The sequence below is a fragment of the Listeria sp. Marseille-Q6474 genome (assembly GCF_946902005.1).
Taxonomy (GTDB): domain Bacteria; phylum Bacillota; class Bacilli; order Lactobacillales; family Listeriaceae; genus Listeria; species Listeria innocua.
The window spans coordinates 1,612,928-1,670,598 of the sequence record NZ_CAMPPS010000001.1; the positions used below are offsets into that span (position 1 = coordinate 1,612,928).

Annotated in this window: 60 protein-coding genes and 3 pseudogenes (2 of these 63 running past the window's edge); 4 read left to right on the forward strand and 59 right to left on the reverse strand. The window is 36.7% G+C overall.

The genetic code is table 11. The features are described 5' to 3' along the window. Window positions 1–646, reverse strand: the 5' portion of a protein-coding gene (locus tag OC533_RS08040) for a 2-hydroxyacid dehydrogenase family protein (RefSeq protein WP_010990187.1). It extends 311 nt beyond the left edge of the window; only the first 646 of its 957 coding nucleotides appear in the window; the start codon lies at window positions 644–646; its stop codon lies beyond the left edge, outside the window. A gap of 131 nt (window positions 647–777) precedes the next feature. Between OC533_RS08040 and OC533_RS08045 the strand changes: the two genes are divergently transcribed. Then, window positions 778–1,416: a pentapeptide repeat-containing protein gene (locus tag OC533_RS08045; protein ID WP_070752065.1), complete on the forward strand. Its 639-nt coding sequence runs from the start codon at window positions 778–780 to the stop codon at window positions 1,414–1,416. A gap of 21 nt (window positions 1,417–1,437) precedes the next feature. Here the strand turns inward: OC533_RS08045 and OC533_RS08050 are convergent, their stop codons facing one another. From OC533_RS08050 to OC533_RS08275, 47 genes and pseudogenes are all read right to left on the reverse strand, one after another. Continuing rightward, on the reverse strand, window positions 1,438–2,490 hold the full coding sequence (locus OC533_RS08050) for a bifunctional transcriptional activator/DNA repair enzyme AdaA (RefSeq protein WP_194323826.1): 1,053 nt from the start codon (window positions 2,488–2,490) through the stop codon (window positions 1,438–1,440). Continuing rightward, window positions 2,487–3,260 carry an isocitrate lyase/phosphoenolpyruvate mutase family protein gene (locus OC533_RS08055; protein WP_194323828.1) on the reverse strand — a complete coding sequence of 258 codons (774 nt, stop codon included), beginning with the start codon at window positions 3,258–3,260 and terminating at the stop codon, window positions 2,487–2,489. Before OC533_RS08055 ends, OC533_RS08050 begins: the two co-directional genes overlap by 4 nt. A gap of 292 nt (window positions 3,261–3,552) precedes the next feature. Next, on the reverse strand, window positions 3,553–4,164 hold the full coding sequence (locus OC533_RS08060) for a hypothetical protein (protein ID WP_194319672.1): 612 nt from the start codon (window positions 4,162–4,164) through the stop codon (window positions 3,553–3,555). Window positions 4,165–4,214: 50 nt separating this feature from the next. Continuing rightward, window positions 4,215–4,559: a hypothetical protein gene (locus OC533_RS08065; RefSeq protein ID WP_194323830.1), complete on the reverse strand. Its 345-nt coding sequence runs from the start codon at window positions 4,557–4,559 to the stop codon at window positions 4,215–4,217. After that, on the reverse strand, window positions 4,546–4,749 hold the full coding sequence (locus tag OC533_RS08070; RefSeq protein WP_194323832.1) for a hypothetical protein: 204 nt from the start codon (window positions 4,747–4,749) through the stop codon (window positions 4,546–4,548). Before OC533_RS08070 ends, OC533_RS08065 begins: the two co-directional genes overlap by 14 nt. Before the next feature lie 78 nt (window positions 4,750–4,827). Then, entirely contained in the window at window positions 4,828–5,208 is a 381-nt protein-coding gene (locus OC533_RS08075; RefSeq protein ID WP_045598031.1) for a hypothetical protein, read from the reverse strand. 184 nt (window positions 5,209–5,392) lie between these two features. After that, on the reverse strand, window positions 5,393–5,725 hold the full coding sequence (locus OC533_RS08080; RefSeq protein WP_194323834.1) for an Imm59 family immunity protein: 333 nt from the start codon (window positions 5,723–5,725) through the stop codon (window positions 5,393–5,395). Window positions 5,726–5,838: 113 nt separating this feature from the next. Beyond that, entirely contained in the window at window positions 5,839–6,828 is a 990-nt protein-coding gene (locus OC533_RS08085; protein WP_194323836.1) for an ADP-ribosylglycohydrolase family protein, read from the reverse strand. A gap of 16 nt (window positions 6,829–6,844) precedes the next feature. Next, a pseudogene (locus tag OC533_RS14920) lies at window positions 6,845–6,931 on the reverse strand (hypothetical protein); the annotation flags it as partial. 277 nt (window positions 6,932–7,208) lie between these two features. Beyond that, a complete protein-coding gene (locus OC533_RS08090; RefSeq protein ID WP_194323837.1) occupies window positions 7,209–7,541 on the reverse strand; it encodes an Imm59 family immunity protein in 333 nt (110 codons plus the stop codon). A gap of 299 nt (window positions 7,542–7,840) precedes the next feature. Then, a pseudogene (locus OC533_RS08095) lies at window positions 7,841–8,065 on the reverse strand (phosphoserine aminotransferase); the annotation flags it as partial. A gap of 119 nt (window positions 8,066–8,184) precedes the next feature. After that, window positions 8,185–8,934, reverse strand: a complete 750-nt coding sequence (locus OC533_RS08100; RefSeq protein ID WP_226894245.1) for a hypothetical protein — start codon at window positions 8,932–8,934, stop codon at window positions 8,185–8,187. Window positions 8,935–8,982: 48 nt separating this feature from the next. Beyond that, window positions 8,983–9,306: an Imm59 family immunity protein gene (locus OC533_RS08105; protein WP_194323839.1), complete on the reverse strand. Its 324-nt coding sequence runs from the start codon at window positions 9,304–9,306 to the stop codon at window positions 8,983–8,985. 8 nt (window positions 9,307–9,314) lie between these two features. Beyond that, a pseudogene (locus OC533_RS08110) lies at window positions 9,315–9,778 on the reverse strand (hypothetical protein); the annotation flags it as partial. Window positions 9,779–10,327: 549 nt separating this feature from the next. Then, the gene (locus OC533_RS08115) at window positions 10,328–10,768 is read right to left on the reverse strand and encodes a hypothetical protein (RefSeq protein ID WP_003772666.1); all 441 of its coding nucleotides are present in this window, start codon (window positions 10,766–10,768) and stop codon (window positions 10,328–10,330) included. Window positions 10,769–10,801: 33 nt separating this feature from the next. After that, a complete protein-coding gene (locus OC533_RS08120; RefSeq protein ID WP_003724896.1) occupies window positions 10,802–11,137 on the reverse strand; it encodes a hypothetical protein in 336 nt (111 codons plus the stop codon). 103 nt (window positions 11,138–11,240) lie between these two features. After that, a complete protein-coding gene (locus OC533_RS08125; RefSeq protein ID WP_194323841.1) occupies window positions 11,241–12,203 on the reverse strand; it encodes a hypothetical protein in 963 nt (320 codons plus the stop codon). Then, window positions 12,200–12,514 carry a DUF3130 family protein gene (locus tag OC533_RS08130; protein WP_194323843.1) on the reverse strand — a complete coding sequence of 105 codons (315 nt, stop codon included), beginning with the start codon at window positions 12,512–12,514 and terminating at the stop codon, window positions 12,200–12,202. Before OC533_RS08130 ends, OC533_RS08125 begins: the two co-directional genes overlap by 4 nt. An 11-nt stretch (window positions 12,515–12,525) precedes the next feature. After that, window positions 12,526–13,167 carry a hypothetical protein gene (locus OC533_RS08135; protein WP_194323845.1) on the reverse strand — a complete coding sequence of 214 codons (642 nt, stop codon included), beginning with the start codon at window positions 13,165–13,167 and terminating at the stop codon, window positions 12,526–12,528. Between the two features lie 18 nt (window positions 13,168–13,185). Beyond that, a complete protein-coding gene (locus OC533_RS08140) occupies window positions 13,186–13,494 on the reverse strand; it encodes a hypothetical protein (protein WP_003724892.1) in 309 nt (102 codons plus the stop codon). A gap of 11 nt (window positions 13,495–13,505) precedes the next feature. Then, window positions 13,506–13,940 carry a hypothetical protein gene (locus OC533_RS08145; RefSeq protein ID WP_031674917.1) on the reverse strand — a complete coding sequence of 145 codons (435 nt, stop codon included), beginning with the start codon at window positions 13,938–13,940 and terminating at the stop codon, window positions 13,506–13,508. Then, window positions 13,930–14,247 (reverse strand): DUF4176 domain-containing protein, encoded by a 318-nt coding sequence (locus tag OC533_RS08150; protein ID WP_003772673.1) that lies wholly within the window; start codon window positions 14,245–14,247, stop codon window positions 13,930–13,932. The genes OC533_RS08145 and OC533_RS08150 overlap by 11 nt, the downstream gene beginning before the upstream one ends. Before the next feature lie 5 nt (window positions 14,248–14,252). Continuing rightward, window positions 14,253–18,749 carry a type VII secretion protein EssC gene (gene essC / locus OC533_RS08155; RefSeq protein ID WP_194323847.1) on the reverse strand — a complete coding sequence of 1,499 codons (4,497 nt, stop codon included), beginning with the start codon at window positions 18,747–18,749 and terminating at the stop codon, window positions 14,253–14,255. A gap of 13 nt (window positions 18,750–18,762) precedes the next feature. Then, entirely contained in the window at window positions 18,763–19,959 is a 1,197-nt protein-coding gene (gene essB, locus OC533_RS08160) for a type VII secretion protein EssB (protein WP_194323849.1), read from the reverse strand. A gap of 21 nt (window positions 19,960–19,980) precedes the next feature. Continuing rightward, window positions 19,981–20,232 carry an EsaB/YukD family protein gene (locus OC533_RS08165; protein ID WP_003759563.1) on the reverse strand — a complete coding sequence of 84 codons (252 nt, stop codon included), beginning with the start codon at window positions 20,230–20,232 and terminating at the stop codon, window positions 19,981–19,983. Between the two features lie 17 nt (window positions 20,233–20,249). After that, window positions 20,250–20,762, reverse strand: a complete 513-nt coding sequence (essA, locus tag OC533_RS08170; RefSeq protein ID WP_010990172.1) for a type VII secretion protein EssA — start codon at window positions 20,760–20,762, stop codon at window positions 20,250–20,252. After that, entirely contained in the window at window positions 20,752–23,955 is a 3,204-nt protein-coding gene (gene esaA, locus OC533_RS08175; RefSeq protein WP_194323851.1) for a type VII secretion protein EsaA, read from the reverse strand. Before esaA ends, essA begins: the two co-directional genes overlap by 11 nt. 148 nt (window positions 23,956–24,103) lie before the next feature. Beyond that, window positions 24,104–24,397, reverse strand: coding sequence for a WXG100 family type VII secretion target (locus OC533_RS08180; RefSeq protein WP_003759554.1), 294 nt, complete (start codon window positions 24,395–24,397; stop codon window positions 24,104–24,106). A gap of 324 nt (window positions 24,398–24,721) precedes the next feature. Beyond that, the gene (locus tag OC533_RS08185; RefSeq protein ID WP_003772678.1) at window positions 24,722–26,014 is read right to left on the reverse strand and encodes an adenylosuccinate synthase; all 1,293 of its coding nucleotides are present in this window, start codon (window positions 26,012–26,014) and stop codon (window positions 24,722–24,724) included. Between the two features lie 258 nt (window positions 26,015–26,272). Next, window positions 26,273–27,625: a replicative DNA helicase gene (gene dnaB / locus OC533_RS08190; RefSeq protein WP_003721677.1), complete on the reverse strand. Its 1,353-nt coding sequence runs from the start codon at window positions 27,623–27,625 to the stop codon at window positions 26,273–26,275. Between the two features lie 24 nt (window positions 27,626–27,649). Further along, complete coding sequence (gene rplI, locus OC533_RS08195) at window positions 27,650–28,096, reverse strand: 50S ribosomal protein L9 (protein WP_011700919.1); 447 nt, start codon at window positions 28,094–28,096, stop codon at window positions 27,650–27,652. Between the two features lie 2 nt (window positions 28,097–28,098). Next, window positions 28,099–30,072 carry a cyclic-di-AMP phosphodiesterase PdeA gene (gene pdeA, locus OC533_RS08200; protein WP_003772681.1) on the reverse strand — a complete coding sequence of 658 codons (1,974 nt, stop codon included), beginning with the start codon at window positions 30,070–30,072 and terminating at the stop codon, window positions 28,099–28,101. Window positions 30,073–30,238: 166 nt separating this feature from the next. Then, window positions 30,239–30,967, reverse strand: coding sequence for a LytR/AlgR family response regulator transcription factor (locus tag OC533_RS08205; protein ID WP_003759538.1), 729 nt, complete (start codon window positions 30,965–30,967; stop codon window positions 30,239–30,241). An 18-nt stretch (window positions 30,968–30,985) separates the two neighbouring features. Further along, complete coding sequence (locus tag OC533_RS08210; RefSeq protein WP_010990170.1) at window positions 30,986–32,281, reverse strand: sensor histidine kinase; 1,296 nt, start codon at window positions 32,279–32,281, stop codon at window positions 30,986–30,988. A gap of 95 nt (window positions 32,282–32,376) precedes the next feature. Further along, window positions 32,377–32,538 carry a cyclic lactone autoinducer peptide gene (locus tag OC533_RS08215; protein ID WP_003721672.1) on the reverse strand — a complete coding sequence of 54 codons (162 nt, stop codon included), beginning with the start codon at window positions 32,536–32,538 and terminating at the stop codon, window positions 32,377–32,379. Next, window positions 32,522–33,136, reverse strand: a complete 615-nt coding sequence (locus OC533_RS08220) for an accessory gene regulator ArgB-like protein (protein ID WP_070752095.1) — start codon at window positions 33,134–33,136, stop codon at window positions 32,522–32,524. Before OC533_RS08220 ends, OC533_RS08215 begins: the two co-directional genes overlap by 17 nt. A gap of 255 nt (window positions 33,137–33,391) precedes the next feature. Beyond that, window positions 33,392–34,003 (reverse strand): PepSY domain-containing protein, encoded by a 612-nt coding sequence (locus OC533_RS08225; RefSeq protein ID WP_194323853.1) that lies wholly within the window; start codon window positions 34,001–34,003, stop codon window positions 33,392–33,394. A 155-nt stretch (window positions 34,004–34,158) separates the two neighbouring features. Next, on the reverse strand, window positions 34,159–34,398 hold the full coding sequence (gene rpsR / locus OC533_RS08230; protein ID WP_003721669.1) for a 30S ribosomal protein S18: 240 nt from the start codon (window positions 34,396–34,398) through the stop codon (window positions 34,159–34,161). Between the two features lie 43 nt (window positions 34,399–34,441). After that, window positions 34,442–34,981, reverse strand: a complete 540-nt coding sequence (gene ssb, locus OC533_RS08235; RefSeq protein WP_003759533.1) for a single-stranded DNA-binding protein — start codon at window positions 34,979–34,981, stop codon at window positions 34,442–34,444. Between the two features lie 55 nt (window positions 34,982–35,036). Beyond that, window positions 35,037–35,330 carry a 30S ribosomal protein S6 gene (gene rpsF, locus OC533_RS08240; RefSeq protein ID WP_003718123.1) on the reverse strand — a complete coding sequence of 98 codons (294 nt, stop codon included), beginning with the start codon at window positions 35,328–35,330 and terminating at the stop codon, window positions 35,037–35,039. A gap of 278 nt (window positions 35,331–35,608) precedes the next feature. Continuing rightward, the gene (gene arcA, locus OC533_RS08245) at window positions 35,609–36,841 is read right to left on the reverse strand and encodes an arginine deiminase (protein ID WP_194324008.1); all 1,233 of its coding nucleotides are present in this window, start codon (window positions 36,839–36,841) and stop codon (window positions 35,609–35,611) included. 137 nt (window positions 36,842–36,978) lie between these two features. After that, the gene (locus OC533_RS08250; protein ID WP_194323856.1) at window positions 36,979–37,887 is read right to left on the reverse strand and encodes a hypothetical protein; all 909 of its coding nucleotides are present in this window, start codon (window positions 37,885–37,887) and stop codon (window positions 36,979–36,981) included. Between the two features lie 141 nt (window positions 37,888–38,028). Further along, the gene (locus OC533_RS08255; protein ID WP_003721665.1) at window positions 38,029–38,688 is read right to left on the reverse strand and encodes a DedA family protein; all 660 of its coding nucleotides are present in this window, start codon (window positions 38,686–38,688) and stop codon (window positions 38,029–38,031) included. Between the two features lie 189 nt (window positions 38,689–38,877). Beyond that, the gene (locus OC533_RS08260; protein WP_185505068.1) at window positions 38,878–39,963 is read right to left on the reverse strand and encodes a glutamine--fructose-6-phosphate aminotransferase; all 1,086 of its coding nucleotides are present in this window, start codon (window positions 39,961–39,963) and stop codon (window positions 38,878–38,880) included. Further along, entirely contained in the window at window positions 39,964–41,322 is a 1,359-nt protein-coding gene (locus OC533_RS08265) for a PTS sugar transporter subunit IIC (RefSeq protein WP_003772691.1), read from the reverse strand. A 12-nt stretch (window positions 41,323–41,334) separates the two neighbouring features. Next, window positions 41,335–43,737, reverse strand: a complete 2,403-nt coding sequence (locus OC533_RS08270) for a glycoside hydrolase family 9 protein (RefSeq protein ID WP_194323858.1) — start codon at window positions 43,735–43,737, stop codon at window positions 41,335–41,337. After that, the gene (locus OC533_RS08275; protein ID WP_185484613.1) at window positions 43,734–44,699 is read right to left on the reverse strand and encodes an ROK family protein; all 966 of its coding nucleotides are present in this window, start codon (window positions 44,697–44,699) and stop codon (window positions 43,734–43,736) included. Before OC533_RS08275 ends, OC533_RS08270 begins: the two co-directional genes overlap by 4 nt. A gap of 201 nt (window positions 44,700–44,900) precedes the next feature. On the opposite strand from OC533_RS08275, the gene OC533_RS08280 reads away from it, so the two are divergent. Continuing rightward, window positions 44,901–45,956 carry a LacI family DNA-binding transcriptional regulator gene (locus tag OC533_RS08280; protein ID WP_194323860.1) on the forward strand — a complete coding sequence of 352 codons (1,056 nt, stop codon included), beginning with the start codon at window positions 44,901–44,903 and terminating at the stop codon, window positions 45,954–45,956. A gap of 16 nt (window positions 45,957–45,972) precedes the next feature. Beyond that, entirely contained in the window at window positions 45,973–46,782 is an 810-nt protein-coding gene (locus OC533_RS08285) for a Cof-type HAD-IIB family hydrolase (protein ID WP_003772695.1), read from the forward strand. A 36-nt stretch (window positions 46,783–46,818) separates the two neighbouring features. Here the strand turns inward: OC533_RS08285 and OC533_RS08290 are convergent, their stop codons facing one another. The 10 genes from OC533_RS08290 to OC533_RS08335 all read right to left on the reverse strand — a co-directional run bounded on the left by OC533_RS08290 (window position 46,819) and on the right by OC533_RS08335 (window position 55,154). Further along, window positions 46,819–47,157 (reverse strand): DUF4064 domain-containing protein, encoded by a 339-nt coding sequence (locus tag OC533_RS08290; RefSeq protein ID WP_003759515.1) that lies wholly within the window; start codon window positions 47,155–47,157, stop codon window positions 46,819–46,821. 232 nt (window positions 47,158–47,389) lie between these two features. Continuing rightward, window positions 47,390–48,265: a S66 peptidase family protein gene (locus OC533_RS08295; protein WP_194323862.1), complete on the reverse strand. Its 876-nt coding sequence runs from the start codon at window positions 48,263–48,265 to the stop codon at window positions 47,390–47,392. 81 nt (window positions 48,266–48,346) lie between these two features. Continuing rightward, window positions 48,347–50,248, reverse strand: coding sequence for a beta-glucoside-specific PTS transporter subunit IIABC (locus OC533_RS08300; protein ID WP_153648500.1), 1,902 nt, complete (start codon window positions 50,246–50,248; stop codon window positions 48,347–48,349). A gap of 204 nt (window positions 50,249–50,452) precedes the next feature. After that, complete coding sequence (locus tag OC533_RS08305; RefSeq protein WP_194323864.1) at window positions 50,453–51,094, reverse strand: copper homeostasis protein CutC; 642 nt, start codon at window positions 51,092–51,094, stop codon at window positions 50,453–50,455. A 54-nt stretch (window positions 51,095–51,148) separates the two neighbouring features. Continuing rightward, window positions 51,149–51,853, reverse strand: a complete 705-nt coding sequence (locus tag OC533_RS08310) for an SIS domain-containing protein (protein ID WP_070752120.1) — start codon at window positions 51,851–51,853, stop codon at window positions 51,149–51,151. Between the two features lie 27 nt (window positions 51,854–51,880). After that, complete coding sequence (locus OC533_RS08315; protein WP_003728733.1) at window positions 51,881–52,708, reverse strand: PTS system mannose/fructose/sorbose family transporter subunit IID; 828 nt, start codon at window positions 52,706–52,708, stop codon at window positions 51,881–51,883. Further along, window positions 52,683–53,486 carry a PTS mannose/fructose/sorbose/N-acetylgalactosamine transporter subunit IIC gene (locus OC533_RS08320; protein WP_003725640.1) on the reverse strand — a complete coding sequence of 268 codons (804 nt, stop codon included), beginning with the start codon at window positions 53,484–53,486 and terminating at the stop codon, window positions 52,683–52,685. Before OC533_RS08320 ends, OC533_RS08315 begins: the two co-directional genes overlap by 26 nt. A 22-nt stretch (window positions 53,487–53,508) precedes the next feature. Then, entirely contained in the window at window positions 53,509–53,997 is a 489-nt protein-coding gene (locus tag OC533_RS08325) for a PTS system mannose/fructose/N-acetylgalactosamine-transporter subunit IIB (RefSeq protein WP_185511039.1), read from the reverse strand. Further along, window positions 53,997–54,398, reverse strand: coding sequence for a PTS sugar transporter subunit IIA (locus OC533_RS08330; protein ID WP_070752124.1), 402 nt, complete (start codon window positions 54,396–54,398; stop codon window positions 53,997–53,999). The genes OC533_RS08325 and OC533_RS08330 overlap by 1 nt, the downstream gene beginning before the upstream one ends. 15 nt (window positions 54,399–54,413) lie before the next feature. Next, window positions 54,414–55,154, reverse strand: coding sequence for a GntR family transcriptional regulator (locus tag OC533_RS08335; protein ID WP_045552720.1), 741 nt, complete (start codon window positions 55,152–55,154; stop codon window positions 54,414–54,416). Window positions 55,155–55,394: 240 nt separating this feature from the next. Here OC533_RS08335 and OC533_RS08340 point away from each other — a divergent pair, with 240 nt between their 5' ends. Further along, window positions 55,395–56,216: a C39 family peptidase gene (locus OC533_RS08340; RefSeq protein ID WP_194323866.1), complete on the forward strand. Its 822-nt coding sequence runs from the start codon at window positions 55,395–55,397 to the stop codon at window positions 56,214–56,216. Window positions 56,217–56,262: 46 nt separating this feature from the next. On the opposite strand, the gene OC533_RS08345 is transcribed toward OC533_RS08340, so the two are convergent. After that, window positions 56,263–57,671, reverse strand: the 3' portion of a protein-coding gene (locus OC533_RS08345; RefSeq protein ID WP_003772707.1) for a 6-phospho-beta-glucosidase. The gene runs 25 nt beyond the window's last position; 1,409 of the gene's 1,434 nt are visible here — the last part of the coding sequence; the start codon falls outside the window, past its right edge; its stop codon occupies window positions 56,263–56,265.

Here is a 57,671-nt window from a genome sequence, read left to right on the forward strand (position 1 = left end):
GTTTCAAGCTTGGACTATATGCTGCGTGAATCGTCACAACATCACTGCGCTTTAATAGTTCATCCTGACTTACAAACTCCGCATCCCACTGTTTCGCTGCTTCTTTCGGGTGGTGCCCAGAATAAATGATTTTCATTCCAAAAGCAGCCGCGCGTTTTGCAACAGCCTGACCGATTCTCCCTAAACCTATAATTCCTAGAGTCTTACCGCTTAATTCCGTACCTAAAAAGAATGTCGGCGCCCACCCTTTAAATTGCTCAGGTGTTTCACGACATAAACGGTCACCTGCTGAAATTCTTCGCGCCACATCTAAAATCAATCCGAGAGTTAATTCCGCTGTCGCTTCCGTGGATACATCCGGTGTGTTAGTTACCGCGATGCCCAGCTCTTGCGCTTTTTTTACATCAATATTGTCAAAACCAGCGCCAATATTCGCTACGATTTTAAGGTTTTTAGCAGATTCCAGTACTTTTGCTGTAATTGGTGAAGAAAGTGGGCAAATGATTGCTTCCACATCCGTAACGTTTTTTATTAGCTCAGACTCCGTAATATTTTCTTTGCCTTTGTACGTTTTTACATCCCATTTATCTAGAGCTTCCATCGTTTCTGGTAGTAATTTTCCTGCTACAAATACGCTTGCTGTCATCTCTTTCACTCCTCAAGTGCCATTTTTACCCTTATTTCATTGTAATCCGTTTTTTATGAAAGGTAAACAATTTTACGCACCTTTTCCAAGCAAAATACGATATAATGGAAACGGAAGCGAGGTTTGAAATCATGAAAAAAATTACTGCGCCGCGGATTCCTGATGGGGATTTGACGGTTTATCCGAATGATACATATTTTATTGAAGATATTGGAGAAGTTAGTGAGCAAATCTTCAGAAAAACGACGCTAACTGGGGAAATTTTCGAGCATTTTCATTTAGAAACAATTATTTTTGATGGTTGTGTTTTTGATTCGGTTTCTCTTGTAAGCGCGAATTTGACTGATGTTGTATTTAAAAATTGCGATTTGTCGAATTTAGATTTAATGGGCGCCGTTATTCATCGGGTACGTTTTGAAAATTGTAAATTAATTGGTGTGAATTTCAGTGATGCTACGCTTAGAAATTGCGTTTTTGTTGATTGTTATGCGGATTATGTTGCCTTTCGCTATTCCAACTTGAAATGGGTGGCATTTGAAGCGGGTGCGTATACGAATAGCGATTTTAGCGGGGCTCAACTGGTCGACACCTATTTGGAACGACTTGACTTGAATAAAGCTCAGTTTTTAAATTGTGCGCTAAATGGTATCGATCTTAGTTCTTGCATTTTTGAGTCTATCACTGCGATGCCGCAAGATTTGAAGGGTGTGAGCATTGATTATTCTCATGCACCTGCCTTGATGCCGTTGTTTGGAATACGGGTTAAATAATTGAAAAAAGATGGTTCCGCGTTACTTTGGAACCATCTTTTCATGTTTAATTAGCCATTCTTTTCGGGCAAGACCGCCGCCGTAACCTCCTAATGCTCCGTTAGTATTGATTACACGGTGGCACGGGACGATGATGGATAATTGGTTAGCCCCATTTGCTCTTGCCACGGCTCGACTCGCTGTTGGCCGCCCTAGTTTTTCTGCCAAACTTTTGTACGAAATCGTTTCGCCTACCGGAATTCGTCGCAGTTCATTCCAAACACTTTGTTGAAAATCTGACCCGATATAGCGAATCGGTGTTTTAAAATCAATCAACTCTCCATTAAAATATCGCGCTAATTCGGCTTCTATTTGTTGAATTATTACTGTTTTTTCAGGTGTAATAGCCGCGTTTAAGCGCATTCGTAATTTTTTAATTTCTGTTTCCAATCCTTTTCGATCAACAAATTCCAGAAGCAATAGACTTTCATCATCAGAAATTGCGAGCATTGATCCAAGTTTAGTTTCAAGCCAAGCGGAGTATAAAATGGTGATATCTTTTGATTTATGAGGAACCTCCCCCATCGTTTTTGAAAAAGCATCTCGGAACCCATTTCCAGACTCATAACCACTTTCAATTTGCGCATTAATAATCGAATCCCCGCTCCGAATATGCTTAAAAGCAAGTCCAAGCCGCCGCGAACGCGCGTACTCAATAAAAGTCATCCCAAACTGCTTCTTAAACTGGCGCCGCGCCGTATTTGCACTAATGGATAATTCATCAAAATCTTTATCAGTCCATTTTTTCTCCGGATTTTTCTCAATTGCATCGACAAGTAACTTCACAGCTGGAGACAATTTCGTCGGATTGGAGAGCGGTTCACAACGCTTGCAAGGCCGGTAAGATGCAAGTAACGCCTCCTTGGCTGTACTGAAAAACTCACAATTTTCTTTCAAAGGTTTCTTCGCCGGACACGTTGGACGACAAAGTATTCCCGTCGTTTTCACTCCGACAAAAAATACGCCTTCATAATTCGAATTTTTCTCCACTAACATATCATAATATTTATCAATATCCCGCTGATTTGTTATCATAAGGCTCTCCCTCCTTCGAAAATCCGCTCAACTTCCTGCTGAATCGCTAAATTAGCCTGAAAAAAACTAAGCGGTCCATAACTGATTCTTTTCACACCGATTTTTTGTAATTCCTCGACTGAGAGCATCCCATCCATCATCATAATATTGACCGGAAGTGGGGATTTCTCAACAAATGCGCGAATTAATTTTGGTGATAACAGACCCGGAATAAAAATAGCATCTGCCCCAGCCTCCTTGTATGCCTTTGCCCTGTCAATCGCTTCTTCCACCAAGTCTACCGTCTCATCTCGCCCTTGGAAAAAGACATCTGTACGCGCATTGATAAAAATTTCCCTGCTCATTTTCGCCGCCGTTTCTTTGATTGTCTTGATTTTATCACATTGCGTCTCAGTACTGCATAACCCCGGATTTGCAGCACCAATAAGCTGATCTTCCACGTTCACGCCACAAACGCCAATCGCCAGCAACCGCTCCACATTCTGAGCCAGTTCCTCCAAATTTCTGGCATACCCAGTCTCCATATCCACCGTCAGCGGCAAACTCACATTCTCGGCAATGCGCGAAATAACTGAAAACATCTCGTCAAAAGTTAAATGCTCCCCGTCCACTACGCCAAGTGACTTAGCAATCGCATAACTGCTTGTCGCTATTACTGGTGCTCCACCTTGTTGGATGGCTCTGGCGGAAGCGACGTCCCAGCAGTTGTAGAGGATTAGTGGGGCGGGGAGTTCGTGTAGGGATTTTAGTTTTTTAAAGTTTTTTGTCATTGGTTTCAACTCCATTTGTTAGGATGGGGTTAGTATAGCAGGTGTCGGGGGTTGGGGGTGCGAGGAAAATTAACATGGATGTTTTTTTGTAGATGTATGTACAATTATAAACCATTGTATACGCTAAGCAGCCTAAGATTCTCTCCCTCATCTTAGGCTACTTGTTCTCGTATGTAGTTAGTTTTAATGCTACTTTAGTCTCTTTTTCTCTATAATTATTAACAAAAAATAACACTTCTACAACCATCAAAAAATTTATTATATCCGTCCTTAGGCTCACTTTACTTAAGCCCTAATTTTTAAGATTCAACAAATTACGTAAAATAGCCTTATAATCCACTTGATTCTGATCTAATTCTATGTCATATTCTTTAATCATTTGTTTAAAATACATATATTTCCAGGTGAAATTAGCTAGAACTTTAGCTCCCATTGTCAAACTAGAGTTATCATTACTTATTGTATGAAAAATCATATCTATATCACAATAACCCACTACATAAGTATTTTTTTCATTAATAAGGCACATGGCATCTTTCTTATAATTTTCTATCTCGAACAAGTTAGAATCCAGAAATCTTGACAGACAGTTCTTTGCCTCTATCTCGTTGGAAATAGTGTTCTTAAGTTCTGGTCTAGGACAAATCGTTTTAAATCGGCTCATTTTAATCATTATTCCAAAATAAAAGATGGCTACTTCTTTATCATGTAATGTCATAATTTTTGTTTTAGTACCTCTAGACAATTTGAATAGCTCGTATTTTAATTCATTGCAGGCTAAAACAAAGATAATATCTTGATTTACGGTACCTTCTAATCGTTCTCTTACCTCTATACTATTCGTGGACTTATTGTCTGTTATAAAATAGTCTGTACTTAAAAAATTCGTTAAGGATTCTATCATAAGTATAAATACCACCTACATTGTAGCTTTCATCAAATTAACAAGTCTATTTACTTCCAACCGTTGTACACTAAAAATTTATCTGGGATTCTTAATTCAAGCTGTTCCTGTAGTTCTTTGCAAAAAATATCCATGTCTGCTTTGTCATACCATTTTTGGGTATTAGGTAGAGCAATACCTAAACCCCCATTTACAATACTACATCCAAAGGAACCGCGATCATAATTCAATATGATATTAAAAAAATTATATGCCGAAAATTCTATACTAAACTCTATCCATGGCTCATCTTGTGTTTTACAAATTGAAAAAGAAGAACAAATTTTATCCCCTAATCTTTCTTCTATTTCATCACTAACTTTTGAAGCTAATACCTCTGCTTTACTTAATTGCATACCGTACATCTCCTCTTTGAATTAATTTGGAATAACCATATTCTTTTTGTAAATACGTCCATTCTTGTGCTAAATAACTATTTTTATATTGCTCCAAATTAGGTTTATGTGAAAGTTGAACGCTAGCTATGTTTTTGAAATTAAAATCCCATTTTTCCATACTCTGCATGAATCCTCGCATTTTCTTCATGGTTATCGCCCAAGCTTTATTGTATGTTTCCATTAATCAGTAGAAGCAACCAACTATTTAAGATGATTGCTCATTTAGTTAATTTAAAGGTATATTTTTTCGTTCCTCCATGATTTCTATCTCAGACTCAGGTACCCATTTCTCATATAAATATTTATCTGTTCTTTCAAATTTTAATTCTTTTGCTAACTCAGAATCATTTGTTCCCAAACAAATTTCCCCATTTTTCATATTAGGTCTTATCATAAAATTATTTCCTTCGTACACCGCTTTCGGAATTATATAATACAGATTTTCTAATTGTTCTAAATCAATTTCTTTTTCATAAATACCGTCAGCATACTTTTGGAAATCAGGCTCTTTTTTATCACTTATTATATAACTTTTTCCATTTTTATCTTTTAAAATCACTTTATATTCTTTCCCGTTTATACAAGTATATTCTCCTGATTTTATCATTATGTTCACTACTTCTTTCTAAGTTAAAGTTCAAGAGCTATAAATCCGCCAATGTTTCAACTCCATCTAATACTCCATAAAGATTAGCTCCATCAATTTTTTTGATGCCGTAAAGACATTTAATGTACACAGAGACCCGTCCGTATTTATTCCTCTCAACTTTCTCCCATGTAGTATTTTAATATCATCTACAGCACTTGTCCCACAATGAACAATGATATTCAGGAGGTTGCTCTCCCCTCACTTGTCTACGATTCTGCAAAATACTAAGTTGTAATTTAAACAAAAAATTATGATACGCTTCAAAAAAGTTTTCAAATTGTTTTTTCCCAGAAATGGAAGCGCGCTCTCCCGTTGTATAGACTTCATAGTGGTTTTCTATATATTCAATCCTTACTTGATACTCAATCCTATTATTCTTTTCCCCTTCAAAAATGGCATATCTTAATGGAGTATATCCTAACAAATCCACTGCGTCTTCAATTATCTTTTTATATTTTTTTAACTCATCTATCATTTATATTACGTCCTTCAAAAGATTTGTTTTTTATTCAATGGTTTCCCTAGTTAATTCAGCCCGCTCAAGCCACAACCAAATTTACATCAAAAACAAAAGAATACGGTGATCAATCATTGCTTTATCAAGGATTCAATAAATCGATTGCATAAGTTTAAGATATCTTCTTTTTTAGCGATTTGGTCAACCCAATTAACAGGAATTTGTTCCATTTTATAGTAGATACCTGCTAGGCTACCTGTAATAAAAGCTATTGTATCTGTATCTCCGCCTAGGTTCACTGCTTTTAAAACAGCTTCCTTATATGAATTCGTGGTTAAGAATGCCCAAATAGATGCTTCTAAAGTATCCACTACATATCCACTAGATTTAATATTGGATTCTTTCAATTCATATAAATTTCCTTCTAAAATATTGTTGTAGTATTGTAATTCGTCTTTAAAAGGATAATCACTATAATTTTTCCTGATATAATTTTGCATTTCTTCATATGCCAACTTCTTATCCATGTTAGCAAACAAATTTTGAAGCAATTCAATATATACATAACTGCCCAGTATAGATCTTGGGTGTGCATGGGTAATTCTAGTTACTTCCTCAGTAATTTTATTTTTTTTACCGAACGAAAAATCTTTACCAAGATAAAAAACCAATGGCATAATACGCATAATAGCACCATTTCCATTATCAAAATTGTCTTTTCCCCCGCACTCAAACACAGATACACCATTTTTATATCTATTTAAAGATTCTCGCGTTACACTTCCAATATCAAAAACTTCTCCATACGGCGTCCAAAAACTATCATCCATAAAACTAACCATGTCATTTACAATGCGATTAATATCATACCCAGAAATTAGACTTTCCATTAATGCAAATGTTAAGGAACTATCATCTGACCACGTTCCCTTAGGTTGATTGTATGTTCCATATCCTATCATTTCAACAATCGGATTTTGTTTTAAGTATTCTCTGTCTTTAAACTCCAATGGGGCACGTAAGCAATCTCCAATTAATGCACCTAAAACACAAGGAATTAGTCTTTCTTTAATAAAGAGAACTTGGTATTGTACTTTATCTATTTCTTCTTGTCCTCGCATTCGCTTCACTCTCTCATTATAATAAGTCAACTATAATTTCTATCTTGCCGTTAAGTTCAGTAACTTCTTTTATTAACATTTTTTGCCCTATATTAAACCGGACTCAATAGATAGAGTTTTCATCAAATTAAAATGCGTAGTTTTCTATTTCCATCCGTTGTACATTAAAAATTCGTCTATAATTCTTGATTTAAACTGTTGTTATAGCCCTTTGCAAAAAATACTATATCGCTTTATCTCATTTTCACAAGTTTCCATTTGATATAACTAAATACTAGTTCTGTTCAAACTATCAAACCTTCTTCTAACATTGCTCACTATTTTAATTGCTGGTTTTATTTATTGCATAATATTACTAAACTAATTTTCCATTAATTTCCTCATTGCTTATTCCAAAGTGGTGAGGAATAATTAGGAAACTCACCATTTTCAATTCTACGCTTATTACTTCTGACCATGTATTCTAAACGATTAATAAATTCCGATTTTGCTAATGAGAAATCATCAAACTCAAATTTACGGCCTAAAATACTAGCTCTGTCTGCCAATCCATAAATGAAGTACTTCCCATTTTCGTATTCAATACGCCATTGCCATTCTTCTCGATACTCTTTTTCTGGATTAAATAAAGAGTATCTCAGAGTTTGATATCCTAAAGCTTCAATTTCCTCTTCAAGTTCCAATCGTAGTTTATTTAATTCAGTTTTATCCATTATTTAATCTCCTTTATTAAGCTTAATTTTTCATTGCATCATCTAGATCGTTTCTAATGTTTGAAGGTTAAAATTTCACATCATCTATGAGCTTCACTTCAATTTTCTTTATCTCGCCTTTTTTTGAAATTCGAAAAAGCTCCTTCCCATTTTATTTTAATCGTAAAACGCAACCTTTCATATTCAAAAACAATTTGATATTTCTTTATCACTATACACTTTACTTAATTCATCCCAATTGTCTAATTCAAAATATTGTGCGCCAATTTCTTTAGCTTCAGTTGTATACGCAGTTAGCCCACCACTATCAAATCGTCTTCGATGGCGCTGTACTTCCCACGATAGTTGGTGTGTTGAAAGGAAATCGCGCGGTCAGAGTCCAGTTCTTGGATACCTTCTTCCATATTTTTCGATACTTTTTCTAAATTATTGAATAAGCCGCCCAGCCAGTTCGCTGCGGCAAATGGGGCGAGGGCACTTTTGGCTTCATGCCAGCCATCTTCTCGGTAGTTGACTTCTTTCATTCATCTGGCCTCCGATTTTCTAGGTTGGAATAGCGGTTTTTGTCTGAGTTCTTCTGGAGCTCACATTAATCAATATGGTTAACATCCCATTTAACTTTTTGAATCGATTTTCTATATACCTAATCTATTGAATTACAGTCACTGCGACCAAATAAATATAGCTTTTTTAATTCTTCTATAAACTTAAAATCTTCCTCTAGCTCAAGTTTTTCAATTATTTCATAAAAATGTTTTAAATCTAAACTATAGTTACATAAAACTTTAGCCGCAATGTTTAATATTCTTGATTTAGTAATATATATTACGGATTTATCTTTCCCGTAATACAAAACATTGTACCTGTCATTATTTTCTTTTTCTAATACGATTCTACCTTTTCTCCTATCAAAAAAAGAGTAGTATCGCTCTCCAAAAACAAGCATAAAAATTGTTTTAATTTCTTCAAGTGACTGCGCCTTATCAATCTCATCTTTAATATTCGAATTATAATCTTTAAACTCCAGTTTATTCTTTCCATAAATGTATACTGCTATTATCGCCCTATCCTCTTCTGAAAACGAAACCACCGTATATTCTTTTCCTCTTACCATATTCATTAAGTCAAAGTAACCACTTCGCTTGTTCAATATTACTTTAACAAAATTCTCTGGATAGTGATTTATTCCTCGAACAGCAATAGAAATTAGGCTATTTGCATCATTTATAATAGAAAACTCTGTTTCAATTTTATTGTATATGCTGGTATTGTTCACTATCTTTACTCCTTTATGGCTTTGAAAGAAAATTCCCCATATAAATAGCATATGCTCAAAAATACACAAGTGAAATGAGGAAAATAACATAAGAATATTCACCAGTCCTTGGGTCATTTCTATCAATATAACTCTCCATATCCACTTAAGATATTTTTTCTACTCTTAATTATCCCATAATGGACAGGAGTATTCTGGCGGTTCCCCGTCTTTCACTCTTTTCCGATTTGACAAGACTGTAAGTTGCATAATATTTAAAAATTGGTTAAATGCTTGGAAAACATCCTCAAATTCATATTTCCCCATTACACTAGCTCTATCAGCTGTCATGTATACTTCAAATTTAGCTTCATTCTTTTCAATTCTAACTTGATATTCTTGTCGATTATTTTTCTCGCCTTCGAATATAGCGTATCTTAATTCCTGATAACCCAATAAATAAATATCTTCTTCTAAAATTTTTTTATATTCCATTAAATTAAAATTCATTATTTTACCTCATTATTTAGAAATGCCTTTCCGGGTATTGCATTATCCTCTACATTAACTTCAAAGCTAAGATTTTTAATGCTTGAGTTTGTTCTATTTATAATAATAGCGGAACAATCTAATAATTCCCACACTGAATCATCGTAACCATAATCTCCTACCAGTACTGTGATTGAATCAATAGTAATTAGTTGATTTGTCTGGTCATATTTCTTTTTAGCTTGATTGTATACTTCTAACGTTGCATCATTTAAATAATCTGCTTTAGGGGGTAATCTATTTTAATAAGTTGTTCATGCTGAGGCTTCCCTTCATTACTCTCAATCTTTACTTCTTTTCCTTCTTCTTCAACGTTTTTAGTCTGTTCCTTTGTATCTATTTTTTCAGCGTCTCCATTTCCACATCCCGTTAAAAATAAAGTGGTGGCAATCATTATTATTCCTAATCCTTTTAACCAATTTCTACTTTTCATATTGTAACCTCTTATCTTTTGTGTCTCATTCAGTTAATTTTGATACTATTAATTCGTGTTTCCTTCAATACTTTAGAAAATCTCACTACTCTTCTTATTCAAATTTGAACTTATAATTATATTATGTATAATTTTTTAGTTTTCTTTGTTTTCAACCAAAAAACATTCTTTTCAAACCTCAAAATCCTTATGTACATTAAGTAGCCTAAGATAAATTTTTCATCTTAGACTACCCGATTCACTTTATATCTCTACACAATCAGAGTTTGAAATCTGTTGGAGCGATTTTATTCCGTTCGATTAATCTTTGGATTAAACTCTATCTCTTTTTCTATATTTTTTATAAAAAGCAATATATCACCAAACATCAATCAAGTTTTTGCCTTTATACTCGTTCTTTTTACCAGTCCCATATTTTTGTAATAATTTGTGCTGCTAAAAAAAAACCATGAACGCTAACTTGCTGTCCATATCGTTCATGATTTCAGCATAATATTTCACTAAAGCCCTTACTTTCATTTACCACTGTTTCTTAGACCTTGTAATTAATCATTCATATTTGTTTTTTAAATAACCTATTTGTTTGATTAATTCTGTGGCAGAACGTTCTATTTCTTTTGTATTTATATTATATTTGTGAATTCCGCCATTCTTCCGTACATATACAGTCAGATATACGGCACCCCAGTCTCTACGCAAGGCTACTTTTTCAATTTCATTCCACTTAAACCGTTTACCCCATCCCTCAATACCTTCTTGATTCACTTTAAGCAGTGGCTTACCCGAAAAAAAATGCTTAGCTACAGTAAAATAAGTTGGTGCCACGATAACTAAAAGGATTATTCCACAAGCACCTAGTAATAACGATTCTTTTACTTTAAATAAAATAAAAATTCCAAATAATAATATAGGCAAGGTATAAAGCAATTTAATAATTGTTTTCCCTTTATTCTGCTGAATTATAATCTCTGAAATTTCATTTGAATTCATTTTATTGCGTCCCTTTCGAATTGGATTTATATACTATACCTCTGTCTTAATGACGCCTTTTTCTAACAATATTTCTCGATCTTTCTCTGTTTCTGGTTCCCACCCGTTATTCATCTTCCCGCGAATAAACCATGTATTATAATTAGATTCAAAGAGTAAAGTTACCATAGCCATGATAGCTATTCCGATATCTCTATCATAATTCAAAGTGATGAAAAGCCCCGCTCCATCTAATATTACATATAGAACGAAGAATTTAATGTCTCCTCGGAGTAAAGGACCAAAGAACGAAAGAAATACACAGGTCCAGCAAGAACCAACCTTTGTTGTAATCACATTTCCATCACTGGATTTTAAATTAATATACATTTTTTCCTCCTTTTATTTGTAACGCACATGGTGAAGTTGATAGTAATCTCATATAGATACTGATGTCATTTTTATTAGGTAAAAAATCTTATATTTTTAACTGTTAACTTGCTTGATAGTTACCCACTGTATATTCTAGTTTTAAATCTCGAATTTTTTTCCAGCCTTTATATATACCTTTTGTTTCCCAGTCATCCCTCTTTGCTTCTACCTTGCTCTCTTTAACATATTCAACCATCGGATCAATAATTTTATCTGCAGCAACGGAAATAATGGCGCCTGCGATAGCGCCTTTAACACCACTTACACCAAAACCAGCTAATGCCGTAGTAGCTAATTTCCCAACAGCAAAATCAGCACCTTTTGTTATTGCTATACCGGTTAGATCTCCTGCAAGTCGAGAGGAATCTTTGCTATTTCCATAACTGTTAAAACTTTTTAGCGTGTCTGAAATGAGGTAGGCTGTTGAAAGGTATTTGGTTGGAGTGTCCAATTTTTTTCTCCTTGACCCCACTTTAGATATTTTATCCCCATATAAATCAGTTATATTTTTATTTTCTCCTTGATATTCAACTGTATCATCAATTAATTTCAAGTAAGTATCATCTACCAATGTTCCAAGTAGTGTGTCTCTGATATCTTTAATTGCTCCCACCGAACCTTTTGATGTAAGCATTTCTCCCAATCCTGAAATCTGTGAAATTTTTTGATATGATATCGCTTTCACATTTCCCATTAATTCTTTATAACCCGCAGAATTAGGGTTTCTAAACTCAGAAACTTGCTGTGCATACAATACTTCTACACTCATAAACAATTCTTCTATAACTGAATTAGATTTAGCGAGATTTGTGTTTACAAATTTCTCATATTCTATAAGTCTTTGGTTATTCTTCTCTATTCGCCCCCTCTGTTCAACGACATCTTGGTCTTTATCACATAAACTATTATTTTTCAGCACTTTTAATAGCTCTTCTGTTTCTTGCGTATACCTACCTGCTGCAATTTTCAGCTCAAGACTAATATTTTGAGCTTCGGCGATATTGAATTTTATTTTTCCGCTCATTTAGTCCTCTCCATTCCATAGTTAAAGGTTTGTCCCAACTGACCATCAAGTTCTTTATAACTTTCCCCTAATGCCTTAACTTTTTCATGATTCTTTGTAATAAATACACTAAATTCTTTTTCTAGATCATTCATTAATTCTGTTATATAATTTTTTATTTCGTCGCAAGCAATACCTGAAAAATTACTTGCTAAGTTGGTCCTAACTGCTAGTAATTCAACAGAAACCTCTTTCTGGGCATCAATGTAATTTGTTACATTGCTTTCAACCTTCTTCAAAAAATCTGGATTTACCTTAATTTCTTTTGCCATCTTTCTCCCTCCTATTTAACTGCTTTATATTGAATATCCTTTATCTTAACCTTTATATCTTTAATGTTAATTTTTTGAGGCTCCGCATTTTCCTCATTTTTCGGGTTCTCTTCTGAGAAAACTAAAATAATTGGTATACCCTCGTTTGGCTGGAATTTTCCTGTTTTTGCTTTTGTAAGTTCTGGAACTTTGTCATCTGAAAAAATTTTTCCTGACATTGGCTTATTCATTATTTCAGCTTTGAAGCTAAGGTCTTCAATATTTGTGTCAGTTCCATTCACAAGAATTGCAGAACATGTAAGACTGCTCCATGCCGGCTCATAATAGCAAAAATCACCTAATAGAATTGTAACTGAGTTATTAGTAATTAGTTGCTCTGTCTGGTCATACTTCTTTTTATCTTGCTCATACACTTCTAACGTTTCATCATTTAAATACTCTGCTTCTGGCGGCAACTTCACTGTTATAAGTTGTTCATGCTGGGGCTTCCCTTCATTACTCTCAATCTTTACTTCTTTTCCTTCTTCTTCAACACTTTTAGTCTGTTCCTTTGTATCTGTCTTTTCAGCGTCTCCATTTCCGCATCCCGTTAAAATTAAAGTGACGGCAATCATTGTTACTCCTAATCCTTTTAACCAATTTCTACTTTTCATAGTTTAACCTCTTTCTTTTTAAACACCTTTACTTACTGCGTTTGCTGCTGTTTTATCAATTTCTTCTACGCTTTTACAATAGTCGACTATCACTTCTTTTAGGTTTCTAATTACTAAACTATATTGTTCCCCATAACTTACTAGCACTAATAGGCTCTCAGATAAAGCATCTGCTGCTTCCCCACTAATCTCCTGGCTACCTACTATAGTGCCCATTTTCTTATTGATATTATCAAAATTGTCTAGACTTGAAATTAGTTTATCTAATTTAGGATTAATACTTCCTTTATCCATTTTCACTGTTTTATCTGGCATTGGACTTACCATATTTCATCCTCCTATCTCAGGAAATTATTTTGCCGAAACTCTTTTATTAAACGTGTTTTTACACTGCCATCACATGATAAGTAGCTTAACTGATTTAATCTTTCATTATACTTTTCTTTAAATTTAATTGGGTCTATTTCTGCGATACGCCAGGTATAGCTCCTATTACTCTGATATTCTGCTTTATATGCTGCTTCAATTCGTTTGATACGAGCAGTAATTTTTTCATCAATTTCTCTTGCATATTCCGTTGTTTCTTTGATTTTCTTTCTAACTGCTTCATTTAATTTTCTGTAAGCATCCTCTGTTTTTGCATTTGACCAGGCACTTGCAAAATCATGTTTTTGTCTACATAATAACTCTTCTTCATTTTCCATCATTTCTAATTTTCCGGACAAATCAACCTTCAGCTCAATTAAAACTCGTACACGTTCATCATAATTCAAGTATCTCATCCTCCTCTTCTGGAGAAACGCCAAATTCTTCTTTCTGCCATTCTCTCATTCTCTTCACTAAGACTACCTCATCATCATCTACAAAACCTCTAAACTTCACATCTGTTATATCTTCTGCATTAAATGCCAAAATATTGTCATCCTTTGTCCCTTCTGGATATACTACACCTCCATAATCATAAAATTCTTTTTCTTCATCTCCCTGAATTGTAATTAATCTACTCGTAATCATAACTTTCTTCAGGCTTTCTTTTAAATAAACAACGCTTCCAATAGGTAATATTTCTTTTGTTAGCATTTTCCTTACACCTCTTCTTCATATTTTGCAATTTTTATTTTTTGCCACTCTTGTCCTGCTATTACATAACCTTCCTCAGGCAATAATTCTTGTTCTCTATAAATATTAAACGAGAAGGAGAATGGGCTTGAATTTGATAGTCGATCAAAGAATATATAGTTTCTTTGAGCTTGAACAGCTTTATTCAAATCACCATATCCTTTAAATGCTTGAATCGAACCACTTAAAATTAAATAGCAACCATATGTTTTTCCATTGTTAATCATATCTATTAGAACTTTTTGGTCTTCTTCATCAAGAGTTTTTAGTAAGATATCGTAATCTCCTACGAAAACAACTATATCTTTTAATCCTTGAATCATGGAAGTTACACCTAAATTATCTCCTGCTTTTCGAAGTTCATCTGCTTTTTCAGTTCTGGATTGATAAATAGAGAGTACTTTTTTCATATTCTGCTTCAAATCCTCTGTGTTGTTACTGTACAAATTGGCTTTAGTAGACATTTCCACTAAATCAAAATTCGCTGTGTCGCTAATTAAGAGAGAAATATTTGGATTTTGTACAAGAGAATTAGCTACATTTTTATTTATGCTTACTAAGTTTCGTCCAATTGCATCTGCAATAATTAGTACTCCGGTTTGCTTGTAATCAATGCCAACTGGTTTTACGTATTCAAAATCAACTCCGATAGGTATATTTCCATTTGCAACGACCTCTTTTGTTTCCATCCATTCACAAAAATCAGCTAGTTTAATTTTTTCTGGAATCATTGGTACGCCCTCTGGAAGTTCTCCTTGCCAACCTGCTCTCATTAATTTCGCTTCATTTCGAATACCTTCAATTTGTTGAATTGTTTCTTCTCCTAGCGATGGTAAGGTCGTTTGAAATGTTGTAACAGTTTCTAATTTCACAAGCGCCCTTCCTGGATACTCTTCAAGTGGTGTATCCGTTCGACCAACAGTTGATGATATATCATTTTTATCAATTAGATATAAGGCAATCATTTGTTTAATATTAGTAGCCATTTGTGTTCTCAAACTCATATGCCTTGATGCGCTTATAATCATAAACATTCCAATGGATGCACCTTCACGAGTAATTTGAGTAATGATTTTTTCAAAATCATCCCCTAAGCCTGCATCTTTTACAGCGTCGTAATTATCTAGAACAATAATAATATTAGGTAGTTCTTTTCCACTTGCTCTTTCATACTGCTCTATATTGGCAACACGATATTGGCTAAGAAGCTTCTTCCTTGTTTTTATTTCATTTAGGCAGATTCGTAAAAATTTTTGCACTTTCTCAACTTCATCCACCATCATAGTATCAGCAATATGTGGCAGATCTACTAGTGGCAAAAGCCCATTCGTCCCAAAATCCAACAAATAAACATGCAATAGCTCTGGATTATGTTGACGCGCTAAATCCATCACTAAACTTTGCAAGAAGGTGGATTTCCCAAACCCTGGGCTTGAGAATACAGCCACGTGTCCATCTTTTGTTAAATCTAGTGTTAGTGGGACTTGTGCTTGTAATTCGGGTTGATCCAGTAAACCAATTGTTGCTTGAAGTGGTTTTTTTGGTTCTTTCCATGCTTCTTCAAAATTGACTGGATGTAAGTCTTGGGCGAAGATTCGTTCAGGTAGAGGCGGCAACCAAGGTCTCGGCAACGCCTCAATCCCAGAAGCCTCCGTATACGCATGAATATGATCAATCACCGCATCAAGTTCACTCGGTAATTTCGTCAAATCATCCTTCTTATCTAATCCGCTCAAATCCTCTGTCAAAATATCATACTGACCCAAGTCATTAATTGCATAAATCGTCGTATCAATATAATCCGTGCTTTCCTTATCTGGCACATAATCCGCGCCACTCCAAGCACTCTGGAACAATTCGTAAATTTCGTTATTACCAACTTGCAAGTATGAACGACCTGGTAGTGTAATTTCTGCTGCGTCTGGTGTTTTCAAAATTTCGTTTGAATCACTGGCGTTTTGTACTTTTAGGGCCAGTTTGAATTTGGAGTTGGACCAGATTTGGTCATCCACGACGCCGCTTGGTTTTTGGGTTGCTAGGATTAAATGGATTCCGAGTGAACGCCCGATACGTGCTGTCGAAACGAGTTCTTTCATGAATTCTGGTTGTTCTGATTTCAGCTCGGCAAACTCATCCGAAATCAGGAATAAATGCGGCATTGGTTCGGTCGCTTTTCCTTGTTTGTATAGTTTTTGGTATTGGTTGATGTGGTTAACATCGTGCTCGCCAAATAACCGTTGCCTTTTTTGCAATTCGGCTTTGATGGAAGCTAGTGCACGCATGGATTGCGCGCCGTCCAAGTTTGTAATTGTTCCAAGTAAATGGGGCATGTTTTTAAATAAGTTCGCCATTCCGCCGCCTTTATAGTCAATTAGCAAGAATGCGACTTCATATGGGTGGAAATTGACGCCCAGTGAGATAATGTAAGACTGAATGATTTCTGATTTACCAGAACCAGTTGTTCCGGCTACCAAACCATGCGGACCGTGTGCTTTTTCATGTAAATTCAGTTGAACAATGTCGTCTTTCCCGCGCAAGCCAAGTGGCACAGCAAGGCTCTTATACGTTTCATTTTTCGCCCAGCGTCCAGCAATGTTTAGCTCCTCGACGCGTTCTACACCGTACATTTCAAGGAAAGTAACGGATTCTGGAATAGAGTTTTTCAAGTTTTGTAGATGGTTCAGTGGTGCAAGAGCCCGGCTGATTACTTCTTTGTCAAAATCTGCTGGCAAATGGTCCGGCACGAATGCTCGGTTTACTAGATCGCCTTGTTCCAAAATAATGTTCCCGCTCTTCGCATCACGAATATCCACGACCGTCTTCACGTGTTCTGGCAAGCTCTCCATCACGTCCTGTACGAACACTAAAGAAACACCTAGTTCGCTTGGATCTTCATTGAAGAATTCCATCACTGTGTGGTCGAGTACTAATTTTTCATCTGTAATCAAAACTACATAATGTGGCGTGAAATATAATTTTTCCTGCTTGCTCGCTTGTTCAGTGAGCGCTTGTTTACGTTCTTTTAAAATTTGATAAAGCGAGTTCAGCACTTGGTCGCGCGAACGTTCATGGTAAACAAAACCACGCACATTCACATCACGCATATTCGCATGCGGTAACCAGCGCATCCAGTCCCAATCCGCCTTTTCTTCTTCTGGGAAAATGGTAATAAATTGCAAATCATAATAACTATGGAAAAGGGATGTTTGCATTACCAACATTTGAAGTTGCTCTAATACTAAACGGCGCGGTCCAATGTAACCCACTGGTCCGTGCATTAAATCTGTCGCAACTGGCACTTCATTAATAGATAAATATTGTCCTTTGATTTTCACAGCTTCATCAATAAGTTCATCTTTGTCCTGACTAAATTCTTCTTGTTGAAATTCGACGGAAAAACTACTTGCTTCGGCGCCGCGTCCAACTCGGAAAGTCAAGAAATCATGGTGGAACATTGTTTTTTCATAAATACGCGAATCCACTCGAAGCGCCATTTTTTCCAGTTCAGTTACATCCGGATAATGGTAAGTTAAGGCGTGGCGTTGCTTCTCGCTTGTTTCATGTAATTCTTTTGTTTTTCGTTTTAAATATAGATCATAGCTCTCGATTCTTTGTTTTGAATCAATTTTGTATTTTTTGCGTGATTTTACGTAATTAATAATCGCCATCGTTATCGTTACTGCCGACATCGCGATGGTCATAATAATATACAGCCCACGAGGTTGGAAAATAGAAATCATCACAGTAATCGCAACCATAATAAGCGGCGGTAAAATAATCTTAATTAAGCCATCTGTTGGTTTGGAGGGCTTACTAGAAGGTTTCGCCATGCTGATTTTTTCTTCTGGAGCACGGTAAATAATCCGCGGGGAACGGTGATAATCTGGATAGTCTTCACCGAACGAATTGTCCGCAGCGAATAAAGGCGCTAATTTGCTCGTCACGCGATTTTTCACAGCAAGCACACTAATATCTTCTTTTCCGATTGTAATCGTCACACCGTCCGTATAGAGCTGATCACCCGGTTCTAGAACGCAGTCTTCTGTTACTAAAGAAAAATTATGATAAATTTCGCCATTTAAAACTTGTAATTTAAACAGTTTCTCCTTCGCATCACGCAAAAGTAAAAAGTCTGATTTTGTGCCATCAATCGTAACATCATTCTCCGTTCCCGCGCCAAATGCTACAGAAATATTCATGACGACATCATACACTTGCGTATCCAAATCTTGGCAAAGATAAAATGCTAGATTGTCCACTTTCACGGATTGGTTCACTTGAAGTGCTGTTGTACCGACATTCCACGAGTTTTCATCATATTTAACTTCCATTGATTCAACTAGTTCTGGATAAGTAATTTCGTGTTCGATTGTATTACCAATTGTCACGACTTTTTCAGGGGACAAATGGTGTTTATGACATTGCTGCCCGTTACTAACAATTAATAAAGCCTCTCTATTCATGGTTCAGTCTCCCTTATTTTGCTTCTGTATTTGTTGATGCATCTGTTTCTTTCGTTTGTGCATTTACTTTTTCATCATATTCTTTTAAATTTTCTTCTAGCGTTTTTAGTCTTTCTACTTTTTCATCGCCGCTAAGTTTTGTATCACTTTGGACTTGTTCAATTTGTTTCGTTAAGCTGTACATTGCAAGCGTTGGGTCATCTAAAAGTTTCGCAATATCTAGTGACTTACCAAATTCACCGCGACCATTATAAATCCAGTAAAGTAAATTTTTCTGATCTGATTTCAAACTGATGGTATTCATAATGTTTTCTTTCTTTTTATCACTCATTTTCTCGCCGTTAACATAGGAATAAGCAAGCTCGTACTGCACTGATTGCGGCATTTTTTCAGGATCCACATTCTCAAGCCCCGTAATTACTTTGTCGTAGTCTGTTTTAAGAAAATTTTCGTTCGCTGTAAGTAAATCGTTTTGAAGTGGTACTTTGATGAATGCAAAATAGCTCACTGGAATGGCAAGTAAAATCGCTACAATAATAAAACCAACCGCAAGTCCGCGAAAAGTTCCGTATTTTTTCTTTGGAACAATTGCCATATTCTTTTTCACAGTTTTATTTTCTTTCACATAAGCTTCTTCTAAAATATCAGCAATATCTTGAATCGTTTTTGCATCTAAAATACTTTTTTCAAACTGAGTTCCTCTAGCACCCGAAAGCGAGCCATTATATAAATTTTCAAAAGAAAACTTCTTGGAAAACAGCGCAATCGCAAAACACTGATATTGCTTAAAGAACATTTCTTCGGTCAATTCATATGGTGGTAAAATATTCTTAATCCCGCGGTGAACAATGCTCGGGACTAAATTTATATCAAAAATCAAATTATCGGGATGTAAGAAAAAAGTATAGCGTGTATTCAGTAATTCACTTAAATCCGCAATATTCCGCAACGCTCGTAGCTTGTCTTCACGTTCCATTTTGCGAACTTGCTCAAAGCCATATGTATGTTGAGCAATCTCATAAGAAATCGTATAGGAATCGCTATCGCTCGTAATTTTTGCCGGAACAAAATGAGCAGCTGGTTTTTCTAATAATTCTAGTTGCGCTAGTTCTTTTGCATGTGTTTTTGATTTAGGAAACGTTACACTCCACGCTAAATCCTCATAAGAAAAATCGTAAGCTGTTCCGTCCATTTCTGTTGTCTTATTCATCGTTTTCATTCTCCTTTTTTTCTATAAAATTTCTAAAATGTCGCCATCAGCAATTTGAAAATTAGTTAATTTATCATCATCGCTTAGTAAAATAGCTTTATTCGTCGTTTTTATCGTACATTTGGATAAATCTTTATATTCTATTTTGAGTGTTTCTGCCAAATTAATAATTAATGCTTTAATTGGTTGATGGACTGGGATGCGTAAATCATACTTATCCGCGCCCCAATTAGTGAAATCAACCGTCACATTCATATGCGTATTTTTAGCCATTTCGTTTTCCCCGCTTTCTATTCAAATACATTACGCGCCGCCACATAAATTCCGCCAGCTAAAGCCAAAAGTGTTCCAGCAATTGCTCCACCAACTGTTTTTTGCTTTGTCTTTTTAGTTTCATCTTCTGTGATTGTTTCCGTAACCGTCGTTTCATTTGTTGCAGCCTTCGTTTCATATTCTTCAGCAAATAATTTTTCTTTTGTCTTTTTAACCGTTTCACCAGCAGTTGGCTCTTCTTCAAACAACGACTCTTTAATCCGGTCATACTCAGCTTTTTCGGTTGCTTTTTGTTTCGCTATCTTTTCATCCATTTCATCTGTAAAAAGTGGAATACCTTGTTTATCAAGCTCTGTTTCTTCCATATCTTCCAGTTCTTTGGTCTTTTCTTCATTTGTCTTTTGAAGACGATCTGTTTTAATGTCCATTTTTCCACTATTTTCAAGATAACTATCCGAATCCGCAGCGAGGACACTAGGAGAAAAAGCGAAACAAATCAATACAATAAATACTGCAATATTAAATTTCATCTGAATCCTCCTCTGCATCTTCTTTGTTAGAACGGTGCCAAACGAACAGGTTAAGCCCTGTAAACACTAATGTCGCGCCAATCAAACTGTATACAATAATAATGTAATCTTGTTGCATACTTAAAATTCCATTCAGCAACTGTTCCATATATTGTAGTGGTGAAAATTTCCTAAAGGTCGCAAAAATTGATTCATTATCGATATTAAGTCCAACCGCATCTGTTAAAAATAGATACAAACTCAAAACGAGTAAAACAATCGACATTCCAATCATGTTTAATTGGCGTAGTACGTACGAAAATGCAGTAACAAGTGCCATCATAATCAGTAAACAAACCCCAATCCACAGGAAAATCCCAATTTCGCCTAAATCAAAAATAAAGCCAGAAATAGCACCGATTACTAAGCCTTCAATTATTCCAACACATATCATCAAAAAGGTAATTGGAATATTTTTAAAGACAATGGACATTTCTTTTTCAAATTCATTTAGCTGCTGGCGTTTCTTCTCTTGATGAGAAATAACATAACTTGTGAAAATCGCCAAAATTGTACAAATTAGAACCATAAAGTATGGCATTGATTTATCTCCAGCAACAATAGTTCCCGCATTCATTTTATCTACTGGATTACTTAAGAAACTGTAGAGATTTTCATTTTGCCGATCGCCAATACGGCTATTTTCCATAACTTTAGCGAAATTTTTCTGGAAAGTTTCATCATCTTTCAGTTTTTCTCCTAAGTCCTCCGACAAAGTAGAAGCTTCTTTAACTAGGGTTTCACCGCTTTGCTGAATATTCTTCGCTTCCTTATCAATCGCATCAAAAGTTTCATAGACAACTTCCGCCGACTTTAAGTTACCTTCAGACGTCCCAGCAAGTGATTCACTTTCCGCTAAAAGTCCGGCAAATTCAGAATTTAGTTGAAGCGCCATCGTAGCTTCCTCACCCGATTTATCTAAAACTACATCATTTTCTTTTATTAAATCCTTACTTGCATTTCGCCAAGATTCTAGATTTTCTAAAGTTAGTGCTAAATTGGTATTTAAATTTATTGCTTGTTCGGTTGTCTCAGTGAGCCTGTTAGTGACATCTTCTGAGCGCGAATTCGCTTCGGCCATTGTATATTTATAATCATCAATCCGTTGTTTGAATGCATTAATTTTTTTCTTATAATCCGCTACAAATCGGTCTGTTGTAAGATTTACAAAATTACTAATAACATCTTCCTTATTAAAAATGTAATAATACGAAGACGTTTTCGCAGAGTTTTCTAAGGTAATACTATAATTACTAAAATCCGGTAGCTGTGCAGAGTCACTTGCATCAATTCCGTAATACAAATCAAACAACGCCTGCAACTTATAATAATCTTTCACTGTATTAGTAATAGCTTTTACAGAGGTTTTTGTTTCGTTAAGATACGTAGGCTCTGTGACTTTAATAGGTACAACTTCTTTTCTAACTACGAGCGAACTTTCTGGAGTAGAGGGATCTAAACCAATTGGAATCGTAGGCATTTGAGGATATTCTTGTTTTTCATATTGTTGCAAGGAAGCTGTCCAATTAACTGCCCCAACTAAAGGCACACTTGCGCCCTCTTTTAATTTCGCTGTCCCCATAACCTTAATCTCAACCGGCGTCCCTAGAGCTGGAATGGTAAGTCTTAAGCCGTTTTCACCATAAGGAGCCACTTGAACTAATCCCGTTTGAGCATCTCCATTTACAACCCCAACAACATTTTCAAATGAAAAATTTTCATCTAATGTTAGGAGAATTTCAGAAGCATATTCACTTCCTTCTAAAGTAATTGCACTACTCTCCAGCGCCACTCCTTCTGATTTCAGCTTGTTTATAGCGTCACTTTTTAGCGTATCTGTTGGTAGAGTTTTCATTTCATTTGTGATGCTAAAATTATCACCAAAAGCACTGCGATGACTGCTATAATATTTTTTTGAAATGGTTACAATATTTTTATATAACTCCTCGTCAAGTCCGATTGAAGCTAATTGGTCCGTATTGTATGTTGGTAAAGCCTTGATAGTTTTCACAATCATATTGTTAAAACCAGCATTAATATCCTCGCCAGCCAAGTCTTTAAGACCAATTTCATTCAATCTATCAGAGTACTCGTTTTCTTGTAGAATACGTAACAAGTCGTTATATACTGCTGTACGGAAATCATTTTCGAGCGTTCCGATGATCTCAGCATCTAACGCTTCAATACGAGCATTCGTTTCTGCAATGTAGCTTTGTAACGCTTGAGTCTGGGTGAGTAACGAATTGTTTCCTTCTATAATCTGGAATTCTGAAGTCATCTGATCATTGGTTCTTTCTAAAGCGACTGTTTGTGTTCTAATATCTTCCGCACTCAAAGTTCCATCAAATGTCTGTAAATTTTCCGCGAATCCGGCTCGAAGTGGACCATTTTCCTCTTGCGTTTTTGTAAAAGCATCCATATTCTTCATATGTTCCGCATTTTCTTTTTTAGCGAGATTTAAGCTTTCTTCAAAAGCCTTCATAATCTCTTGAAAACCCTGAAAACTCTCTTTAGAGGCTCCGGTATAATCTTCTACTGTTTTAAATTGTTTTGTGTAATTTGAAAGGGGATTGTTTATATCTTTGTTGTAAATTGCGTCATATTTTTTCTCTTCTTTTACTAATGTGCCAATATTGTCTTGTGCTTCTTGTAACGTGGTTAAAATGCTCGCAAAATAAACATCAATAATACGCGTGTTGAAATCTTCCAATACAGACGCAGCTGTTTTTTCTGCTTCTGCTTTTAGGTCGCTATTTCCAACGTCATTTACTTTGTAACTAATGGTTACTTTTTCTGGCGCCTCTGATGTCATAGATAATGCTTTTTTAGAAAAATCACTCGGAATAACAATCATCATATTGTATACATCTCGTTTTAAGCCGCTCTCCGCAACACCGCGACTTACAACGTACCATTCATGTTCTTCGTCTTTTTCAACACTTTTAACAAATTGATTTCCAAATTCTGCCCGTTTTCCTTGGAATGTGTCTCCTTGGTCCTCATTAACAAGCGCGATAGTCATTTTATGCGCTTTTTCCGTATTATTTTTATCACCCTTACTAGCCCCTTGATTCAAGGCTAAATAAGTAATTCCTGCCGATAAAAAAATCGCCAAGACTAAAAAGAGTAAAATACTCCATTTTACTTTTTTCATTCATGTCCACTCCCGCTGTGTCTTTTTTTATATAAATGCCTTTTTAGACATAAGCTTTCTATTTTAGAAAAAGCCATGCAAAAAACTGCATGGCTTTTCGTAAAGCATCCAACGATATTTGTATGTATGCTTTACTGTTTAATGATTTTTAGAATCCGAAGTTTTGAGAAAGTTGTTGATCGTGCTCTTCTACTGCGTTTGCTGTCTTCTCAAGTTGATCGTTAATTTGATCCATTAAGTTTGCGAATTCAGTTACTTTTGGTTTTAATTGCTCAAATTGATCATCAAAACGCATAAAAGCTTGACCTTCCCATTCGCTACGTAGTTGATCTTGTAGTTGACTTAAACGACTTAGAATATCCTCAATATCTCGACCACTTTGACCGTAAGTTTTCGCGCGATCACGTAGTTCGCTTGGACTCATACGAATTTGACCTGACATTCACTTCATCTCCTCTTATTATCTATTGTGAATAAGCTATCACAATCAAATTATATCATGAATTCACAAAAGAAATTGTGACATAAAAACGAACAAAACCACTTCATTTCAACGTTATTAGGTATTTTTGTGGAATCCCATTTCTATAAAAAGATGTGTTTTTCACAAACAAAACTTATTTTTGTTAACTTTTACAACTTTTAAATACACAAATGATACACAATGATTTTAAAGAAAAAGCCCTTGCCAGGAGCAATATTTCCTATTAATAACATCAAAAAACTCTCCAAGGAAAATCCTCAGAGAGTTTAGGTTGTAGTAATATTAAGCTAAACGCCACACGCTTTTAACGACGTGAGTTTGCGCGCGGTCAGGACCTACAGAGAACATAGAAACTTGCACACCTGTAAGTTGAGCAATGCGTTCCATGTAATGACGACAATTTACTGGTAGGTCATCTAATGATTGCACTTCAGTAATATCTTCTGTCCAACCAGGAAGTTCTTCATAAACAGGTTCACAACGAGCTAAGTCTTTCAAGCTTGCTGGGAATTCTGTAATTGTTTTTCCGTCTAACTTGTACGCTACACAGATTTTAAGTGTTTCAATTCCTGTCAAAACGTCCAGTAGAGTTAAGGATAAATCGGTTAATCCGCTCACACGACGAGCATGACGAACAACCACACTATCAAACCAACCTACACGACGCGGACGACCAGTAGTTGTACCATATTCATGGCCAACTTCACGGATAGTGTCACCAATAGAATCAAATAATTCAGTTGGGAAAGGACCATCTCCAACACGAGTTGTATATGCTTTTGCAACACCAACCACATGATTGATTTTCGATGGGCCAACGCCACTACCAATTGTTACGCCACCAGCAATCGGATTACTTGAAGTTACAAATGGATATGTTCCTTGATCAATATCAAGCATAACCCCTTGCGCTCCTTCAAATAACACACGTTTGCCATCATCTAATGCATCATTTAAAACAACTGACGTATCACAAACATAGTCTTTAAATTGTTGACCATATTCGTAGTACTCATCTAAAATATCTTCTAATTTAAAGCCTTCTAGCTCATAAAAACGTTCTAGTAAACGGTTTTTCTCACCAAGATTATGCTCTAATTTTTCTTTAAAAGTTTCTTTATCTAGTAAATCGATAATACGAATACCAACACGAGCTGCTTTATCCATGTATGCCGGCCCGATACCTTTTTTCGTTGTACCGATTTTGTTTGCGCCTTTACGTTCTTCGTCAGCTTCATCAATGCGAATGTGATACGGTAAAATAATGTGCGCGCGGTTAGAAATACGCAAATTAGAAGTATCCACGCCTTTATCATGAAGATATTTTAATTCCTCCACTAAAGCTTTTGGATCAACAACCATACCGTTACCAATAACACTAATTTTTTCTTTGTAAAAGATACCTGATGGAATTAAGTGCAATTTGTACGTTACGCCATCAAACTTAATTGTATGACCCGCATTGTTTCCACCTTGATATCTAGCAATCGCTTCTGCATTCTCGGAAAGAAAATCTGTAATCTTCCCTTTTCCTTCATCGCCCCACTGTGTTCCTACAACAACAACTGAAGACATTTAAACACCTCATTTAATTGGTCTTTGATAGCTATGATTTTTTCATAGCCTCTTCATTTTCCACTATACATTGTACCGTTTGCCACCAAAATAGTCAATGGATTTACGAACATTGATTTGTAAGGTAATTTTATCGTTCGCTTTTTTAATCATTTTAATAGAAAACCAAAGTACATTTTTAGTAATACGATACCTTTTTGCATAAAATAAAAACCTTGCAAACTCCAAATCTAATTAGAATTTCACAAGGTTTCCTTATTAAGCCATTGCGTCATCGTAACGCACTTCTAAATTCACAAACTTATTGTATTCTTTTACAAAGGCTAGTTTCACGTCACCAACTGGACCATTACGTTGTTTTGCAATAATAATCTCAATCGTACCGTCATTTTCACCTTCCCGATCATAGTAATCTTCCCGGTATAAAAAGGCTACAATATCCGCATCTTGCTCAATCGAACCCGATTCACGAATATCTGACATCATTGGACGTTTATCTTGACGTTGCTCTACACTACGAGACAACTGTGAAAGGGCAATTACTGGTACTTCAAGTTCCCGCGCCAAAGCTTTTAACGACCGAGAAATCTCAGAAACCTCTTGTTGTCTATTTTCGCCGCCACGACCGCTCCCCGCAATAAGTTGCAAGTAGTCGATTACGATCATACCAAGACCTGTTTCTTGTTTTAAACGACGGCATTTGGAACGAATCTCATTCACCCGCACACCCGGCGTATCATCAATATAAATCCCAGAATTAGAAAGTGTACCCATCGCAATTGTCAGCTTTTGCCAATCATCACTCGTTAAAGCACCTGTCCGCAAATTCTGCGCATTAATATTACCTTCCGCACAAAGCATCCGCATAACAAGTTGTTCCGCACCCATTTCCAAACTAAAAATGGCTACATTCTCGTCTGTTTTTGTCGCAACATTTTGCGCGATATTTAAGGCGAATGCCGTTTTACCAACAGAAGGACGCGCGGCAACAATAATTAAATCATTCCGCTGAAATCCAGCTGTCATTTTGTCCAGCTCGTTAAATCCAGTCGGAATACCAGTAATATCACCTTTACGATTATGCAAAATTTCAATATCATCATAAGTTTTAACTAGGACATCTTTAATATTCTTAAATGCACCAACATTTTTACGTTGCGAAACTTCCAAGATACTCTTTTCCGCTTCGTCCATAAGCATATCGAGCTCGTCTTCGCGCGAATAACCATCTGTTGCAATTTGGGTAGCAGTTCTTATTAAACGTCTCAGAAGCGCCTTGTCCTCGATAATATGGGCATAGTATTCCAAGTTAGCCGCAGTTGGTACAGCACCGGATAATTCCGTCAAATAAGGCAAACCGCCCGCATCTTCTAAATTACCTTTGGCAGCAAGTGCCTCATATACTGTTAAAACATCGACAGCCTTCCCGTGGTCATTCAAATCAAGCATCGTTTCAAAAATGATTTGGTGACCAGTTCGATAAAAATCATCCGGCATTAAAATTTCAGAAGCAGTAATCAGCGCATTTGGCTCAAGAAATATCGCGCCCAGTACAGCTTGTTCGGCTTCAATATTTTGTGGTGGTGTTCTGTCCTGGAAATTATTATCCACTGTCTTACGCTCCCTTAAGAAAAATTATTCTTCACTTACATGTACATCAAGTGTTGCCGTTACTTCGTGGTGCAATTTCACCGGCACCTTCGTATGTCCTAAAGCTCGAATTGCTTCTGGTAAGTCCATTTTACGTTTATCTATTTTAATACCATGCGTTTTTTCAAGTGTTTGAGCAATTTGTTTAGATGTAATGGAACCAAACAATCTACCGCCTTCACCAGACTTCGCTTTTAATTCCACTGTTAATTTTTCCATTTTTTCTTTCAAAGCTTTTGCCTCAGCTAATTCTTCAGCAGCTAATTTATCTTCTTTTTTCTTTTGAGCGGAAAGTGTGCTTAAAGCCGCATTGCTAGCTTCAACCGCGTAACCATTTTTAATTAAAAAATTGTTTGCATAACCATCTGCAACATTTTTTGTTTCACCTTTTTTACCCTTACCTTTTACGTCTTTTAAGAAAATAACTTTCATAATTATGTTTCTCCCTTCCAATACGCATCAATGGCGCTAATTAATTGTTTTTCTGCTTCTGCAATTGTAACATCTTTAAGCTGTGTGGCTGCATTCGATAAATGTCCACCACCGCCTAGTTTTTCCATAATGACTTGCACATTGATTTGTCCAAGCGACCTTGCACTAATTCCGATTAATTTATCTGGACGTAGCGTGATAACGAAGGATGCCTGCACACCTTCCATTGAAAGCATCGTATCTGCTGCCTGAGCTGCAATAACCGTGCCGAATTCCTCGTCTTCATGTCCAGTCGCAATTGCCATACCATCATGATAAATTTCAAGCGACTCTACTAAACGACTCCGCTGTGTAAAAGTAGTTATATCCTCTTTTAAAAATTGTTGCACTAAAATTGTATCTGCTCCAAGCGATCGTAAATAACTTGCCGCATCAAATGTTCTTGAACCAGTTCGAAGCGTAAAGTTTTTCGTATCAACAACAATTCCCGAAAGTAATGCTGTCGCTTCAATTTTCCCAACCTGTTCTAAATCAGGCTGATACTCAAATAGCTCCGTAATCAGTTCCGCTGTAGATGACGCATATGGCTCAATATAAACCAGAACCGGATTGCCAACAAATTCCTCTGAACGACGGTGATGATCGACAACGACCACATTCGTAGCAGAATCAAGCAGTTCCTTATTAATAACCATCGAAGGTTTGTGCGTATCAACTACGACAAGCAAACTCTTCTCTGTGATATTTTCCAGCGCAACTTGTGGAGTCACAATATTTTTAATCACATTTGGATATTCTTCAATTTCATTCATTAGTCGCTTCACATCAGGACTCATCTTGCCAGGTTCAACGACAACATAAGCATTCCGATTATTCATCTCAGCAATTCGCATTACACCTAGACTTGATCCAATTACGTCCATATCCGGATAGCGATGTCCCATAACAAAAACTTGGTCACTTTGCGTAATTAGTTCTTGCAAAGCTTGCGAGATGACGCGTGCCCGAACTCGAGTCCGTTTTTCCATTGGATTTGTTTTCCCGCCATAAAAACGCACTTTTCCTTCAGGTTGTTTGATTACGACCTGATCTCCGCCTCGCCCTAGAGCAAGGTCCAAGCTTGACTGAGCCAAATCTGCCAACTTAATCAAATCATCTTCCTTATAACCAATCCCAATACTTAAAGTCAGCGGAATATTTTGTTTTGACGTCCGCTCACGAATTCGGTCCAAGATTTGAAACTTCTCTTCCTCCAATTGCTTCAACATTTCTTCGGTCAAAAAAGCCATAAATCGGTCTGTCGAAATTCGCTTCAAATAAATACGGTGCTCCCTGGCCCAGTTAGTCAACATCGATGTCACTAAGTTATTTAGGGCACTACGGCGTCTATCATCCATACCCTGCGCCCATTCATCATAATTATCTAAGAAAATAACCGCAAATACTGATTTATTCGCTTGAAATTTCTTATTTAAATCATAATACTCCGTTCGGTCATATAAGTACAAAATCCGCTCTTTTCGCTTTACAATCGTATCAAAACGATGCTCACGCCAAGCAATTGACATAATTCCTTTTTCATCATTTCCAGTTATTACATCCAGAAATTCTGGTCCCACTTCTTCCAAAGATTCACCAATTAGCTCAGTTTTATCAAAGTATTTGGACATGAAAGGGTTAACCCATTCGATTTTATAATGTTCATCATACAGAAGTATCCCCATCGGCATTTCAACTAGCGCTTCTTCTTCACTGCGCTTAATCCGATACGTTAAATTAGAAACATATAATTGAACGTCTTCATTTAGGCGATATTCAAAGTAAAACATCGCAACTGTAAGAATAATTCCGCCAACAACTACTAACGCCGATAACCACCACGAAAAAAAGAACGTGATTACGCTCAAAATAATTGTCGCTGCAATCAGACCGTATAATGGATATTTAAGCATTCGTTTTTGAAAATAGCCTGACATTTCATCCAGCTCCCCATTTTTTTACATACCTTTTGTCTGAATTTGAGTATCTATATCATAACATAAAATTAACTAACAATTCATCACTATTATTTTACCTATAATTCCCCATTTCATCAAATTCAAGCTGACGTTCGTACAAAAAAAGCGACCCTTAAGGCCACTTTTATAAACTCAAACTTTTAATTAGTTTCGATGATGCATAACAATTTTCTCCGTTAGACATCTTCACCACGCCTTTTGTCGTATCGAGTTCGTGGATATTTTTCTTATTCACAATATACGAGCGATGGCACCTATAAAAAGATTCATCCAACATTTTCTCAATACTTTTCAACTTACCATAAAATTCCACTTGGCGATTTTTGCCATGTAAAATCACTTTATGAATCGTAGGCGCTGTTTCGAAAAACAAAATATCGTCTAAAAGTTCATGAATAATCTTTTTATCGGAAACTTTAAAGGTAAAATACTTCTGCATATCTTGGTCGTTAGAGATTCGTTCTTCTGCCTGCTTCATACAAGCTAAAACACGGTCATGCAACATATCAATATCATCTTTAATAATGTAATCAAGCGCTTCCACCTTGTACGTGAAAGTCATATAACTCAGTTCCGCATGTGTCGTAATGAAAATGATGAAACCGCGTGGATCGAATTTCCGGATTTCTTGAGCTAATTCAAAGCCATTCATGTCCGGTTGTCCTAAATCAATATCAAGAAAATACAGTCCCATACCTTGATGCCTAGGCATTCGTGATACTAACTCAAACGGATCACCTGTTGAAAGTTCCAACTTCATATCAAAATGTTCAACCATTATATAGTCTTCAATATATTTTGTTAACCTTTCTCGCTGCATTCTATTATCTTCACATATAAAAACCGGTAGCATAAAATCATCCCCATTCTTCTACATAATTTCTAATTCTTGAATAACTTCTCTATTAGTCACTTTTGTATCTAAGGCAACGTGCGAATATTTCTTCATAATCTCCCGCAAACTAGCAAGTCCTAAACCACGACCCTCTCCTTTTGTGGAAAAACCTTCTTCAAATATTTTATAAATCGGTGGCATATTTACTGGCAAGCTATTCGCAAACACAATAATAATGCTATCACCCTTCTTCACAAACGCGATTCGAATAACTGGATTTTCACAAGTTAGCGCCGCTTCAACAGCATTGTCCAGTAAAATCCCGACAACTTTGCATAAATCTATGCTATCCATCGAAATCTTATCAATCGGTTCAACTACTTCTAAAATTGCATCAATTTTCAACTCTTGAGCTCGTATTAACTTAACCGCCAATAAGCCTTTCAGTTCAATCACATGAATATTTTGAAGCAAAGAAATTTTATAGTTGTTAGATTCAATTGTTTTATTTATAGGTACGATATTATTTTCAAAGTAATACTTCAAACCCGGCATATCATCGTTATCAATATATCCTACAAGCGTTGACAGGATATTCACATAATCATGACGAAAAACGCGCATTTCTCTATGCAGGGACTCTAATGTAGTAACATAATCCTGTAACTGTTCTAGCTGTTCCTTCTGATTCTGTACTTTAAGTTCATTGGTTGCAGTGTTAATCACAACCGTCACAATAACTATTAACAAAATGGTATATCCTGTAAAAATAAGCGTATTAATTTTCAAAACTGATCCATCGAAACCTGCGATTGACCCCGCATATATGTTCATATAGAACGCTAAGACAGTAAGAGCCACGATAGAAAAAATAATGTACGCATATTTTCTATGTTCAACAAATCTAGAAATATTAACTTTTTCAATCAATTTTCTAAGAATAAACGAAAATACCAACAAGTTCGCCAGCATTCCCGCACAGTAAATTAGTGTTGGTAACAATTCATTAAATATTTCATCATATTTAAAGTTCAAGCCCGGTACTAAAATAAAACCTACTATAGAATCACTGATAGTAAGCAAAATAATGACCACAAGCGTAATAGAACCTGAAACTATCACATTTTTATTTTTCCAATATAAGGCACTTACAAAAACAATCAATACAAAAATCATCGACCAGTATTGAACTAATGTAAATAAAGGGAAGGCTAGCATAGCAATTGCTATAGTAACCAATCCCTCTTTAATTGAAAAAACTTTGTTTGTCAAAATCTGGATTGCTATAAAAATACCCGTTATCTGTATAATTGCCATCAAAATACTAAACATATTAATCCTCCACTGTCTAAAATATCTATGTTTAAATATGTAAGTTTGCCTTCTTTTTATTTTAGCATGAATTTTGATGTTATACAGTTTTAAATTTATTTATTTTCGTTTTTTTCTTGCATTTTCACAAATGGACTTTTTGGTTCGTATACAAACATGAAACAAGCTTTACTCATAGAAGAATCCGCAACTTTCATGGATTGTTCTTCTAGCTTTCTAGAAAGGAATTTACCAACTGATTTATTCATATTTTTCATAGTTCCGATACCTCCTTTTCAATAGTTTGTAAGTAAGTGGATTAATACTTATCACCTGAAACAAAGATCCTACCATGATTAATGTTTTCATCTCTGCGAATGGTATTAGTAACGCAATTCCCGTTAAAATTAGCGTTCCTATCATCGCTTTTCTTTTTAGTGTTTTCCGGTGTTCTTCACCGATTAAAGGCAAACTTTCTGTGTCTGCCGGAGCGAATAAAAACATGTTGAGTAGTATAAATGCAAATGTGCCTAAAACAATCCAATTATTAGAAGGTATATTTTGGAAAATAAAAGGTGCAAGCACAAACATTGTTAAGCTAATTAGTGTACAGTTCAATGTTTTGGTCGCATGTAATCCAAAAGAATACCGTCTGAGCCATAAATATGACAGATGCACTGTCACTGTTTGCAGTAATAACCCTGTTACTAAGGCAATACCGTATACGATTGCAAACTTCATGACGTTAATTAAAATTATCTCCAGCCCATATTTTACTTTTAAATAACCTTCTTCGTCATCTTTCCAGCGATCTTTTGAAATCAAAACATCCGCCATTCTTTCTGACAAAGGTACTTTTGCAGTAAAATTACTCAACTAATTCACCTCCACTAACATTTTACAACGAATTTAGCCATTATAACCAAAAATGTAATGAAATGTCCGATTCTTGTCATGAACGACTCAAAAACAGCAAAAATGCCGATTTTTTGGATACATTTCAGAATTTTCAAACGTGTAAAAAGTACCTCTGAATAGTAACAAAAGACTATATTAACCTTTAACTTTAGTAATATTATTCATAAAAAAAGCTACCTGCGAAAGAATAATCACAGGTAACTTTTCGTGTTTTTAGTCATCTTGTTCTGTTTGTAAGACATCTAATGTTTTTGAATTTAACTTAATTTCGTATTTATTGTTACCTTGTTTTACAGTTACTTCATAATAAGTTGTATCTAATTCTCTTTCTATTTTCCAACTTGTTACATCGCCTGCTTGCTCCCTAACGGCTTTGTCCATTGCTTCTTTTGGTGATTTAATTCCATCTAAGCTGATTTTTTCGTTTTCTTTTTCTACTCCACCTGTATCTTCTTTATCTAATTTATCGGTTTCGTCAGCTAATTCTTCTTTTGTTTCTGCATTAAATTTCATTTCGTACTCATTATCGTTTGAGATACCTTCTACTTTATAAATATATTTTCCCAAGTTTTTTTCTAATTCAACGCTAGAAATTTCTGCATCACTATGTTTATCTTTAAATGCTTTCACCGCGTCTTCATAACTCATATCGAAGCTTTTATTTTGCAAGCTATCGGATGAGCTTTTATCGTTGTTACTTTTGCTACTAGTAGTTTCTTTACTGCTATTACTTGAAGAAGTATCCTTATCATCATTAAAACTACACGCAGAAAGTGCTCCTACTAATAATACTGCCATCCCTACTGTTGCTAATTTTTTATACATTTTTGTTTCCCCCTGTGTATTTTTTTACTTCTATTTAAGAATAACATGAATGTAAGATGCTAAACGTCCAACTTAAGCCCTAAGTTTCCTCCGCATAAAGTCTCCATTTAACAAAAAACAGCCTAGAAATAAATTCTAGACTGTTAATAGTTAACTTATTTTTCTTCAGCAACAAATGGTAGTAATGCCATTTGGCGAGAGCGTTTGATAGCAACAGTAAGTTTACGTTGATATTTAGCGCTTGTTCCAGTTACACGACGAGGTAAAATTTTACCACGTTCGGAAACGAATTTTTTAAGAAGTTCTACATCTTTATAATCGATATGCGTAATACCATTGGAAGTAAAGTAACATACTTTTTTCCGACGGCGTCCGCCTCTGCGTCCTCCAGCCATTGAAAGTTCCTCCTATCTTAAAGTTCAAACCGCTAAAATGAATTTAGAATGGTAAATCGTCATCAGAAATGTCGATTGGCTTACCATCACTTGCAAAAGGATCATTGTTAGTGGATTGATAATTTTGATTTTGAGATTGTTGCTGGTCCTGTCCGAATCCACCGTTATTAGTAGGTGCTTGTCCGAAGTTATTTCCACCGTTATTATAATTATTGTTGTTATTTCCGCCTTGATAGTTATTATTTCCGCCACCGCCATTAGAATTGCGCGGTTCAAGGAATTGAACACTCTCAGCTACAATTTCTGTCACATAAACACGTTTGCCATCGTTTCCCTCGTAATTACGAGTTTGAACCCGGCCATCAACGCCTGCCATGCTTCCCTTCTTCAGGAAATTAGCAACGTTTTCTGCTGGTTTACGCCAAACAACACAATTAATAAAGTCAGCTTCTCGTTCTCCCTGTTGGTTAGTGAACGTACGATTTACAGCTAAGGTAAAAGTCGCAACGGCCACACCAGCTGGAGTGTAACGTAATTCAGGATCCTTTGTTAAGCGTCCTACAAGTACTACACGATTCATCATGCAAAACCAACCTCCTCTCGTTTAGTAAATCAAGGTCCTAGCCTTGAATAAATTCTTATGCTTCTTCTTTAATTACCATGTGACGAACGATATCATCAGAAATTTTTGCTAAACGGTCAAATTCGTTGATAGAATCTGCTTTGTCAGCATTCAATTTCACGATGTGGTAAAAACCATCACGATAGTCATTGATTTCGTATGCTAAGCGACGTTTACCCCATTCTTTTGATTCGATGATCTCCGCGCCATTTTCAGTTAAGATTCCGTCAAAGCGTTCAACAACAGCTTTTTTCTCATCTTCTTCAATGTTTGGGCGAATAATGTACATAATTTCGTACTTTCTAGCCATCTACTCTACACCTCCTTGTGGTCTTAAGCGGCTCTGATAAGGTATGTAATCACACCATATCCCTGAAATCCAGACTGCCTTTAGCAAGCCTTAAAATCAAGAGCGAGCAAGGAATAATTTATAATTACTCACAATAAAATATTATATCATAGCGCAAACTAACCAGCAAGATATTTCTCGAAAATTCTGGTTTGAAAACACTATAGCACATCTTAAAAACAGCGACAATACTTTTTGTGAAAGTCGTATTTTGAGGGGAAATACCAGTTTTTCAAAGCTTATTTTAGATTTTCCCTAGTTATCGGCATTGTCATACATCTAGGACCTCCGCGCCCCCTAGAAAGCTCCGAGCTAATTACCTCATGAACCTTAATACCAGCTTTTCTTAAAAGGTCATTTGATACGTGATTTCGATCATATGTAATTACTTCTCCCGGCGCAATCGCAAGCGTATTAGCACCATCATTCCACTGCTCTCTCGCTGAAACAATCACATCTTCTCCGCCACAAGGAATAAAATCAACTTCTGGCACACCAAGAACTTCGGCAATTACACGCTTAAAATCTCTACGCGGAGTAATTTCTAGCCCGTTCTCACTTTTTTCTAAAATATAGACATTTAGTTCGCCTTGCTGGTTTTGAATAGCAGGATGAATTGTAAACTGTGCAAAATTGACCATTGTAAAAACTGTATCTAAATGCATAAATGATCTTGTTTCTGGTATTTCAGCTGCTAGTACTCGCTTGATTTTTGGAGCGCGACTAAATAAGCTTTCTGCTAGGCGCTCAACCGCACGCGCATCAGTTCGCTCGGAAACACCTACGAGAACTGTTTCTTCATTCAATACAAGCTCATCTCCGCCTTCTAATGGGAACGGCTCTTCTCGACCAGACCATATCGGGATTTCTTGACTACTAAAACGCGGATGATGTTTTAAAATAAGCTCAATAAATAGCGACTCTCTTCTTCTTGCAGGTTGGAACATTTTGTTAATTGTTACGCCACTGCCAATGACTGCAGCTGGATCACGTGTGAAATATAAATTAGGTAACGGATCTAAGAAAAACGGATATTGTTCGTCCATCATTTCATTTAAATGTTTCTTTTTGCGTTCTGGAATTTCTGATTTTTTCAATCCGGACATAAGTTTTCTAATCATTTCTTCTTCATCAAAAGACATCAAATAATCTCGCACATATAATGCGCTTTCGTCCATTTGATTGGATTCTTTAATCATTTTCGTTAAAAAATTTTCTTTATTACTAGCTTCTTTTAAAGCTTCTGCTGCTAATTTTTCTAAGTAGAGTACTTCAATATTCGAGTCTTGCATTGTTTTGACAAAAAAATCATGTTCCTTCTGCATCATTTTCAAATATGGTATATCGTCAAATAACAAGGATTCGAGATATTCTGGTGTAATATTTTCAAGTTCAGAACCCGGTCTTTTTACAAGAACTGTCTGGAGTTTGCCAATTTCGGATGTAATGTTTAATACTTTTTCCATTTTGATCACCTCTTCCTAATTAGTTACCCCAAAAGTTTATTATTTATTCGCTTGTTTAGACTAGGCTCTGCTACTTCTTAGACATCTTAGGTTGACGGCTTTTAGTATTGATTCTTTTAAATTTTCTAATAAGATCAATATATCTATACTTCTCTTTTATCATTTGGATTATAAATAATACGTATATAATCTGTATCCCTTGAATCCATATCTCCAAGGTATATGCGTTGATGTTCCGGAACAGCTTCGTATGCCTTTCGTAAGCTTTCACGAGTTATCTCAGAAGGATGTGTTAAATAATGATAATATGATTCCCGGCAAATTTCTAAAGATGTTTTCGTTTTAGTGGTTTTTGCAGCTAAATCTTTAATTTCTTTGAATTTACTGTAAGATGAAGTTTGGTAATCTGCTGAGACAGTAAGTGTCGCTAGGTGAGGAATGACCATTGTAAAAATCCCTGAAACTTTACTAGCTAATAAGCCAGATGAAAACATTTTTTCAATTTCATCTAAAGAATGCGTGCTCTTTGTCTCTTCTAAAAAGAACGTACCATCCTCATATATAACAAGTGCTGTAAGAATCATTTCGTTTTCCGAATGATAGAGCACTTGGGTAGATGAACCATCTATTACATCATAGCCAATCTCTCCCGCCACTTTATATGGATTAGCATTGGTTGACCACGCAACTTTGTGATTTTCCCCTTTCTGTTTCTGTTCGCTCGTTTCATTAAACAAATTAATCATTTTATGGTTCATATTTCGGACATTTTCATATACAAATTTATAGTAAGTTTTCGGTGTGTGTTGCCACCTTGCACCGTGAATGGTATAAGTGCCCAACCCGTGAATGTTAATACTTTTGCCCTCAGGAATAGACGTGACTAGCCTATTGCTCGCTAATTTATTTTGTAATCCTTTTAAATTAATTCGTTCCCAACAGTCCATTGATCCATCTTCAAAAACTGGCATAGATATAAGGTAATACTCCATATTATGAATAATAGCAGGAATCGCTATCCCTTCAATCATACGCTTGTAATATACTTCCACCGCTATCTCTCCTCAAACTAAATATATATTCTTATTGTTGCATTTAATAAGGTCAAAACTACTTTATATTTTACTAAACTTATCTAAAATTAACTAACAACTTCTCATCTTGATTTCCCGGGAAATAAAAAAGCACAGAAATTATTCTGCGCTTTTTTTGTCCATCTTACTTTTAATGAATGAAACTACCATTGGGATAACGGAAACTACGATAATTCCGATCACAACTAATGAGAAGTTGTCTTTAACGATCGGGAAATTCCCAAAGAAGTAGCCTGCAAGTGTACAAAGTAGAACCCATACAGTTGCTCCTAAAATATTATAATTTAAGAAATAACGATAATTCATACGGCTTGCTCCAGCTACGAACGGCGCAAAGGTACGAATGAATGGCATAAATCTAGCAATAAAAATTGTTTTTCCACCATGTTTATTGAAGAACGCCTCTGCTTTTTCCATCTTTTCTTTGTTGATTAGTTTTCCAAACCAGCTATCTTCTGGTATCGATGTGCCAATTTTTTTACCGATATGGTAGTTCACTGTGTCACCTAGAACCGCAGCTAACCATAAAGTAATGATTAGGGGAACAATATGTAAGATTGAACCATCTAATACGGATAATGCTCCAGCCGCAAAAAGCAATGAATCTCCTGGTAAAAACGGAAATACTACCAACCCAGTTTCTATAAAAACAATCAAGAACAAAATGATGTAAGTCCAAATTCCAAAATTATTTATAATCTCCACTAAATGTTGGTCAATGTGTAAAATGAAATCAATGATGTAGGTAATAAAATCCACCAGGTACTCACTTCCTCTTCTTTTTTTAAAAACTCAAATTCCATTTTACCACAGATCAACATTACTTGTATCAGACTTGTGATGTATTTACTAATTCTTAACAATTAATTGCTATTAGTTTTCCTATTTGAGCGAAAAAAGACTGGAAAATCCCTACTTACTTCGGGTTTTCCAGTCTTTTAGTAATTTTTAAGCGTAGTCTCCAGGTTTTGTTTTACTTTTCATTGCTACGCCAAAGTCTGTGTAGATACGTTCTGTTAATTTGTTCCCTTTCAACTCTGCAATGTGATGAGCTAAGATTTGGAAAGGAAGAATCATTAGAAACGGTGCTTGAAATTCATCCAAATCAGCTGGAATCGTTAGCGTACGGTCATTTTCAGCTGTACCAAACTTAATAGTATACGTAAATGGCGTGTATTTGGATTCATAATCGCGTAATAGCACTAATCGCTCTGTAACTGCGCTTTCTGTTTCTATGAAGAAAATTCTATGCTGCGGGTTTACTTCTAAATATGGGCCATGCATAAACGCTTCTAAATCAAGACCTTGCGATGGTACACGAACTGTTTCTGAGAATTTTGTTTCAAATTCTTTGCACGTTCCAACTGTTGGACCATAACCAATCGCAGTAAACTTTGGTGCTGAAGCAAATTCATTTTTCCATTTTTCATAAAATGCTTCTGTTCGGGCAATTGTTTCTGGAATGGCGTCAGTTGCTCGACGGAATGCACTAATTTCGTTATTAAAACGAGTCCCATCAATTTGCGCCGTTTTATAAGCGAAATGAAGGCCTGTTAGCATTAATGTCAAGACTGTTGCAGTGAAGCCTTTTGTTACGTAACCAACCCGTTCTTTTCCACAACCTATATCAAGTGTGATATCCGCAAACTCGGCAATTTCACTTGTTACATCACTGGTTAAGGCAACTACTGGCACGGAAGCTTCTTTTTTCACGCGTTCTAGCGCGGAAATAGTCGATGTGCTCTGACCACTTTGTGAAATACCGATAACTAAATCTAGGTGACTTGATAATTTTTCGTAATAGAGATGATTGAATGGTTCTTCAATAGTAATGCGTACGTCAGCTAGATTTTCAATGTAATATTTGGCACTTTGGGCTGCATTTAAACTTGATCCAGTAGCTAAAATCAGCCATTCTTTTGCGCCATTTTTTACTAGAGCTTCTAATTGCTCTGCATTTTTTTGGAAATTAGCTAAAATCGATTTGCACATTTCCTCTTCTTCGTTAATATAAGTCATCATTGTTGGTTTCATTTAAACTTCTCCATTCGTTACTGTTTCTGCTTCAACGTTTCCAGCAGCTTTTTGTTCTAAAACGTACGCGCGGTTAGCTACAAGTACAAATGGTAGGTAAATGAGCGTTCCAACGACGATAATTGCGATTTGTAAGATGGAAGCGCGAATGTCCCCACCTGTTGCAAGATACCCTGAAAGGACAGGCGGTGTTACCCAAGGAATCAAGATGTACGTTTGGCTAATCCAGCCCCATGAAGTTGCAAAATACGCCATTGCTGTTGAAGCAAGTGGTGCGATAACTAGCGGAATACCGTAAATCGGGTTGAATACAACTGGCAAACCGAACATAAGTGGTTCGCTGACATTGAAAATACTAGGGATTAAGCCAAATTTTGTTACCATGCGATGATCTGGTCGTTTTGAGGCAATGAAAATCGCGATAACTAAACAGATAATTGTTCCGCCACCACCCATATAAACAAACGCATCTAAAAACGGCTGTGTAACAATATTTGGTAAAGCTGATCCTGCATTGACAGCATCAATATTTTGTTGCAAGGAAGTTAATAGTACTGGCCCTGAAATTGCGCCTAATACGAATGCACCGTGAATACCAAATACCCATAAGAATCCCGCTAAAAATACATAAAGTAGAATACCTGGTAACGTTTGGAAACCACCTACTAGTGGAATTTGTAGTACTTTTACGATAATTTCTGGAATACTCATTGATACAAAACTAACTACGAGCACTTCAATAATTGCTAAAATACTTAAAACTAAGAAAGATGGAATTAAAATGTTAAATGATTTTGCAATTGCAGGTGGAACACTTTCTGGCATGGAAATCTTTAATTTTTTACTTTTCGAGAATTTTGCAAGCATTGTAATACTAACTAAAGAAGCAATAATCGCTAGGAACATCCCAGTTGAACTTGTCATTTCTTGTGTTAAAACGCCACCAGCCTCAAACGCTTTTCCGTCAACAGACATTAAGTGTGAAGACGCGGGAATTAAGACTACATAAGCTGCAACTGCAACCATTCCTTCCGTACGACCTTCCATTCCATATGATTTAGCTAAAAAGTTCCCGATTAGAAACGCTGCTAAAATCGCCATAATACCAAGTGTCGCATTATAAACTTGCACACCTACACCCAAATAATTTTCTACATTTGGAATGAATTTAAGCAGACCATTCTCTGGTTGAAGCAAAACATTATTTACAAGTAAGAAAAATGCTGCAATAATCGTAATCGGAATCATTGCTGCAAAGCCATCACGAATTGCCATAATGTGCTTTTGCGATGAAATTTTTTGGGCAAAAATTGATAATCCTTCAATAAACCGACTAGATAAACTTCTCTCTGAACTCATTTTTTTGTCCTCCTATGACTTTCCTGTTATTTTGTTTAAATCTGCTACAATTGACATCCATTTGCCGGCATTACCGACCCAAACTTCCTTATAAGTTGCATTATTAAACTCCGGCCAGTATGGTTCATCTTCATTTCTAAAGGTTTCCATTCCGACTGGTATCTCCCCTGTGATTTCGCCGTTAAGCACACTATACTGCTGCGCGTACCTATAACCTTCGCCGTGCATCATTGATTGTCCAAATGGGTTCATTCCTATTACCCACTGCAATTGACCTTCTGCAATATTTAACAGCGCCTTATCTTGCAAAATTTTCCCAGCAATTGATGCCGCTTTTCCTGCCGAAAGTAAAATGGCGTTATTGCCTCTAAACGAGAACCAGATCGGGAATTTCCGCAACGCAATCTCGTCATTTATTTTGATGCCTTGTTCGAATTGTAATTGGTATTCTTCTATCGCTCGTTCATCAATGAGTAAATGTTGTAAGTGGAAACTTGCTTCGTCTAAATACTCGTCTTTTTTGTAAAGTCCGGCTGGAATGAGCGGATACGGTTTAGTGAAACGCGTTACTTTTTTCAAATAGTCACCGTACATTTCGACCGCTTGTAGCCAAGTTTGTTTTTCAGCGTGGCCTGGTTGCGTTTCAAGAGCCGCCTCAAGTGCCATTAAATAAAGATGTTCACGCGCTTGATGATTGAAATGTTGAATCACATTGTGCGTTTTATCTCGGTAGAAAAATCCTTTGTAAAGTTCGCTAGTTTCGCTGTCTTTAATCCCAGTTTTTTCTTGTGCCTCTAACATCAAATCTAACCATTCGACCGCTTTTTCTGCGTATATTTCTTTGTTTGTTAATTGATAAACCATCGAAGCCGCCCATGAAGCCGTTGCGTAATACAAACTTTCTGAGGTTTGATACGTATGCTCCCAGAAAATCGGTTTTTGCCCAGTTCCATGTTTTTCAAGTTCCGCTATCGCAAAAAGTAAATCTTCTTCCGCAATTCGTAGTAGATGATTCTGCATAGTGGCGTTATCCTGGATTTGGCTGCCGATATACGCTTCAATCCCCGCACAGTAAAAATTCTCATAAGCTTGATTATGAACCCGCGCGATTGCGTCATCCATGCCACCAACAAGGCCATCCGTCCACCGTGTCATCCCAGCACTTGTCGCTCTAAAACCATCTCCAAAGCGGGTTTTCAATATGAAATCTAATCCCCACTCACCTTCTTCTAAAAGGCGCATCCGTAACATTTCATCTTTTTCAGATAAACTCGCAGCCATTTCATATAAAGCCATCGTTACTTCGGCTGTTTGAATAAGTTGTTGCGAAACATCACCCGCGTCATGCCAACCACCATTGAATGACAGCTGTTTTCCATTATGTTCAGCGATAATATCCGCATGACAAGTCGTATGTTTTTCAAAAATCGGGCAACCACAACGTTCACAGAAAATAAAATTAAGTGATTTCCAGATAGAAGATTCCCAAATCACTTCGGAAGTCCCGATTTGGAACGGTTCCGATTGCATCTCAGCAAATTTCAAATAATACTCACCCACAGTTTGTAAATCTGAAAAATCAAGAATAATGAAATTGCCAGTTTCGGTTGTATTTTGGTACCCTTTTCCGGTGAAAACGACTTTATTTGTTTCTTTTTCGTGGATTGTAAAGGAATTCGCTTCAAGTTTATTGGCACAAAACGCTATTTTGGGCATGTCTTTTGTGTAGCCGTTGTGGGAATAAATTAGCGAATTATCTTGCGGAACCCAGCCCTTGGAGATTTCCGGCTCACTGATTTGCTCTAGTTTAATTTCACTAATTAATAACTCCATTGTTCCAGCAGTCAGCCGCTCTGGGCCATTCAAATAATAGCTAAAACTAATTTCTGTCATTTTATCCCGTGGCAATCCTTCAATTTCAAAAATGACATCGTTCCATTCATGGTTGATTAAATTCACGCCATGAACGCCTTCACGTCCATATATATCAGGTACTTTCACGGTTCCATCATTTTTAAAGCTAATCATTAAATATGGATTCGTTACACCTGGAAAATCTGGGAAAACTTGAATTCTCACGCGGTTAAAGCTGTTCCAATTCTCATTTTGAAGTGGTGTAGATATGAGAACGTTACCAAAATTGGTGTAGTCACCGTCATCTGGCGCACCTGCTGGCCAATGTGGCATAACAACTGGAGAAGTCAACTTAATCTCACCTTGATCAGATATAGCAAAATCGCCAGCGCCTTGATGTGTAAAATCTAAGGAAACCTGTTTTTCAGAGCTAAATAATGTTCTACTTGATAAAACTTGTTTCTTTTTCGCTATCGTTTCTAGCGCATGTTCCGTTTCAATTGGAAGTGGTCGATGAATAATACCTGTTTGCATAATTTGTTGCTTCATTTTCGGCTTCATTCTTGTCCTCCTTCATTTCCTAGTCTCATTCCAATAACTGCCGCCCCAATTAAGCCAACTTTATCCTTCTCAAGCTGTGAGCGAACAACGCCTTTCGTAACAAAACGGATTGTATTACTTTGAAGATTAGCTTTTATCTTTTGGAAAAAATGCTCGTTTCTTGTCACGCCGCCGCCTAGAATGACACATTCTGGATCTGTCGTCCGAACCATATTCATAATCAAATTAGCTAGCTGAAGCGTGGCATTATCAATGATTTTTTCAGCCAATTCATCTTTTTGTTCTGCTGCATGAAGAACCATTTTTCCAGTTAATTCGGTTTTATTATTAGCAAGAAGGGATGTAGGGTATTCATTTAAATGTCTAAGCGCTTCTTCTTTTATTCCAAGACCAGAAGCAAGACGCTCCACACAGCCGTATCTGCCACAACCACACAGTACATCGCTATGAATATCTACAACGGCATGACCAATTTCACCAGCGTTAAAGTGCCCGCCTTGTGTAATGCGCCCGTCTACAACAAATCCAGCAGCAAGACCAGTACCAACATTTAAATAAATAAAATCATTTGTTTCTCGCCCCCAACCAAATTGTTTTTCAGCCATTGTTGCGCAAACTACATCATTACCAAGCCTCACTGGCAATCCTGTTTTCGCTTCTAACATTTTCGCTAGTGGTATCGGATTTGTTTTTCCTGGTTCGATTTCCAGCCAAATGCCCGCCTTATAATCTACGCGCCCTACTAGGCCCACACCGATCCCAATTTGTTTCGTTGCTATAAAACCAATATTTTCCGAGTAATCATCTAGCGCATTTAGCAGAACTTCTACCGCTTTGGCTTGATTTTCTGTATTGCTCGGGTAGCTTTTGGACCGCAGCACCTCCCCATCTTTTGTTACTTCACCGATTAAAATTTTAGTGCCACCTAGATCAATGCCGATGACAGATTCTTGTATGTTCAACTATTCCACCTCATTTTTGGTAACGTTACCAAATTAAAACGTTTGTTGATAGCGCTTTCTAACATAGAATAACCGGATAAATTTAATATGTCAACACTTTTTTGTTTATTTTTGATAACGTTACCAAATTTCACTTGTTATTTAGACCCAAATAAGCTACACTTAAAATAGCTAAAAACGCTTACGAGGTGAATATTCCTAATGAAAAAAATAACTATACAAGAAATTGCAAAACTTAGTGGTGTTTCCGTTTCAACTGTCTCTCGAGTGATTAATAATAGCCCCTCGGTTTCAGCAGCGAAACGCAAGAAAATCCAAGCAATTATAGACGAACACAATTACACACCTAGCGTCTTTGCGCGTGGAATGGTCAATAAACAAACAAAAAATATTGGCGTAATTTTACCGGATATTTCCAATCCTTATTTCATTTCACTCATAACGCAAATCCAAAAATTCGCGCTAGATTACATGTTTTCGACAATTTTATTCAATACGATGCTTGCCGAGCCAAATAATAAGAATAGCAAACATCCTTTGACGGAAGAAGATTACTTAAAAATTATTTTAGAAAAACAAGTGGATGGATTACTAATTTTAGGTGGCGAAATTGATAAAGAAGTTGTTTCAAAAGACTACATCAATGCTTTAAATCAGCTAAATAGAGAAATTCCAGTTGTCGTTATTGGTTCAAAAATTCCCGAACTCAACTGTTTATTTATTGAACGTAATCTAAAAAAAGGCATAACAACTTTAGTTAGCCATCTGACAGCGCTAGATCACAAAAATATTGGCTTTATTGGCGGGGAAGCTGGTGTAAAAATCACCTCCTACCGATTGGAATCTTTTAAGGCTGCTATGGCTAGTTACAATCATTCGGTTAATGAAGATTGGATTGTTCTTTCTGACTACTATACAGCTGATGGATACACGGCGATGACTAAACTTCTGGAAAATAACACTACTTTACCCACTGCACTTGTAGCAATCAATGATAATGTTGCAATTGGAGCGATTAGAGCGATTAATGACGCGAAACTTTCTTGCCCGGAAGATATTGCCATTGTCAGCTGCGATCAGTTTATGAATGGCGATTATCAAACCCCGCGCATAACTTCAATGGATCAACACAATGAATATCTTGGAAAAATGGCACTTTTGCAATTGATTAGCGCAATTAACGGTCAAGTTGAGCCGATGATAATTAATCATAATCCAGAATTAATCATCCGCGAATCATGCGGTTCCAAGCTATAATGAAAGGAAGGTTTACTTGGAAAAATACTTAATTTGTTCTGATTTAGACGGAACATTACTACTAAAAAATCAAACAATCTCACCAAAAACACTAGGGTTACTGCAACAATTAATAGAAGAAGGGCATCATTTCGCCGTTTCTACTGGCCGAATGTATAATTCCGCAACCGACTTCGCCAAACTGGTTCATCCAAAAGCAGACGTTATCGCCTCAAATGGTGGCGTAGTGGCAGTTTCCGGCGAAATCATTCAACAAGAAAAAATGAAACAATCCGCATTACTAGAAACATTTTTATTATGCCAAGACCATGATTTACCTGTATTTTTCTTCTCGACTGACACGGTTTACTACACTAAAAATCCACCTTATTATTTTACCGATGAAGAAGATAAAGGTCGCGTAAATGCAACAAAACTCGTTGCAATTAAAACAAAAGAAACCTTCTTGGAGCATGCTAATCAGTTCATTAACGGCATTGTCATTGAAGAAGAGGATTTCGATAAACTTGCAATCCTTCGAAACGAATTAGAAAAACTATCTGACGTTTCTATTCTTTCTTCTCATGCTAACAATATCGAAATTTTGCCCAAAGATATGGATAAAAAATATGCCGTGAAAAACCTCGCTGCACATTTAGACATCAAACCAGAAAATGTTATTAGTTTTGGTGATGGTGAAAACGATATTGGAATGCTTGAAGTAGCTGGTGCTGGAGTCGCAATGGAAAATGCGAGTGAATTAGTGAAAAAAAGCGCTGATTTTGTTACTACTGCAAATGACGCCGATGGAATTTACTACTTTTTAAAAAAATATCTTAATCGTTAATAAAAAAAGCTGCCCAAGTGGACAGCTTTTTTTCATTTATTCTTCTACTGAAGCAGCTTCTTCATAGTTAATTAGTGCAATTAATCCACCAACAGCAAGTAATACGATTGGTAGTAAGAACATGATGGAAATCGACATGGTACAACCAATTGCAGCTGCAACCATCATTGCTCCACCAAGACGAGGTTTATGCGAAACAACAAACGATCCTGCAAGTCCCACTCCTGAAAGCACAAGCGAACCAATTGTTAACATATAGAAGAAAAACGATTCCTCTTCTAAAGCCTGTGAAATATCAGGAATAACAAGAACCATCAAACTAAATCCAATACCCATTGCCGCCCCTAAAAAGCCAAGTAATCCTTCAACTTTCATGATAAAAACTCCTTTTTCATACGCATTTTCTTTTATGTTATCATTTTAACAAAAAATTGAATAGTTTTCAGCTTGGAGAATTAAAAAAAGACCGACAATCAAGTCGGTCCAAAAAGGGAGTTTAGGATTTTAAGGAATTCTACAATTAGCAAAAAGGGAGTAAAACTAATTGTATTCCTTGCTTACAAGTTCTATATTAAAGGTTAATTATGAACATTTCGCAATAAAAATATTAAAAATTTGTTAATGTTTCACGTGAAACATTAATTTTTGCTCCAATTAGGCATGGTTTTGCTTCGACACTATGACCGATTTCCTTAGTTCGGAAAACAGGTAACTTATATTTTAATCCAATCTGTTGATATAAGATGCCTATTCTGTCGTATTCTCCGTTTTTCTCAGCCTCAGTGTGTTCTCCCACAACTATTCCTAAGCATTTCGAAAACACATCTAACTGTTCTAATTGCGCTACGTAAGAAGCAATTTTCGCCTCTTTTCCACCTAAACTTTCTAACAAAATTATTTTATTCGAGACATCAGGCATAAATTCCGTTCCTGCTAGTTTCAAAAAGCAGCGGATATTCCCACCAACGACCTCACCCGGGCTCCATTCAATCTCAGTAAGGAATTTTCCATTTATCGCAATTTGATTCTCGAAAAACGCTTTTTGGAATTGCACTCGTTGTATCTCGCTAGCTTCACTTACTAAATTTCGCAGTAAATAATTAAAGCCAGGCTGCTTCGTCTTCGCAAAAATTGCATTTAATATTACGGTTAAGTCGCTATAGCCAATAAAAGGTTTGGCTGCTTTTTTTATAATGTCAAAATTAAGATATGGTAATACTTGATTAGCCGCATCCCCTCCTGAAATGTCAAAAATCATTTTTACATCCACATTTTGATATAGTTTCATTAATTCGGCTGCTCGTTCTTCAGGAGTGCCACTAAAAGGCGAATCATCTGTTTGAAAAATAGTTTTCGCAAAAACCACCTGAAGTCCAAATTCCTTTTCTAAGACTTGTTTAAGGCGCTTCAAATCCTTCTCGTCTTCTTTTTTCCTACCATCAGAACAACAAATGATCCCTATCAAATCGTCCTTTGCTAACATCCGCTCACCGCCTATTTTTCCCTCAGTATAACATAAAAACAGCTTGAGCAGTTTTACGCCCAAGCTGTTTATTAATGAATTTTAGATGACTAATGTGATTAAACGTTCTTCTAGTTTAGCTTCTTTTGCATCTGTAATCATTACGTCTAAATATTGATTGGAGTTTGTTACTACTACTGGAGTTGTAACGTCATATCCAGCTGCTTTAATGCCTTCAATATCAAATTCAGTTAGTAATTGACCTTTTTCGATTACATCGCCTTGTTTAACATGTGCTGTGAAGAACTTACCTTCTAGTTGAACTGTATCCATACCGATGTGGATTAATACTTCTGCACCGTCATTCGTTGTAATACCGATTGCATGACCAGTTGGGAAGATAGTTGTTACTGTTCCTGCTGCTGGAGCTACAACGCGTCCGACAGTAGGGATAATTGCTACACCTTTTCCAAGTGCACCGGATGAAAATGCTTCGTCTTTTACGTCTGCTAAAGTTACGATTTCGCCAACTACTGGAGCTGGAATTGTTTCACGTTCGATTAAAGTTTCGCCTTCTGTTACGTTAGTTTCTTCTACAACTGCTTCAGCTGGATCTTTGAATCCTGCTACATAAGTTAAGATGAAACCAAGGATGAAGCTGATAACAATTGCGATAACTACCCACCAGAATGCACTTGTAATACCAGCACCTGGTTGGAAGAAGTTAGGAAGACCGAAGATTCCAAGTCCACCCATAATATAAACTTTTGCACTTGCAAAACCAATGATTCCGCCACCGATTGCACCTGCGATACAGCTCATGATGAATGGTTTTTTCAGTGGTAAAGTAACCCCGTAAATCGCTGGCTCAGTTACACCAAAGATACCGGAAATAAATGCTGGAATACTAAGAGATTTGATTTTTTTGTTTCTAGTTTTGAAGAATACTGCTAATACTGCACCGATTTGGGCAAAAGAAGCACCGAACATCATTGCAAGTACTGGATCTGCTCCAAGTGTTGTTAAGTTGTTGATTGCCACTGGAATAAGACCCCAGTGAAGTCCAAAGATAACGAATACTTGCCAGAAACCACCTAAGATTAAACCAGCAACAACTGGGCTTAAGTTATAAATCCAAATTGTTCCTGCTCCAAGTAATTGACCAGCCCAAGTTGCGATTGGTCCGATTACAAGGAAAGTAATTGGAACTACTACTAATAGTGTACAGAATGGAACTACGAAAGTTTTAATTACATCTGGAATGATTTTCTTGAAGCCTTTTTCTACTTTTGAACCAAAGTATGTTGCTAAAATAATTGGAATAACAGAAGATGCATAAGACATCAAGATAACCGGAATTCCTAAGAAAGTTACGTGAATTGGAGATTCAAAAATTGTTCCTGCAAAAAGTGTGTAAATTGGGTCACCTGCTGAAATACCTGCAAGCGTCGGATAAACTAGGGCACCACCTATTGCCATCCCGATAAATATGTTTCCGCCGAATTTTTTCATCGCTGTGAAACCTAGGAAGATTGGGAAGAAGTAGAATAAACAATCCCCAATTGCATAAAGTAGTTGGTAAGTACCTGAAGTAACTGTAATCCAACCAAATGCTGCAAACATTGCTGTGAAACCTTTAATCATACCTGTTGCGGCTAATACACCTAGAACTGGTGTAAATACGCCGGAAATCATATCGATAAAACGGTTGAAGATATTACCACTTGCCGGAACATTACTATCGTCTCCTTCAGCTGAAATACCACCAACTTCTAATACTGCTTTGAATACGTCTGGTACGTGGTTACCAATAACAACTTGATATTGGCCACCGCTTTTAATTACGGAGATTACTCCATCAAGCTTTTCAATTTCTTTTGTGTTCGCAATATTCTCATCTTTCAGTTTAAACCGAAGTCTGGTAATACAATGGAAAACACTGTTGATATTTTCTTTTCCGCCGACATTTTTCAAGATGTCTTTTGCTAACTGTTCATATTTCATTTTGACGACTTCCTTCCTCTTTTTGGTTTTTTGGGCAAAAAGAAAAACCTAAGCTCATTCGAGGACTTCACGTATACACGTGTCCTACAAATCAGCTTAGGTTTTGCCCAATGAATTGGTAACAATCCTTTGTGATGAGATAAATATATCATATAAAGAAAACGGTTGCAAGCCTTTTTTTAAAAATTTTTTATTTGGGGAGTTTTAGCGCTCCCCAAACAAGTCTGTACCATGTATTTCAGCCGCTCCTGTTTCTTTTGTAATCCATTCCATATTGTGCGATTTAATTCCTCCGCCTGGTAAAATAATGATTCGTCCCGCTGCGTAATCAATATATTTTCGCCAATGAACAAAGGTTTCTTCGGGAAGTTTAGCTCCGTCACCACCGTGCGTGAGAATTCGCGTAACACCTTGTTCAGCTAACCAGTCTATTGCCGATAATTTTTCTTTTTCTATTAACTCATCAAACGCCATATGAAAAGTTACTTCCAGACCTGTTGCAGCTTTCAATAATTCATTTATGGCTGGTTTATCTAGTAATCCCGCGTCCGTAATACAGCCGAAAACCACGCCATCAGCTGACATTTTCTTATACATCAAAATATCATCAATCATAATCGAAATTTCTTCTTTTGTATAAACAAAATTGCCTTTTCGGGGACGGACCATTGCCATTACACTTACATTTTGTTCATGGCAAATTTTCACCACATGTTTCGCAACCCCGTAGCTAACCGAAGTTCCGCCCTCCGCTAGATTATCGCAAAGTTCAATTCGATTCGCCCCAGCCAGAATAGCTCCTTCTAAATTAGTAGTGTTTTCAATACAAGCCTCTTTTAAAACCATCATATAGCCTCCAAAAAAGCGCGAAAACAGTATTCATTTTCGCGCGTATTTTTATTATAAATGGAAAATCCGATCAGCGAACTTATCTTCAATCGCAAAATTGTATTCGTAACCACCATCAATATTAGCACTACGATAAACTGGTGGAGTATAGCCTTTTTCAAGCATCAGTTCTACCGCTTCATAAATCGTTTGCTGGAGAAGTAATACGGCGGAGAAAGACGATGTTCCACAAACTTTTCCTTCTAAGCCATCTAATTCAAGTGCCGCGTCGCCTTGAACCGAGCGATTATCTAAAATTACATCCGCAAATTCATACAGCAGTTTTCCTGAAGAATGCCTTGAAGCTGCTGTTTGCGAGGCATCGAGCGCTGTCACAACAATTAATTTACAACCCTGTGCCTTAATCCATTCGGCAAGTTCTATTCCCATTGGATTGCGACCTGAGTTAGATATAAGAAAGAATATATCGTTTGGTTTCGCTTGCAATCTATGAGTCAATAAAGAACCAACGCCCTCAATAGATTCATAGTATCCACCCGCGGGATCCATAATAACCTTCGACGGAATAAGTCCACCCGCTCTCCCACAAACTTCAATCGCCGCGGCATAAGAATGTCCGCTACCGAAAGCTTGGATAATACCATCATTCATAATGCTCTCCGCCACCAATTCTGCTGCTTGATGAATGTTTTCTGCCTGCGTTTTTTCTAGTTCTTCCGTTAATTCACGCGCTTTGTCAAAAAATGTTAAACCCATTTTGTCTACTCCTCCAATTTTTATATTTTAACCTAGAATTTTTAGGTTGAATAAAATAATCGCAATAACCATTACTAATAAAATCGCCTTCGTAGATGTCATTTTTTTATGGCCTAAAAGTGCATAGATTAGCGCTACAAGTAAAACTGGTACAAGTGAAGGCATAATTTGATCGAGCATGTCTTGCATTTTCAGTTCTACTTTTCCTGATTTATAAACGAATGGGACCGTTGCTTTGATTACGGTTGGTATGAGGGCTCCCACGACTGTGACACCGAGTAATATTGCTGCATCGGTTAACGCGTTAAGTCGGTCTGCAAATTCAGTTACTAGTTTCGCACCTTGCTTATATCCAAGTGGAAGTAAAGTAAATCTAGCTCCTACAACTAAAATATTAACTAAAACCCAGATAACTACACCCGTTACATTACCTTGAAGGCCCATATACGCTGCAATTGATCCAAAAATGGTTGGTAAAATAACTCCGAAAATCGTATCACCAACACCAGCAAATGGTCCCATCAAACCCGTTTTCAAACCTGTTACGACCTCTTTTGAAGCTTTCTTTTCTCGCTCTTCAATCGCCATATCCATCCCTAAAATCAAACCACCAACCATCGGATTCGTATTGAAAAATTGATTGTGCATATTCATCATATCTTTTAAATCATCATCTGTTTTGTAAAGCTTCCGAAGCGTTGGCAAAATACTATAAAGATAACCAGTCGACATCATTCGCTCGTAATTCCAACAGATTTGGCTGGCAAACAACCAACGAAAGTTTGCTGCTATCAAATCGCGTCTTTTGAGGACTTTCTCAAAATCCTGCTCAGTCTTCGTATTCGCCATCTTCATTCTCCTCCCCAACTAGCGCTGCGCCATTTGCTCCGGCAGCCACTGGATTTTTGAAATTTTGTTTGAAGTAGATGATTGCCAAAGCCACGCCAATTAGCGCCACACCTAGCATTGGTACTTTTAAATAAGCCGCTGCTACAAAACCGATAATTAAATAGGCGACGAATTTGTTTGTTGGCAAGTAACGAAGAAGAATCGCGATACCAACTACTGGAAGAATTCCCCCAGCTACACGAAGACCGCCCATTAGCCATTCTGGAATTTCATTTAGAATAAAATCAACCACGCTTTGTCCGAAAGTCAACATGATAAATACGGGAACCGCGCGTGATAAAGCCCATGGTAGCGCCCCATACCAAATGTTCCTTTTTACCGCCGAAATGTTGCCCGAAGCGATATTAGAATCAATCCGATGTAAGAAAAATGTATTTGTAAATCTTGCTAAAATGTCTAATTGAACCATTAAAAGCCCCACTGGAATTGCAAGTCCAATCGCAAATTCCGCATCTTGACCAGATAAAACCGCAAATACCGTTCCTACAATTGCTCCCGTTGTAAAGTCAGGAATCGACGCGCCGCCGTATGTACCGACACCAAGCACCATCAGCTGTAACGTTGCCCCAATTGCAAGACCGAGCACCATGTCACCCATAATGATTCCAGCAAGTGTTCCTGTTATTACAGGGAAATTAAGCCCTATTACTAAAGTTAAAGCATCAAGAATGGTACAAGCTGCAAGTATAACTAACAATATAATCTGCCAAACCGCTAAATCCATTGTAGTTCTCCCTTCTTATTACTTATTTTTTTAATAAACTTGCAAATTCAACTGCATCCTCACTCGGAACCATTTGAGCGGTGATTTTAATGCCTTTTTTAGCCAAATAATCAAAATCTTCCAAATTTTCATCCGTCACGCTTACTGATTTTTTGACTTGACGGCTCCCTGCTTTGGTTGACATATTTCCTACGTTGATTTGGGGAAGTTCTACACCCGCATCCACTAAACCGCGAAGTGCATGTGGCGATTTTACGATTAAGAAAACTTGCTGACCTACGTACTTATCGTTATTAATGTTATTTGCAGCACCTTTTACTGTCAAAATACTTAGTTTTACTCCAGCGGGCACTGCTGTTTTTAGCGCAATTTTTTCCATGTCATTTTTTACAACGGCATCGTCAACAATCATGATTCGAGTTGCTTTTATTGTATTAGTCCACATTGTCGCTACTTGGCCGTGAATTAGTCTTTCATCTACGCGAACGTGTTTGATTCCGTTACTTCCCATCAGTCCTCTTCCTCCCCATCATCGCTTACTATCGTATTATTTACTTTTAATTCCACAAATTGAATATTTTCTTGCGCGCCAAGCATTGCTCCTTCTAAAGTTTCCCCTAGACTAAGCGGAATGATTAATCCGAGTGACAACCCAGACACAACCTTCACTTCTGAGTGTTTTGCATGAAACATTTGCGCGGCATTACACGGAGTTCCACCGACAATATCCACAATGATAGCGGTTTCATTTCCAGGTGAATAAACTGCCGCGTATGCTTCTAATACATCTTTCACCCCCATTTCTTCAGTAAAAGTAACTGCTTTGATATTCGTTGTTTGGCCAGTAATCATTTGGCAACTATTCTTCACTTCCTGCGCGTACCGGCCATGTGCTGCGATAATATAATCCAAGTAATTAACTCCCTTCTATTGTTTTTTCTTTTCGATTTCAATAGAGTAAAAATTATGCCGTAAATAACTTTCAATATATTCATAGGGTTGCCCCTCTGGCACATAAGTTATTCTTTCAATGTGGTAAAGCGGTAGTTCGGAGTCAATTTCGAGTAATTTAAAATTATTTTTGTCTTTTACTGGAAATTCGACTTGAATTCGCTCTTTCATCGCTTCGTGCAGAATATTAATACCATAAAGCTCTTTAATTACTTCTGATAAAGAATTAAATCTTTCGAAATTGGTTAAATCTACGTTGATCAAATTGGATTTTGCCATATAGTTGTTTTGTACTGTCCAAGGCACATCATCAATCAGACGAATTCGTTGAAAATGAACAATCATATTTTCAGGTGGAATTTGCAAGTTTTTAGCAATTCTCGCATCCTGAATTTCATTAATAGCTACAACTTTTGTGTGCTCGTTAGCAATTTTTGTTTTCCGGTTGAATTTACCATTAGGAACGGTCGTATATTCATTAAAAATAACTTCTTCGTTAATAATAGATTTACTAACATAAGTTCCTTTTCCTTGGTAACGCGCTAAAATTCCAGCTCTGACTAATTCATGTAAAGCGCGAACAACTGTAGTATTACTAACATTGTATTTCTTTTTCAGTTCATCTTCTGAATAAATTTTTTCTCCTGGCTTAAAAGTTCCGTCACTAATTAATCGCTTAATATCATTGATTATAATAGCGTATTTTGGTTCTGCCATAACAATTTCCCCCTAAAGCATCCCGCGCGTTAACACGTTAAGTTTTAGGTTAATGGTACCATGATACATTTTTGATTGCAAACTTGAATTCGCCTGCTATCACTGAACTTTATACTAATAACCGGTTAACACGTTAAGTTCATTTTCATAGTACCACGGCCATTCTATTTATGCAAGCGTTTTCTTTTCATTTTAAAAAAATAGGGTATAAATAAGTAATCTGAATCAAAGGGGGATATAATGGGGACTTTTTTTGGTAAATGGGGGAAATGGATACTTGTTCTTGGGTTAGTTTTAAGTGTATTTAGTGTAGCAACGACCGGTCAGGCAGCGGCGAAAGAAACTGTGATTAATAAACAAATGGTAACAACCGCAAGCCTTAATGTCCGTTCAACTAATGCGACATCTGGGAAAGTCATCGGCTGGCTTAAAAATAATACTAAATTTAAAGCAATTGCAAAAACATCCAACAACTGGTATCGCTTTAGTTTTAAAGGGAAAAATGGCTATGTATCTGGGAAATATGTAAAAGCCGCAACCGCTGCGCCTGCTCCAGCGCCATCAACGCCAAAAATTGTACAAATGAACGTGCCATTAATCGTTCAGCGTCCACAATTACCAACGGGCTGTGAGATTACTAATATCGCCATGATGCTGCGCTACGCTGGGAAAAATGTCGATAAAGTCAAACTTGCCAAAGAAATGAAACGTCATAAATCCAATCCAAATTATGGTTTTGTCGGGAATCCGTTCTCTAAAAGTGGCTGGACGATTTATCCTCCTGCTTTAGTAAACCAAGTGAAAAAATATACTGGTACTGCAAAGAATATGACTGGAACGAATTTGGGCGGTATTAAAAATCAGCTGAATAAAAAACGTCCGGTCGTAGCTTGGGTTAGTAATTTCCACGGTTTTTCCGTTCACGCGATTACCATTACCGGTTATGATAAAAACAATTTTTACTATAACGACAGCTGGTCTGGTCAAAAAAATGCGCGAATTTCGCAAAGTTACTTTAATACTTGTTGGAGTAAGCAATCAAAACGTGCGATTTCTTATTAAAATAAAATCCCCACTTTCGATGATGAAAGTGGGGGTTTACTATATCCTAGTCGATATCTTTACCATTTGTTTCAATTACTTTTTTGTACCAGTCGAATGATTTTTTCTTCGAGCGGTTTAGAGTTCCGTTGCCTTTGTTATCGCGGTCAACGTAGATGAAGCCATAGCGTTTTTTCATTTCGCCAGAGCCAGCGCTGACAAGGTCGATGCAGCCCCATGGTGTATAACCAAGAAGTTCCACGCCGTCCTCGATTGCTTCGCCCATTTCGCGAACGTGTTCACGCATATAGTCAATTCTGTAATCATCATTAATTGAGCCGTCTTCTTCCACAGTATCCACTGCACCTAAGCCATTTTCAACGATGAAAAGAGGTTTTTGATAGCGGTCATAAATTGTATTCATTGTAATACGTAGACCTAGTGGATCAATTTGCCAACCCCATTCGCTTGCTTTTAGGTATGGGTTTTTTAGTGTTGCGAAAACGTTGCCTTCTGTTTCTTTGTTTTTCTCTGGATCGGCGCTTGTTAGACGAGAAGAATAGTAGCTGAATGCCACGTAATCAACTGTGTGATCGCGTAATGCGTCTAAGTCGCCATCTTCCATTTTGATGTTGATGTTGTGTTCTTTGAAGAAACGTTTAGTGTAGCTTGGGTAGTATCCGCGCGCTTGAACGTCAATGAAGAAGTAGCCTTCACGGTCCGCTTGAATGGATTTCCAAACATCTTGTGGATTACATGTCATTGGGTATGTGTTCCCAGCTGCAAGCATACAACCGATTTGGTTTTCAGGGTTGATTTCATGACCAAGTTTTGTTGCTAAAGCAGATGCAACTAATTGGTGATGAGCCGCTTGATATTTCACTTCTTCTGGATTTGCTTCGTTTGTAACGTCCATACCGCCACCAAAGAATGGAATATGAAGAATCATGTTAATCTCGTTAAATGTCATCCAATATTTCACTTTATCTTTGTAACGCGTGAAAATAGCTTCACAGAAATTCAAGTAAAAGTCGATACATTTACGGTTTTTCCAACCACCATATTTTTTGAAAACTTCTAGTGGAGTATCAAAATGGTTGATTGTAACTACTGGCTCGATGCCGTATTTATGACATTCATCAAAAACTTTGTCATAAAATGCTAAACCTTTTTCATTTGGTGTCGTTTCGTCACCATTTGGGAAAATACGTGGCCAGCTGATGGACATACGGAAACATTTGAAGCCCATTTCTGCCATTAATTTAATGTCTTCTTTATAGCGATGATAAAAATCAATTGATTCATGACTTGGGTAAAAACCATAATCAGTGGAAAGCGCTTTCGTTGGATTGAAAAGTGCATCCCAACGTCCGTCCTCTACTGTTGGTACTATATCTACTAGTGAAAGTCCTTTACCGTCTTCAAGATAAGCGCCTTCACATTGGTTTGCAGCAACTGCACCGCCCCACAAAAAGC

Coding starts and splice junctions, on each gene's coding strand:
- OC533_RS08165 (WP_003759563.1), bottom strand. CDS start 20,232: ATGGCTAAAAATACGCATATGAATGTGACGGTTGATTTCACTAATTGG.
- OC533_RS08205 (WP_003759538.1), bottom strand. CDS start 30,967: ATGCTACCGGTTTTTATATGTGAAGATAATAGAATGCAGCGAGAAAGG.
- OC533_RS08325 (WP_185511039.1), bottom strand. CDS start 53,997: ATGGGAAGTAACGGAATCAAACACGTTCGCGTAGATGAAAGACTAATT.
- OC533_RS08290 (WP_003759515.1), bottom strand. CDS start 47,157: ATGAAAGTTGAAGGATTACTTGGCTTTTTAGGGGCGGCAATGGGTATT.
- OC533_RS08050 (WP_194323826.1), bottom strand. CDS start 2,490: ATGATAACAAATCAGCGGGATATTGATAAATATTATGATATGTTAGTG.
- essC (WP_194323847.1), bottom strand. CDS start 18,749: ATGAATAGAGAGGCTTTATTAATTGTTAGTAACGGGCAGCAATGTCAT.
- OC533_RS08210 (WP_010990170.1), bottom strand. CDS start 32,281: ATGTTTAGTATTTTGATGGCAATTATACAGATAACGGGTATTTTTATA.
- pdeA (WP_003772681.1), bottom strand. CDS start 30,072: ATGTCAGGCTATTTTCAAAAACGAATGCTTAAATATCCATTATACGGT.
- OC533_RS08320 (WP_003725640.1), bottom strand. CDS start 53,486: ATGGATTTAGCGGTTTGGCAGATTATATTGTTAGTTATACTTGCAGCT.
- OC533_RS08270 (WP_194323858.1), bottom strand. CDS start 43,737: ATGAAGCCGAAAATGAAGCAACAAATTATGCAAACAGGTATTATTCAT.
- OC533_RS08180 (WP_003759554.1), bottom strand. CDS start 24,397: ATGTCAGGTCAAATTCGTATGAGTCCAAGCGAACTACGTGATCGCGCG.
- OC533_RS08085 (WP_194323836.1), bottom strand. CDS start 6,828: ATGCGAGGACAAGAAGAAATAGATAAAGTACAATACCAAGTTCTCTTT.
- OC533_RS08280 (WP_194323860.1), top strand. CDS start 44,901: ATGAAAAAAATAACTATACAAGAAATTGCAAAACTTAGTGGTGTTTCC.
- OC533_RS08140 (WP_003724892.1), bottom strand. CDS start 13,494: ATGGTAAGTCCAATGCCAGATAAAACAGTGAAAATGGATAAAGGAAGT.
- rpsF (WP_003718123.1), bottom strand. CDS start 35,330: ATGGCTAGAAAGTACGAAATTATGTACATTATTCGCCCAAACATTGAA.
- OC533_RS08150 (WP_003772673.1), bottom strand. CDS start 14,247: ATGCTAACAAAAGAAATATTACCTATTGGAAGCGTTGTTTATTTAAAA.
- OC533_RS08185 (WP_003772678.1), bottom strand. CDS start 26,014: ATGTCTTCAGTTGTTGTTGTAGGAACACAGTGGGGCGATGAAGGAAAA.
- essA (WP_010990172.1), bottom strand. CDS start 20,762: ATGAAATTTAATATTGCAGTATTTATTGTATTGATTTGTTTCGCTTTT.
- OC533_RS08135 (WP_194323845.1), bottom strand. CDS start 13,167: ATGAAAAGTAGAAATTGGTTAAAAGGATTAGGAGTAACAATGATTGCC.
- OC533_RS08315 (WP_003728733.1), bottom strand. CDS start 52,708: ATGAAGATGGCGAATACGAAGACTGAGCAGGATTTTGAGAAAGTCCTC.
- OC533_RS08080 (WP_194323834.1), bottom strand. CDS start 5,725: ATGATAGATGAGTTAAAAAAATATAAAAAGATAATTGAAGACGCAGTG.
- OC533_RS08100 (WP_226894245.1), bottom strand. CDS start 8,934: ATGACCCAAGGACTGGTGAATATTCTTATGTTATTTTCCTCATTTCAC.
- OC533_RS08045 (WP_070752065.1), top strand. CDS start 778: ATGAAAAAAATTACTGCGCCGCGGATTCCTGATGGGGATTTGACGGTT.
- OC533_RS08225 (WP_194323853.1), bottom strand. CDS start 34,003: ATGTATAAAAAATTAGCAACAGTAGGGATGGCAGTATTATTAGTAGGA.
- rpsR (WP_003721669.1), bottom strand. CDS start 34,398: ATGGCTGGAGGACGCAGAGGCGGACGCCGTCGGAAAAAAGTATGTTAC.
- OC533_RS08125 (WP_194323841.1), bottom strand. CDS start 12,203: ATGAGCGGAAAAATAAAATTCAATATCGCCGAAGCTCAAAATATTAGT.
- OC533_RS08215 (WP_003721672.1), bottom strand. CDS start 32,538: ATGAAAAATATGAATAAATCAGTTGGTAAATTCCTTTCTAGAAAGCTA.
- OC533_RS08115 (WP_003772666.1), bottom strand. CDS start 10,768: ATGAATTCAAATGAAATTTCAGAGATTATAATTCAGCAGAATAAAGGG.
- OC533_RS08065 (WP_194323830.1), bottom strand. CDS start 4,559: ATGCAATTAAGTAAAGCAGAGGTATTAGCTTCAAAAGTTAGTGATGAA.
- ssb (WP_003759533.1), bottom strand. CDS start 34,981: ATGATGAATCGTGTAGTACTTGTAGGACGCTTAACAAAGGATCCTGAA.
- OC533_RS08260 (WP_185505068.1), bottom strand. CDS start 39,963: ATGAAACCAACAATGATGACTTATATTAACGAAGAAGAGGAAATGTGC.
- esaA (WP_194323851.1), bottom strand. CDS start 23,955: ATGAAAAAAGTAAAATGGAGTATTTTACTCTTTTTAGTCTTGGCGATT.
- OC533_RS08310 (WP_070752120.1), bottom strand. CDS start 51,853: ATGGGTTTAACATTTTTTGACAAAGCGCGTGAATTAACGGAAGAACTA.
- OC533_RS08295 (WP_194323862.1), bottom strand. CDS start 48,265: ATGTTAGCAAAGGACGATTTGATAGGGATCATTTGTTGTTCTGATGGT.
- OC533_RS08070 (WP_194323832.1), bottom strand. CDS start 4,749: ATGAAGAAAATGCGAGGATTCATGCAGAGTATGGAAAAATGGGATTTT.
- OC533_RS08120 (WP_003724896.1), bottom strand. CDS start 11,137: ATGTATATTAATTTAAAATCCAGTGATGGAAATGTGATTACAACAAAG.
- OC533_RS08305 (WP_194323864.1), bottom strand. CDS start 51,094: ATGGTTTTAAAAGAGGCTTGTATTGAAAACACTACTAATTTAGAAGGA.
- OC533_RS08130 (WP_194323843.1), bottom strand. CDS start 12,514: ATGGCAAAAGAAATTAAGGTAAATCCAGATTTTTTGAAGAAGGTTGAA.
- OC533_RS08105 (WP_194323839.1), bottom strand. CDS start 9,306: ATGAATTTTAATTTAATGGAATATAAAAAAATTTTAGAAGAAGATATT.
- rplI (WP_011700919.1), bottom strand. CDS start 28,096: ATGAAAGTTATTTTCTTAAAAGACGTAAAAGGTAAGGGTAAAAAAGGT.
- OC533_RS08060 (WP_194319672.1), bottom strand. CDS start 4,164: ATGATAGAATCCTTAACGAATTTTTTAAGTACAGACTATTTTATAACA.
- essB (WP_194323849.1), bottom strand. CDS start 19,959: ATGAATAAGACAACAGAAATGGACGGAACAGCTTACGATTTTTCTTAT.
- OC533_RS08340 (WP_194323866.1), top strand. CDS start 55,395: ATGGGGACTTTTTTTGGTAAATGGGGGAAATGGATACTTGTTCTTGGG.
- OC533_RS08090 (WP_194323837.1), bottom strand. CDS start 7,541: ATGGATAAAACTGAATTAAATAAACTACGATTGGAACTTGAAGAGGAA.
- OC533_RS08055 (WP_194323828.1), bottom strand. CDS start 3,260: ATGACAAAAAACTTTAAAAAACTAAAATCCCTACACGAACTCCCCGCC.
- OC533_RS08265 (WP_003772691.1), bottom strand. CDS start 41,322: ATGAGTTCAGAGAGAAGTTTATCTAGTCGGTTTATTGAAGGATTATCA.
- OC533_RS08335 (WP_045552720.1), bottom strand. CDS start 55,154: ATGGCAGAACCAAAATACGCTATTATAATCAATGATATTAAGCGATTA.
- OC533_RS08075 (WP_045598031.1), bottom strand. CDS start 5,208: ATGATAAAATCAGGAGAATATACTTGTATAAACGGGAAAGAATATAAA.
- OC533_RS08300 (WP_153648500.1), bottom strand. CDS start 50,248: ATGAAATATGAACAGTTAGCAAAAGACATCTTGAAAAATGTCGGCGGA.